The organism is Deinococcus sp. JMULE3, assembly GCF_013337115.1.
GTDB lineage: Bacteria > Deinococcota > Deinococci > Deinococcales > Deinococcaceae > Deinococcus.
This window is the reverse complement of sequence record NZ_SGWE01000004.1, coordinates 677,720-733,578: the sequence shown is the minus strand read 5'-3', so window position 1 is coordinate 733,578 and position 55,859 is coordinate 677,720. Positions and strand designations below refer to the sequence as shown.

Annotated in this window: 56 protein-coding genes and 1 tRNA gene (2 of these 57 running past the window's edge); 29 read left to right on the top strand and 28 right to left on the bottom strand. The window is 70.2% G+C overall.

The annotated features are described in order from the left end of the window. The 3 genes in view from kdpB to EXW95_RS06355 are tightly spaced (each overlapping or abutting the next) and all read right to left on the bottom strand, a layout consistent with a single transcriptional unit that may run on beyond the window. Positions 1-977: the 5' end (the start) of a potassium-transporting ATPase subunit KdpB gene (gene kdpB, locus EXW95_RS06365; RefSeq protein WP_174366753.1), read on the bottom strand. 1,057 nt of this gene lie to the left of the window's left edge; only the first 977 of its 2,034 coding nucleotides appear in the window; it begins with the start codon at positions 975-977; its stop codon lies off the left edge, out of view. Further along, the gene (gene kdpA / locus EXW95_RS06360) at positions 974-2,653 is read right to left on the bottom strand and encodes a potassium-transporting ATPase subunit KdpA (RefSeq protein WP_217449170.1); all 1,680 of its coding nucleotides are present in this window, start codon (positions 2,651-2,653) and stop codon (positions 974-976) included. The genes kdpB and kdpA overlap by 4 nt, the downstream gene beginning before the upstream one ends. Continuing rightward, positions 2,653-2,799: a potassium-transporting ATPase subunit F gene (locus tag EXW95_RS06355; protein ID WP_174366752.1), complete on the bottom strand. Its 147-nt coding sequence runs from the start codon at positions 2,797-2,799 to the stop codon at positions 2,653-2,655. Before EXW95_RS06355 ends, kdpA begins: the two co-directional genes overlap by 1 nt. A 54-nt stretch (positions 2,800-2,853) precedes the next feature. Here EXW95_RS06355 and EXW95_RS06350 point away from each other — a divergent pair, with 54 nt between their 5' ends. Together EXW95_RS06350 and EXW95_RS06345 are read left to right on the top strand one after the other, a co-directional pair. After that, positions 2,854-4,365 (top strand): HAMP domain-containing sensor histidine kinase, encoded by a 1,512-nt coding sequence (locus tag EXW95_RS06350; RefSeq protein ID WP_174366751.1) that lies wholly within the window; start codon positions 2,854-2,856, stop codon positions 4,363-4,365. 127 nt (positions 4,366-4,492) lie between these two features. Then, positions 4,493-5,131 (top strand): response regulator transcription factor, encoded by a 639-nt coding sequence (locus tag EXW95_RS06345; RefSeq protein WP_174366750.1) that lies wholly within the window; start codon positions 4,493-4,495, stop codon positions 5,129-5,131. A gap of 144 nt (positions 5,132-5,275) precedes the next feature. Here the strand turns inward: EXW95_RS06345 and EXW95_RS06340 are convergent, their stop codons facing one another. After that, a complete protein-coding gene (locus tag EXW95_RS06340; protein WP_174366749.1) occupies positions 5,276-5,740 on the bottom strand; it encodes a DUF6756 family protein in 465 nt (154 codons plus the stop codon). A 68-nt stretch (positions 5,741-5,808) separates the two neighbouring features. Then, positions 5,809-8,190 (bottom strand): phosphoenolpyruvate synthase, encoded by a 2,382-nt coding sequence (ppsA, locus tag EXW95_RS06335; RefSeq protein ID WP_174366748.1) that lies wholly within the window; start codon positions 8,188-8,190, stop codon positions 5,809-5,811. A 183-nt stretch (positions 8,191-8,373) separates the two neighbouring features. Between ppsA and EXW95_RS06330 the strand changes: the two genes are divergently transcribed. Continuing rightward, positions 8,374-9,186 carry a pyruvate, water dikinase regulatory protein gene (locus tag EXW95_RS06330; RefSeq protein ID WP_174366747.1) on the top strand — a complete coding sequence of 271 codons (813 nt, stop codon included), beginning with the start codon at positions 8,374-8,376 and terminating at the stop codon, positions 9,184-9,186. A 454-nt stretch (positions 9,187-9,640) separates the two neighbouring features. Here EXW95_RS06330 and EXW95_RS06325 read toward each other — a convergent pair whose 3' ends face one another. Beyond that, complete coding sequence (locus tag EXW95_RS06325) at positions 9,641-11,968, bottom strand: hypothetical protein (protein ID WP_174366746.1); 2,328 nt, start codon at positions 11,966-11,968, stop codon at positions 9,641-9,643. A 144-nt stretch (positions 11,969-12,112) separates the two neighbouring features. Beyond that, positions 12,113-13,744 (bottom strand): glucose-6-phosphate isomerase, encoded by a 1,632-nt coding sequence (pgi, locus tag EXW95_RS06320; RefSeq protein WP_174366745.1) that lies wholly within the window; start codon positions 13,742-13,744, stop codon positions 12,113-12,115. Positions 13,745-13,991: 247 nt separating this feature from the next. Here pgi and EXW95_RS06315 point away from each other — a divergent pair, with 247 nt between their 5' ends. From EXW95_RS06315 to EXW95_RS06305, 3 genes are all read left to right on the top strand, one after another. Next, on the top strand, positions 13,992-14,207 hold the full coding sequence (locus EXW95_RS06315) for a hypothetical protein (protein ID WP_174366744.1): 216 nt from the start codon (positions 13,992-13,994) through the stop codon (positions 14,205-14,207). A 209-nt stretch (positions 14,208-14,416) separates the two neighbouring features. Next, positions 14,417-15,703 (top strand): acetyl-CoA C-acyltransferase, encoded by a 1,287-nt coding sequence (locus EXW95_RS06310; protein WP_371809947.1) that lies wholly within the window; start codon positions 14,417-14,419, stop codon positions 15,701-15,703. Further along, positions 15,700-17,070, top strand: coding sequence for a 3-oxoacid CoA-transferase (locus EXW95_RS06305; RefSeq protein WP_371809946.1), 1,371 nt, complete (start codon positions 15,700-15,702; stop codon positions 17,068-17,070). The genes EXW95_RS06310 and EXW95_RS06305 overlap by 4 nt, the downstream gene beginning before the upstream one ends. 48 nt (positions 17,071-17,118) lie before the next feature. On the opposite strand, the gene EXW95_RS06300 is transcribed toward EXW95_RS06305, so the two are convergent. Next, positions 17,119-17,772: a TetR/AcrR family transcriptional regulator gene (locus EXW95_RS06300; protein ID WP_174366743.1), complete on the bottom strand. Its 654-nt coding sequence runs from the start codon at positions 17,770-17,772 to the stop codon at positions 17,119-17,121. A gap of 202 nt (positions 17,773-17,974) precedes the next feature. Between EXW95_RS06300 and hpf the strand changes: the two genes are divergently transcribed. The 5 genes from hpf to tsaD all read left to right on the top strand — a co-directional run bounded on the left by hpf (position 17,975) and on the right by tsaD (position 21,313). Next, the gene (hpf, locus tag EXW95_RS06295; RefSeq protein WP_174368855.1) at positions 17,975-18,535 is read left to right on the top strand and encodes a ribosome hibernation-promoting factor, HPF/YfiA family; all 561 of its coding nucleotides are present in this window, start codon (positions 17,975-17,977) and stop codon (positions 18,533-18,535) included. 249 nt (positions 18,536-18,784) lie between these two features. Beyond that, positions 18,785-18,970 (top strand): hypothetical protein, encoded by a 186-nt coding sequence (locus tag EXW95_RS21285; RefSeq protein ID WP_371809945.1) that lies wholly within the window; start codon positions 18,785-18,787, stop codon positions 18,968-18,970. After that, positions 18,958-19,863, top strand: coding sequence for a butyrate kinase (locus EXW95_RS06290; RefSeq protein WP_371809944.1), 906 nt, complete (start codon positions 18,958-18,960; stop codon positions 19,861-19,863). The genes EXW95_RS21285 and EXW95_RS06290 overlap by 13 nt, the downstream gene beginning before the upstream one ends. 55 nt (positions 19,864-19,918) lie before the next feature. Next, positions 19,919-20,239, top strand: coding sequence for a hypothetical protein (locus tag EXW95_RS06285; protein WP_110832430.1), 321 nt, complete (start codon positions 19,919-19,921; stop codon positions 20,237-20,239). 66 nt (positions 20,240-20,305) lie between these two features. Next, positions 20,306-21,313: a tRNA (adenosine(37)-N6)-threonylcarbamoyltransferase complex transferase subunit TsaD gene (tsaD, locus tag EXW95_RS06280; RefSeq protein ID WP_174366742.1), complete on the top strand. Its 1,008-nt coding sequence runs from the start codon at positions 20,306-20,308 to the stop codon at positions 21,311-21,313. A 123-nt stretch (positions 21,314-21,436) separates the two neighbouring features. Here tsaD and EXW95_RS06275 read toward each other — a convergent pair whose 3' ends face one another. Then, a complete protein-coding gene (locus EXW95_RS06275; protein WP_174366741.1) occupies positions 21,437-23,146 on the bottom strand; it encodes a long-chain fatty acid--CoA ligase in 1,710 nt (569 codons plus the stop codon). A gap of 402 nt (positions 23,147-23,548) precedes the next feature. Between EXW95_RS06275 and EXW95_RS06270 the strand changes: the two genes are divergently transcribed. From EXW95_RS06270 to EXW95_RS06250, 5 genes are all read left to right on the top strand, one after another. Continuing rightward, entirely contained in the window at positions 23,549-24,070 is a 522-nt protein-coding gene (locus EXW95_RS06270; RefSeq protein ID WP_174368854.1) for a nucleoside deaminase, read from the top strand. A gap of 91 nt (positions 24,071-24,161) precedes the next feature. Continuing rightward, a complete protein-coding gene (locus EXW95_RS06265; protein ID WP_174366740.1) occupies positions 24,162-25,052 on the top strand; it encodes a ribokinase in 891 nt (296 codons plus the stop codon). Positions 25,053-25,113: 61 nt separating this feature from the next. After that, entirely contained in the window at positions 25,114-25,635 is a 522-nt protein-coding gene (locus EXW95_RS06260; RefSeq protein ID WP_174366739.1) for a DUF1999 domain-containing protein, read from the top strand. Positions 25,636-25,752: 117 nt separating this feature from the next. Further along, positions 25,753-25,968, top strand: a complete 216-nt coding sequence (locus EXW95_RS06255) for a heavy-metal-associated domain-containing protein (protein ID WP_174366738.1) — start codon at positions 25,753-25,755, stop codon at positions 25,966-25,968. A gap of 2 nt (positions 25,969-25,970) precedes the next feature. Next, a complete protein-coding gene (locus tag EXW95_RS06250; RefSeq protein ID WP_174366737.1) occupies positions 25,971-26,297 on the top strand; it encodes a DUF503 family protein in 327 nt (108 codons plus the stop codon). 61 nt (positions 26,298-26,358) lie between these two features. Here the strand turns inward: EXW95_RS06250 and lepB are convergent, their stop codons facing one another. Then, on the bottom strand, positions 26,359-27,153 hold the full coding sequence (gene lepB, locus EXW95_RS06245) for a signal peptidase I (protein ID WP_174366736.1): 795 nt from the start codon (positions 27,151-27,153) through the stop codon (positions 26,359-26,361). A 36-nt stretch (positions 27,154-27,189) separates the two neighbouring features. Further along, the gene (locus EXW95_RS06240) at positions 27,190-27,993 is read right to left on the bottom strand and encodes a patatin-like phospholipase family protein (protein WP_174366735.1); all 804 of its coding nucleotides are present in this window, start codon (positions 27,991-27,993) and stop codon (positions 27,190-27,192) included. Between the two features lie 99 nt (positions 27,994-28,092). On the opposite strand from EXW95_RS06240, the gene EXW95_RS06235 reads away from it, so the two are divergent. The 7 genes from EXW95_RS06235 (at position 28,093) to EXW95_RS06205 (ending at position 33,956) form a co-directional block, all read left to right on the top strand. Beyond that, a complete protein-coding gene (locus EXW95_RS06235; protein ID WP_174366734.1) occupies positions 28,093-28,845 on the top strand; it encodes a serine/threonine-protein kinase in 753 nt (250 codons plus the stop codon). 70 nt (positions 28,846-28,915) lie between these two features. Continuing rightward, the gene (gene nth / locus EXW95_RS06230; RefSeq protein ID WP_217449169.1) at positions 28,916-29,638 is read left to right on the top strand and encodes an endonuclease III; all 723 of its coding nucleotides are present in this window, start codon (positions 28,916-28,918) and stop codon (positions 29,636-29,638) included. Positions 29,639-29,683: 45 nt separating this feature from the next. Further along, the gene (locus tag EXW95_RS06225) at positions 29,684-30,709 is read left to right on the top strand and encodes a 3'(2'),5'-bisphosphate nucleotidase CysQ (protein ID WP_174366733.1); all 1,026 of its coding nucleotides are present in this window, start codon (positions 29,684-29,686) and stop codon (positions 30,707-30,709) included. 5 nt (positions 30,710-30,714) lie between these two features. After that, positions 30,715-31,278, top strand: coding sequence for a GNAT family N-acetyltransferase (locus tag EXW95_RS06220; RefSeq protein ID WP_174366732.1), 564 nt, complete (start codon positions 30,715-30,717; stop codon positions 31,276-31,278). A 4-nt stretch (positions 31,279-31,282) separates the two neighbouring features. After that, positions 31,283-32,206 (top strand): D-isomer specific 2-hydroxyacid dehydrogenase family protein, encoded by a 924-nt coding sequence (locus tag EXW95_RS06215; RefSeq protein ID WP_174366731.1) that lies wholly within the window; start codon positions 31,283-31,285, stop codon positions 32,204-32,206. A gap of 150 nt (positions 32,207-32,356) precedes the next feature. Continuing rightward, positions 32,357-32,722: a hypothetical protein gene (locus EXW95_RS06210; RefSeq protein ID WP_174366730.1), complete on the top strand. Its 366-nt coding sequence runs from the start codon at positions 32,357-32,359 to the stop codon at positions 32,720-32,722. Between the two features lie 70 nt (positions 32,723-32,792). After that, positions 32,793-33,956: an alkaline phosphatase family protein gene (locus EXW95_RS06205; RefSeq protein ID WP_174366729.1), complete on the top strand. Its 1,164-nt coding sequence runs from the start codon at positions 32,793-32,795 to the stop codon at positions 33,954-33,956. Here EXW95_RS06205 and EXW95_RS06200 read toward each other — a convergent pair. From EXW95_RS06200 to EXW95_RS06185, 4 genes are all read right to left on the bottom strand, one after another. Then, the gene (locus tag EXW95_RS06200) at positions 33,953-34,369 is read right to left on the bottom strand and encodes a DUF5063 domain-containing protein (protein ID WP_174366728.1); all 417 of its coding nucleotides are present in this window, start codon (positions 34,367-34,369) and stop codon (positions 33,953-33,955) included. The genes EXW95_RS06205 and EXW95_RS06200 overlap by 4 nt on opposite strands. 11 nt (positions 34,370-34,380) lie before the next feature. Further along, positions 34,381-35,559, bottom strand: a complete 1,179-nt coding sequence (mnmA, locus tag EXW95_RS06195; protein WP_174366727.1) for a tRNA 2-thiouridine(34) synthase MnmA — start codon at positions 35,557-35,559, stop codon at positions 34,381-34,383. Between the two features lie 77 nt (positions 35,560-35,636). Beyond that, positions 35,637-36,485 carry a sterol desaturase family protein gene (locus EXW95_RS06190; RefSeq protein WP_174366726.1) on the bottom strand — a complete coding sequence of 283 codons (849 nt, stop codon included), beginning with the start codon at positions 36,483-36,485 and terminating at the stop codon, positions 35,637-35,639. Further along, positions 36,478-37,233 carry a GntR family transcriptional regulator gene (locus tag EXW95_RS06185; protein WP_174366725.1) on the bottom strand — a complete coding sequence of 252 codons (756 nt, stop codon included), beginning with the start codon at positions 37,231-37,233 and terminating at the stop codon, positions 36,478-36,480. The genes EXW95_RS06190 and EXW95_RS06185 overlap by 8 nt, the downstream gene beginning before the upstream one ends. A gap of 52 nt (positions 37,234-37,285) precedes the next feature. On the opposite strand from EXW95_RS06185, the gene lysA reads away from it, so the two are divergent. Together lysA and EXW95_RS06175 are read left to right on the top strand one after the other, a co-directional pair. Beyond that, positions 37,286-38,431: a diaminopimelate decarboxylase gene (lysA, locus tag EXW95_RS06180; RefSeq protein WP_174366724.1), complete on the top strand. Its 1,146-nt coding sequence runs from the start codon at positions 37,286-37,288 to the stop codon at positions 38,429-38,431. A 63-nt stretch (positions 38,432-38,494) separates the two neighbouring features. Further along, positions 38,495-39,487 (top strand): nuclease-related domain-containing protein, encoded by a 993-nt coding sequence (locus EXW95_RS06175; RefSeq protein WP_174366723.1) that lies wholly within the window; start codon positions 38,495-38,497, stop codon positions 39,485-39,487. A gap of 58 nt (positions 39,488-39,545) precedes the next feature. Here EXW95_RS06175 and EXW95_RS06170 read toward each other — a convergent pair whose 3' ends face one another. The 8 genes from EXW95_RS06170 to EXW95_RS06135 all read right to left on the bottom strand — a co-directional run bounded on the left by EXW95_RS06170 (position 39,546) and on the right by EXW95_RS06135 (position 45,825). Further along, positions 39,546-40,169, bottom strand: a complete 624-nt coding sequence (locus tag EXW95_RS06170; RefSeq protein ID WP_174366722.1) for a phospholipase A2 — start codon at positions 40,167-40,169, stop codon at positions 39,546-39,548. 179 nt (positions 40,170-40,348) lie between these two features. Next, positions 40,349-41,161, bottom strand: a complete 813-nt coding sequence (locus tag EXW95_RS06165) for an SDR family NAD(P)-dependent oxidoreductase (protein WP_174366721.1) — start codon at positions 41,159-41,161, stop codon at positions 40,349-40,351. A 34-nt stretch (positions 41,162-41,195) separates the two neighbouring features. Then, positions 41,196-41,477 carry a hypothetical protein gene (locus EXW95_RS06160; protein WP_174366720.1) on the bottom strand — a complete coding sequence of 94 codons (282 nt, stop codon included), beginning with the start codon at positions 41,475-41,477 and terminating at the stop codon, positions 41,196-41,198. A 267-nt stretch (positions 41,478-41,744) separates the two neighbouring features. Then, the gene (locus tag EXW95_RS06155) at positions 41,745-42,554 is read right to left on the bottom strand and encodes a metal ABC transporter permease (protein WP_174366719.1); all 810 of its coding nucleotides are present in this window, start codon (positions 42,552-42,554) and stop codon (positions 41,745-41,747) included. Between the two features lie 76 nt (positions 42,555-42,630). Further along, positions 42,631-43,353, bottom strand: coding sequence for a metal ABC transporter ATP-binding protein (locus tag EXW95_RS06150; RefSeq protein WP_174366718.1), 723 nt, complete (start codon positions 43,351-43,353; stop codon positions 42,631-42,633). Between the two features lie 177 nt (positions 43,354-43,530). Continuing rightward, complete coding sequence (locus EXW95_RS06145; protein WP_371809941.1) at positions 43,531-44,460, bottom strand: metal ABC transporter solute-binding protein, Zn/Mn family; 930 nt, start codon at positions 44,458-44,460, stop codon at positions 43,531-43,533. Continuing rightward, a complete protein-coding gene (rpmB, locus tag EXW95_RS06140; protein WP_110830972.1) occupies positions 44,457-44,702 on the bottom strand; it encodes a 50S ribosomal protein L28 in 246 nt (81 codons plus the stop codon). The genes EXW95_RS06145 and rpmB overlap by 4 nt, the downstream gene beginning before the upstream one ends. Positions 44,703-44,769: 67 nt before the next feature. Beyond that, positions 44,770-45,825 carry a GTP-binding protein gene (locus EXW95_RS06135; protein ID WP_174366717.1) on the bottom strand — a complete coding sequence of 352 codons (1,056 nt, stop codon included), beginning with the start codon at positions 45,823-45,825 and terminating at the stop codon, positions 44,770-44,772. A gap of 31 nt (positions 45,826-45,856) precedes the next feature. Between EXW95_RS06135 and EXW95_RS06130 the strand changes: the two genes are divergently transcribed. Beyond that, a complete protein-coding gene (locus EXW95_RS06130) occupies positions 45,857-46,291 on the top strand; it encodes a hypothetical protein (protein WP_174366716.1) in 435 nt (144 codons plus the stop codon). A gap of 196 nt (positions 46,292-46,487) precedes the next feature. Here the strand turns inward: EXW95_RS06130 and EXW95_RS06125 are convergent. Continuing rightward, positions 46,488-46,563: transfer RNA gene (locus EXW95_RS06125), tRNA-Ala, on the bottom strand. A gap of 125 nt (positions 46,564-46,688) precedes the next feature. Between EXW95_RS06125 and guaB the strand changes: the two genes are divergently transcribed. Both guaB and EXW95_RS06115 read left to right on the top strand, forming a co-directional pair. After that, on the top strand, positions 46,689-48,185 hold the full coding sequence (guaB, locus tag EXW95_RS06120) for an IMP dehydrogenase (protein WP_174366715.1): 1,497 nt from the start codon (positions 46,689-46,691) through the stop codon (positions 48,183-48,185). Positions 48,186-48,276: 91 nt separating this feature from the next. After that, complete coding sequence (locus EXW95_RS06115) at positions 48,277-48,921, top strand: hemolysin III family protein (protein WP_174366714.1); 645 nt, start codon at positions 48,277-48,279, stop codon at positions 48,919-48,921. A gap of 202 nt (positions 48,922-49,123) precedes the next feature. Here EXW95_RS06115 and EXW95_RS06110 read toward each other — a convergent pair whose 3' ends face one another. Genes EXW95_RS06110 through EXW95_RS06100 form a run of 3 tightly spaced genes read right to left on the bottom strand, consistent with a single transcriptional unit; the run spans position 49,124 to position 52,163 of the window. Beyond that, positions 49,124-49,747 (bottom strand): site-2 protease family protein, encoded by a 624-nt coding sequence (locus tag EXW95_RS06110; protein ID WP_174366713.1) that lies wholly within the window; start codon positions 49,745-49,747, stop codon positions 49,124-49,126. Positions 49,748-49,758: 11 nt separating this feature from the next. Further along, complete coding sequence (locus EXW95_RS06105) at positions 49,759-50,883, bottom strand: CCA tRNA nucleotidyltransferase (protein ID WP_371809940.1); 1,125 nt, start codon at positions 50,881-50,883, stop codon at positions 49,759-49,761. Then, complete coding sequence (locus EXW95_RS06100; RefSeq protein ID WP_174366712.1) at positions 50,880-52,163, bottom strand: S1C family serine protease; 1,284 nt, start codon at positions 52,161-52,163, stop codon at positions 50,880-50,882. Before EXW95_RS06100 ends, EXW95_RS06105 begins: the two co-directional genes overlap by 4 nt. 62 nt (positions 52,164-52,225) lie before the next feature. Between EXW95_RS06100 and EXW95_RS06095 the strand changes: the two genes are divergently transcribed. After that, a complete protein-coding gene (locus tag EXW95_RS06095) occupies positions 52,226-53,221 on the top strand; it encodes a nucleotidyltransferase domain-containing protein (protein WP_174366711.1) in 996 nt (331 codons plus the stop codon). 46 nt (positions 53,222-53,267) lie between these two features. Here EXW95_RS06095 and EXW95_RS06090 read toward each other — a convergent pair whose 3' ends face one another. Continuing rightward, positions 53,268-55,859, bottom strand: the 3' portion of a protein-coding gene (locus EXW95_RS06090; RefSeq protein WP_174366710.1) for an ExeM/NucH family extracellular endonuclease. Its footprint extends 1,413 nt past the window's final position; 2,592 of the gene's 4,005 nt are visible here — the last part of the coding sequence; the start codon falls outside the window, past its right edge; it ends in the stop codon at positions 53,268-53,270.

Sequence of the window (55,859 nt, the reverse complement as noted above, 5' to 3'; positions counted from 1 at the left end):
CCGGGCAGCGGCAGGAAGCGCGTCGCCTGACGGTCCCCGACGGTGATCGTGCCGGTCTTGTCCAGCAGCAGGATGTCCACGTCCCCGGCCACCTCGACCGCCTTACCGCTCTTGGCGATCACGTTCGCCTGCAAGGCCCGGTCCATGCCCGCGATGCCGATGGCGGGCAGCAGACCGCCGATCGTCGTGGGAATCAGACACACGAGCAGCGCTGCGAGCGTCACCACGTCCACCGTCGCCCCCGCGAACCGCGACAGGGGCAGCAGGGTCGCCACGACGATCAGGAACACCAGCGTCAGCGCCGCCAGCAGGATCGACAGGGCCAGCTCGTTCGGGGTCTTCTGGCGGCTGGCGCCCTCGACGAGCGCGATCATGCGGTCGAGGAAGCTCTCGCCGGGCTGCGACGTCACCCGCACCACGATCCGGTCGGACAGCACGCGCGTCCCGCCCGTCACGCCGCTGTGATCGGTGCCCGCCTCGCGGATCACTGGGGCGCTCTCGCCCGTGATGGCGCTCTCGTCCACCGCCGCCAGCCCCTCGATGACCTCACCGTCGCCGGGGATCATCTCGCCCGCCTGCACCACGATCACGTCCCCGCGCCGCAGCTGCGTACTCGGGACGACCTCCTCGCGGCCGTCCAGCACCCGGCGGGCCGGGGTGTCCTCGCGCGCCGAGCGGAGTGTGGCCGCCTGCGCCTTCCCGCGCGCCTCGGCCAGCCCCTCGGCGAAGTTCGCGAACACCACCGTGAACAGCAACCAGACCGTCACGCCCGCCGGGTAGCCCCACGCCTGCCCGCTCGCGGCGGCCTGCACGGTCAGCAGCAGCGTCAGCACGCCGCCCAGCAGCACGACGAACATCACCGGGCTGCGCACCATGAAGCGCGGATCGAGTTTCACGAACGCGGCCCTCAGCGCGGCGCGCATCAGCGCCGGGGCGAACACGCCCCCCTTCGGGGTCTTCTGCGGCACAGCGGTCATTTCGTCACGTCCTTCACGGTATTCAGCGTCATTTGCTCAGCGACTGGTCCCAGCACCAGCGCCGGGGCGAAGTTCAGGAGTTGCAGCAGCAGCATCACGCTCAGGAGCATCCCGGCGAACACCGGCGTGTCCACCCTCAGCGTCCCGCTGCCCTCCGGCGCGGCGCGCTTGGCGGCCAGCAGGCCCGCGATCGCCAGCGGCCCCACCATCGGCAGGAAACGGGCCAGCAGCAGCACCAGCGCGCAGCTGAGGTTCCACCAGGGCGTGTTGTCACCCAGGCCCTCGAAGCCGCTGCCGTTGTTCGCGAACGCCGAGTTGTACTCGTACAACACCTGCGACAGCCCATGGAAGCCGGGGTTCGAGTTCGCCGTGACCGCCGGGTTCGACAGGGCCAGCGCCGTGAAGCCCAGCACCAGCAGCGGCTGCAGCAGCAGGATCAGCGACGCCAGCTTGATCTCGGGCGCCTCGATCTTCCGGCCGAACAGTTCCGGCGTGCGGCCCACCATCAGCCCCGCCACGAACACCGTCAGGATCACGAACACCAGCATGTTGATCAGCCCCACGCCGATCCCGCCGTACACGTCGTTCAGGAACATGCCCAGTTGCGGCACCAGCCCGCCCAGCGGCGTGAACGAATCCAGCATGCCGTTCACGCTCCCGTTACTCGTCTGCGTGGTCAACGCGGCCCACAGCGCCGTCGCGTCCGCGCCCAGGCGCACCTCCTTGCCCTCCATGTTCGGGCCCAACGCGGACAGGCCCGCCAGGGCCGCGTTCGGCATCCGCTCTGCGAGCACCGCACCCAGCGTCAGCGCCGCCGACAGCACGCTCATGACGCCCATCAGCACCAGTCCGAAGCGCGGGCGGCGCAGGAACCGGCCGGTCGCCACGACCAGCGCCAGCGGGAACAGGATAATGCTGACCGTCTCCAGCAGGTTCGACAGAGGCGTGGGGTTCTCCAGCGGCACCGTCGAGTTCGGCCCGTACCAGCCGCCCCCGTTCGTGCCCAGCTGCTTGATCGCGACCATCGGGGCGACCGGCCCCACCGGGATCGTCTGCGTGGTCACCGCCTGCCCCTCCACGGTCTGAGGTTGCACCAGCGTCGCCGTGCGCGCCCCCGCGAAGGTGCTCGGCACGCCCTGCCACGTCAGCAGCAGCGCCAGCACCGCCGCAGACACCGTCAGCAGCGCCGCGCCGCGCGTCACGTCCAGGAAGTAGTTCCCCAGGTGTGCGTCCCCACGCAGGCCACGCAGCACCGCGAACAGCGCCGCGAACCCCACCGCCGGGGTGAAGATCTGCAGCGCCGTGATGCCCAGCATCTGCGACAGGTACGACAGGCCACTCTGCCCGCTGTAATGCTGCTGGTTCGTGTTCGTGATGAACGACGCCATCGTGTGAATCGCCGTGTCCCAGCGCAGGTTCGCGATGCCGTCCGGGTTCAGCGGCAGGCCACCCTGCAACAGGTACGTCGCCAGCGCCACCAGCCCCACGATCACGTTCGTGCCCAGCAGCGCCCCCACGTACGCGCGCCACGACATGCCCCGCGCGGCGTCCACGCCACACGCACGCAGCAGCCCCGCCGTGACGCGCGACGCCGGAGCCTCCATCAGCCGGGCCATGAACAGCCCCAGGGGAAGGGCCAGCGCCAGCGCCAGCCCGTACGTCAGCAGGATATCCATCAGAACCGTTCCGCCTTCACCAGGGCGTACAGGAGGTACGCGCCCAGCGCCAGCACCAGAATCAGAAGCAGTGCGTCCATGCCGACCAGCCTGCGCCGCCCCCCCACCCGGACGGTATGCTCCGACCGGCCCACCCCCCTGGCCATCTGGCCAGTCCCCACCCCCACCCGGCGCGCCCTACCCTGAACTCCAGACGCCCCATGACCCCCACCTCCGCCACCCCCACCCCGGAACGCAGCGAACGCCGTCTGCTGGCCGCCAGCGTCGCCCTGATCGTCGCGACCACCCTGACCGACGTCCTGACCCCCGCGTCCCTGGTCATCGGCACCCTGGTCAGCGCGCCCCTGGCCCTGGCCGCGCTGGGCGCCAGCCGCCGCGCCACCGTGAACCTCACCGCGCTCGCCATCGCCGGGAACATCCTCGCGGGTGCCGTCAACGCCGCGCGGGACGGCGCGACCCCCACCGACCTCGGCAACCGCGCCGTCAGCATCCTCGCCGCCATCCTGGTCGGCTTCCTGAGCCTGCGCGCCCGCGAGGCCGCCACCCGCGCCGCCCGCCTGCACGAGGAGGAACGCCGACTCCAGCGCGAACGCGCCCTGCGCACCCTGATCGAGGCCGTCAGCGGACCCCTCACGCAGGCGCAGTTCGTCACGCGCGCCGCGCACGCCCTGCAGGACTTCACCGGCGCGGCCACCGTCGAGATCGGCAGCGTCGACCGCGCCGTGCTGCGCGAACCCCACGCCCACACCGGCCCCGGCGAGGGCCGCCTGGGTCACCGCCTGCCCCTGGACCTCCTGGCCCGCCCCGCCACCCGCGACGCGGCGCAGCCCAGGGACCATCAGGTGTGGGCCGTCGGTGGCGGCGACACCTTTGTGGCCCGCCTCACCCGCCCCAGCGACCCGGAACTCCTGATCCTCCTCACCCGCCCCACCGCCCCCCCCGACCAGCTGTCCGAAGCCGTGCAGACCCTCCAGCCGCTGCTCGACCGCACCGCGCTGCTCGACGACCTGCACGCCCGGCAGGCCCAGCTCCAGGAACGCGGGGAGTTATTGCAGGACCTCATCTACTCGTTCAGCCACGACCTGCGCACCCCGCTCATGGCGAACGCCGTGAACATGCGCTCCGCCCTGAAAGGCGCCTACGGCCCCCTCCCGGACGACTACGCCGCCACGCTCCGCAACGGCCTGGACGCCAACGCCGCCCTCCTGGCCCTCGCCGACCAGCTGCTGCTCGTCGCGAAGTACGAGAGCGGCCAGGAAGACGACGAACTCCAGAGCGTCTCCCTGCGCGACCTCGTCCTGAACGTCGCCGAGCAGCTGCGGCCCGCCGCCGCCACGCGCGGCGTCACCCTGGAAACCACTCTGGACGGCGCCCGCACCCGCGGCCGCAAACACGACCTGCGCCGCGCCATTCAGAACCTCCTCGACAACGCCGTCCGCTACGCCCCACCCGGCAGCGCCGTCCAGATCACCCTCGCCCGCCAGGACGGCGAGGCGATCCTCAGCGTCCTCGACAGCGGCCCCGGCGTCAGCGCCCCGCGAATCCCCACCCTCTTCCAGCGCTTCCGCTCCGGCGGCGCAGGCGGCGGCACCGGCCTCGGCCTGTACCTCACCCGCCGCATCGCCGAACGCCACGGCGGGACCGTCACGTACGCCCGCACCGCCCGCGCCCAGAGCGTCTTCACCCTCACCCTGCCCCTGGAAGACGCATGACCGTGTCACCCCCTCCCAGCCGCTCGCCTGCGAGCTGTTCCAGTCCCCTTCAAGGGGGAGGAGAAACGGCAGACCACGCGCCCGTCACCCCGCAGTTCCATCATCCGCCTGCACGCCCGAGGCCCACATGACCACCCATGTCCTGCTCGTCGAGGATCACGCCTTCACCCGCGACGGCCTGCGCGCCGCCATCAACCTGGAAAGCGACCTGCGCGTCACCGCCGAGGCCCGCAGCGGCGAGGAGGCCCTGGACGTCCTGACCCGCACCCAGACCGGGCCGCAGCCCGTTCACGTCGCCGTGCTCGACATCGGCCTGCCCGGCATGGACGGCATCCAGACCGCCGCCGAGATCGGCCGCCGCTGGCCGCAGGTCCGCATGGTCATGCTCACCGCCCACGACCTGCGCGACGAGGTCCTGGCCGCACTGGCGTCCGGCGCGCACGCCTACTGCCTCAAGAGCGCCGACCCGGACCTCCTGCTGCTCGGTATCCACGCCGCCGCCTCAGGCAGCGCGTACCTCGACCCGCAGATCGCGCATCACGTGCTGGGCAGCATCCGCACGCCCCACGCCACCTCACCCCTCACCCCCCGCGAGACCGACGTGCTGCGCCTCATCGCCGAAGGACAGGGCAACCGCGACATCGCCGCCAGCCTGGGGATCAGCGTCAGCACCGTGAAACTCCACGTGCAGGAAATCCTCGTGAAACTCCACGCCGCCGACCGCACCCAGGCCGCCGTCCAGGCCCTCCGCCAGGGCCTGCTGTAATCCCTCAGCGCCGCGCGATCACCAGCAGACCCGACACGATCAACCCCGCGCCCAGCAGCATCCGGGGCGTCATGTGCTCCCGCAGCAGCCACGCCACCCAGAAGGTTCATTGAGACATGACGGCAGTGTGGGGGGCACGTCGGTTCAGGGCCTTTGAGGCAAACCCGCCGTCGTGATGAGCACCCCATGATGGTTTTCGCAGAGCAGCCAGTTGAAGTGCCTGTGAACGACGTAGTACTCGCAGAATGGCACCTCCGCGACGGCTGCGGCGGCTGCTCTGGCGGTCCCCTCAAACAGCCAGAATGGGTCCTGCCGTTTCGTCCCCGTCCAGTCCTCGAGCACCAGCCACACGGCGGCCTCCGGTTCGACGAGGCTGTGCAGCCAGACGGGTGGATCTGCCGACTGGTCCTCTGCGGTGAGGTGTCGGGAGTGGAGGGGGCCTTTGAGCACCGTCCAGAGCCACCGCTCCGGGGGACAATCGGTGCGCTGGGTCGTGAAGGTCGTCAGAATTCTGGCGAGGATCGCCGCGTACTGCGTGAGGCGCACAGCACGGAAGTGCTCCGGAGGGAAGCCCCGCCGCCTGACGCTGGCTTCCAGTTCGCTTCTCATGGGTGCCAGGGTAAAGCGGAAGTGGCCCCACAGGTCATGCAGGGCCAGTCCTCCGAGATGCCCTCGCCTTACGCCGGGACGGTCTCTCCGGCGAGGTGCAGCCACGTGCCCAGGACACTGTCTGGGTTGAGGCTGACGGAGTCGATGCCCTGTTCCATGAGCCACTGGGCGAGGGCGGGGTGGTCGCTGGGGCCCTGGCCGCAGATGCCGACGTACTTCCCGGCGCGCTTGGCAGCCTGGATGGCCTGACTCATGAGGGCCAGGACGGCTTCGTTCTGCTCGTCGAACAGGTCGGCGACGAGGCCGCTGTCGCGGTCCAGTGCCAGGGTCAGCTGGGTGAGGTCGTTGCTGCCGATGCTGAAGCCGTCGAAGTGTTCGAGGAACTGGTCGGCGAGGATGGCGTTGCTGGGGATCTCGCACATCATGATGATCTTCAGGCCCCCATCTCCATTAACAGCACCGTCGCCGCGCCTGAGGCCGTTCTTGGCGAGGATCTCGATGATCTGCGCGGCCTCGCCGACGGTGCGGACGAAGGGGATCATGACCTGCACGTTCGTGAGGCCCATGTCGTCCCGCACGGACTTGATCGCCTCGCATTCCAGGGCGAACGCGGCGGCGAAGTCGCGGGAGCGGTAGCGGCTCGCGCCCCGGAAGCCGATCATGGGGTTTTCCTCGGTGGGTTCGTAGGCCGGGCCGCCGATGAGGTGGGCGTACTCGTTGCTCTTGAAGTCGCTCAGGCGGACGATGACGGGTTTCGGCGCGAACGCGGCGGCGATGCTGGAGACGCCCTCGGCGAGTTTCTCGCGGAAGAAGTCACGGGGGCTGGCGTACCCGGCCGTTTTCTCGTCGATCTGCGCCCGCACGTCATCGGGGACGTTCGGGTAGTCCAGCAGCGCGCGGGGGTGGATGCCGATCACGTTCGAGCAGATGAACTCCACGCGGGCCAGCCCGACGCCCTCGTTCGGCAGCGCGGCGAAGGAGAACGCGCGGTCGGGCGAGGCGACGTTCATCATGATCTTCATGCCGACCTCGGGCATGTTGCCCAGCTCGACGCGGTTCACGCGGTACGCGAGGCGGCCCTCGTACACGAAGCCGGTGTCGCCCTCGGCGCAGGACACCGTGACCTCCTGCCCGCTCTGCAGTTCCCGGGTGGCGTTCCCGCTGCCGACCACGGCGGGAATGCCGAGTTCGCGGGCGATGATCGCCGCGTGGCAGGTGCGCCCGCCGCGGTTCGTGACGATCGCCGAGGCGCGTTTCATGACGGGTTCCCAGTCCGGGTCGGTCATGTCCGCGACGAGCACGTCGCCGTCCTGCACGCTGTCCATCTGCGAGACGTCCCGCACGACGCGCACGACGCCTGCCCCGATGCGGTTCCCGACCGCGCGGCCCTCGACGAGCACGTTTCCCTTCCCGGTCAGTTCGAAGCGTTCCAGGGTCTTCCCGGTGCGGCTCTGCACGGTTTCCGGGCGCGCCTGCAGGATGTAGATCAGGCCGTCACGGCCGTCCTTGCCCCACTCGATGTCCATGGGGCGGCCGTAGTGGTTCTCGATGGTCACGCACTGCCGCGCCAGTTCGGTCAGGTCCTCGTCGGACAGGCTGAACGCCCGCTGCTGATCCTGCGGGACGTCCACGGTCTGCACGCCGCCCTGCGGGGCGTACTCCATCCGCTTCTGCTTGCTGCCCAGCGTGCGGCGCAGGATCGCCCTGCGCCCGGCGTTCAGGGCGGGTTTGTACACGAAGAACTCGTCGGGGTTCACGGCGCCCTGCACGACCATCTCGCCCAGCCCGTACGAACTGGTCACGAGGACCGCGTCGCGGTAGCCGCTCTCGGTGTCCAGCGTGAACGCCACGCCCGACGCGCCCAGGTCACTGCGGACCATGCGCTGCACACCCGCCGACAGGGCCACGTCGCTGTGCGCGAAGCCGTGATGCACGCGGTAACTGATGGCGCGGTCGTTGTACAGGCTGGCGAACACCAGCCGCACGTGCCGCAGCACGTCGTCGATCCCGCGCACGTTGAGGAACGTCTCCTGCTGCCCGGCGAAACTCGCCTCCGGCAGATCCTCGGCCGTGGCGCTGGACCGCACCGCGACGTCCGGTTCGGTGCCACCGGACTCGGCGGTCATCGCGGCGTACGCGTCGCGGATCGCCCCTTCCAGCGCGGCGGGGAGGGTGGCGGCCTCGACCTGCGCGCGAATCTCCCGGCCCGCCTGCGCCAGCGCCACCACGTCGTTCACGTCCAGCGCCCGCAGGCGGGCATTGATGCTCTCCTCGATGCCGTTCTCCTGCAGGAACAGCCGGAACGCGTCGGCGGTCGTGGCAAACCCCCCGGGGACCCGCACACCGGCCCCAGCCAGTCCCTGGATGAGTTCACCCAGCGACGCGTTCTTCCCGCCGACGAGCTCCACGTCGGTCATCCTTAGTGTACCCAGCACGCGAATCATATCCATTGGTTTTCACCGTTCCTGCGAGGTTCCAGCAAGCTGAAAATGGGCGAATTAGTGTTGCCTTACGCCCACACCTTACCCGAAGCCACCCCCCACGCCCGTCACCCGCCCGGTCACACCACCCCACCCGTCCAGACAGCCCGAACCCCCACCGGCCACCCCGCCCGCGCATGTCACCCTGACCCCATGCCCCAACCCCGCACCGTCCTGATCGTCAGCGACCACACCGGCCTCACCGCCGAGAACATGGCCCGCGCCCTTCTCGCCCACTTCCCCGATCAACCCCTGCGCTACCTGCGCCGCCCCTTCACCGCCGACACCCACGCCGCGCAGGCCGTCTGCCGCGAAGTCACCGCCCTCCACGACCGCGGCGAGGCGCCCATCATCTTCACCACCGTCACCCACCCCGACGTCCTGCGCGAACTCCAGACCGCCCCCGCCGAAGTCTTCGACCTCCTCGGCCCCGGCCTGAGCACCTTAGAGACCCAGTTCGGCATGCCCGCCGTCCGCCAGATCGGCCGCCACCACGACATGCACGACAGCGAAGCGTACCTGTCCCGCATGGACGCCCTCGACTTCGCCCTCGCCACCGACGACGGCATCGGCGACAAGCAGTACGGCCTCAGCGACGTCATCCTCGTCGGCGTCTCCCGCGCCGGCAAGACCCCCACCAGCCTCTTCCTCGCCCTCCAGCACGGCATCCGCGCCAGCAACTACCCCCTCGCCGAAGACGACTTCGACCGCACCGGCCTCCCCATCCCCCTCGAACCCCACCGACACAAACTCCACGCCCTCACCATCGACCCCCGCCGACTGCACGCCATCCGCACCCAGCGCAAACCCGGCAGCCGCTACGCCAGCCTCGAACAGTGCGAACACGAAGTCCGCCGCGCCGAACGCCTCTTCCATCGCGCCGCCATCCCCGTCCGCGACACCACCAGCGCCAGCGTCGAGGAGATCGCCGCCGCCATCCTCAACACCCTCCGCGCCACCCAGTAAACAACTGGCCGCACCCGAGCAGGCGCGGCCAGCCCCAACAAGCGGCCGGGGGTTCCGGCTGCGCGCACGGAACCCCCAGAGTCACAACACAACGCAGGAAGACGCAAAAGAAGACGAAGACAACGAAGAAGAAGACGAAACGAAATCAGGAAGACGCTGGAGAAGACGCTCGACTCAAAGCCGCAGACGAAGAAGGTAAGGGGTGGGGTTAACCGTTGACCGGCGACTGGCCGGTCGGGCAGCAGTCAGGCGCGGTGTGAACGTCGGGGGATGCGCTGACCGGGGACAGCATGAGGGACAGCAAAATCAGGCAACGACCAAGAACATTCTTCATATTCAGCAACCTCCACAGCGGCTTGACTGAATGAAGTGTGCCTGAAGGCCGGTTAACCGCTGGTCAACGCCCTGTGAGAACCGGGTGCGACGGTAGCAGCCACCATCGGACGTCGATTTTTTAGCTGTACAGATAGCGTTTGGCCGACTCTCTGGTCTGCTGGGCCAGGTGGGTGAGACCGGCCTGATCGTACGCTGCCGCTGTCGCGAGCCACGCAGATTCAAACAGGGGGTTCATGCGCGTGGCCTGAAGGTAGACCTGTGCGGCAGCGGCAGGTTCGGCGGCCTGAAGCGCCTGCCCGACCGACATCACGAGTGCCAGCCACTGCGCCTCCGAGAGGTCTCGTTCCTCGCTGACCCACTCCGTGGTGCCCTCGGGAAGGAATACCCCGGCGGCGACCTCGACCAGCTGCCGCTGCTGCGCGCTGTTGAGCTGCCCCCAGCGTTTCAGTTGGAGCACGTCACTGTGGATGTCGAATCGATCGGACAGCCGGTACTGCACGCCATTCCATGGGACCGGGTCGTGTCCCTGCGGCAGCAGGGGACGCAGGCTTTCCCGCAAACCATGCAGGGCCTGCTTGAAGTACGAACCGAGTTCCGCCCGCGCTTCTCCGTCCCACAGGGCTGTCATGAGTTGATCGCGCGTCGCCGGACCACGAACGACCAGCAGGGCCAGCAACTCCCGCGCCTTGCGGAGGCGGACATGCACCTCGGTCGTATTGACGCGCACGGCGAAGTCCCCCAGCAGTTGAATCCCCAGCACGGGCCGGGCCCGCAGGGCGAGTCGGCGGGCGGCGCCGCCACCGAGATCCTGCGCGGCGAAGGCAGCGTACAGGGACGCCAGTCGGTCGGCATCGATCGCCAGCGCGAGTTCACCGCCGATGTGGGCCAGCACGTCCAGTAGGTCAGAACTCGCCTCCAGGAGGGGCTGCCCCTTGCTCCAGCGGCAGTACGTCAGGAATGCGTTTGAGCGCAGGCGGAAGCCGTCGAACAGGGCGACACCTCGGGCGACCCGCTCGAACGCCGCCTCGGCCTCCGCGAAACGGTGCCGTTCAAAGGCCAGCAGTCCCAGGTAGAACGTCTGGGTCACCGTGTCGAATTCCTGTGCGGGGCGCAGGGCTTCCATTTCACGCTCGAAATCTGCCGTGTCGATCTGTTCGAGTCGCCACATGCCCTCGGCCCGCAGGGCCCGTGCCAGCAGGTTGAACCGGTCGCTGCCCTGGAGCTTCTGGATATCCAGGCAGGCGGTGAGATGTCGGCAGGCGGCGTCGAAATGTTCGTTCAGCAGGTACAGTTCACCCAGGATCAGGTGGGCGGTGTCGCGGCGGTGGTCGTTGAGTTCCTCCGCGCGGCGCAGCACCTCGTGGACCATGGCGAACGCCTCGTCGGGACGCCCCTCGAAGAACAGGCGGTACCCGAGATCGAGCCGCAGAGACAGGCTCTCGCTGTGGCCGCCCAGCAGGTCGAACAGGCGCAGGGCCTCGCGGGCGTAGCGGTCCTGCGATTCGAAGTCGTCCATGGAGGCGCTGACGTTCTGAGCGAAGTAGAGGGCGCGAGCCCTGGACCGCAGTTCTGAGACGGGAATCTCGTCCAGCACGTCGGCCATCAGGCGCTGCGCGTCCGGTGCGCTGCCCAGTTCGACGAGTGCGCGGGAATAGGAGCAGACCAGCCACCAGCGGGTCACCTCGTCCGGCAGGGCGTCCAGTCCGCGGCGGGCGTGGGCAAGTCGGGCTTCCGGGCTGCTGCGCATGGCGGCCAGGAGACTCAGGCCCAGGTGAATCCGGGCGTCGGCGTTCGTGTCGCTCGCGGCGCGCAGCAGGCGGATCTCGGCCGCGTCCGTCTCGCCTGTTTCGAGCAGGGACAGTGCGTACTGCCCCGTCTGTTTCGAATCGAGGGTTCGGCGGCGCAGGAGGCGCACGATGTCGTCGTATTTCCCTTCGCGTTCCAGTTGGTCGATCCGCTCAGTGAGCGGGTCGCGTTTGGGCTTGGTGGGGCTGGTGTGGGTTGGGGTGTCGAGTTGGATGTTGACGTACCAGTCGCCGTTGCGGGCCTGGGTGACGCGGCCGCCCTGGACGCGGCCGGTGTTGAGGAGGTGGCGTTGGTAGTTGCCGAGTCGGGTGGGGATGGTCTGGCGGCCCTGGAGGGTCCAGAGGGTGACGTGGCCGGTGGTTGGGTTGATGCGGAGGCTGCGGGCGTCGAGCCAGTAGCTTTCGCCTTTCAGGCCGCCTCTGGTGTTGTGGCGGGCGTCGTGGGCGGCCTGGGCGGCGGCGCGGCGGGTGGCTTGCGGCAGGGCGGGGGCGTCGGGGTGGGCGCTGAGGAGGTCGTCGGTGGGAGTGTCGGGGTTGCGGCGGGCCTGCACGAGGAGGCTGTTCATGAGGCGGCTGGCGTGGGTGCGCGTGTCGCTCAGGGCGCTGGCCTGCTGGGGGGTGGGTTGCAGCGTGAGTCGCACGGGCACCTCCTGGGTGGTTTCGAAGTGGGGGTTGAGGGGGGTTCTGCGTGCAGGTATAGCAGGTCTGAGCGTGTGGGAACTGTGGTTTTTTCGGGAATGGAAGGCCGGAGGCTCTGGTGGGAGCCTCCGGCGGGTGGGTGCGGGTCAGCGGTGGGTGCGGTAGCGGCGGATCAGGGCGTTGGTGCTGCTGTCGTGGTGCAGTTCCGGCTCGGTCTGGGCGTGCAGTTCGGGCACGATCTTCCCGGCGAGGACCTTGCCGAGTTCCACGCCCCACTGGTCGAAGGAGTTGATGTTCCACACGGCGCCCTGCACGAAGACCTTGTGTTCGTACAGCGCGATCAGCGCGCCGAGGGTGTGGGGGGTGAGGCGGTCGGCGAGGATGGTGTTGGTGGGGCGGTTCCCGTCGAACACGCGGTGCGGGGCGAGGTCCGCGGGGACGCCCTCCTGGAGGACCTGGTCCAGGGTCTTGCCGAAGGCGAGGGCTTCGGTCTGCGCGAATACGTTCGCCATGAGGAGGTCGTGGTGGGGCGCGCCGCCTTTCAGGGGGAGGGGGTTGAGGGTCTGGCAGAAGCCGATGAAGTCGCAGGGGATCAGTTTGGTGCCCTGGTGGATCAGCTGGTAGAAGGCGTGCTGGCCGTTCGTGCCGGGCTGACCCCAGATGACCGGTCCGGTCTGGTAGTCGGTGGTCTGGCCGTCCAGGGTGATGTGCTTCCCGTTGCTCTCCATGTCGAGCTGCTGCAGGTACGCGGGGAAGTACGCGAGGTACTGGTCGTACGGCAGCACGGCGTGACTCTGCGCGTCGAAGAAGTTGTTGTACCAGATGCCCAGCATTCCCAGCAGGACGGGCAGGTTCTGCTCGAGCGGGGCGGTGCGGAAGTGTTCGTCCATGGCGTGGAACCCGGCGAGCAGTTCGTGGAACCCGTCCGGGCTGATGGCGAGCATCAGGCTCAGGCCGATGGCGCTGTCCATGGAGTAGCGGCCGCCCACCCAGTCCCAGAAGCCGAACATGTTCGCGGTGTCGATCCCGAAGTTCTGGACGGCGTCGGCGTTGGTTGAGACGGCCACGAAGTGCCGCGCGACGGCCGACTCGTCGCCCAGCGCCGCGAGGAGCCACGCGCGGGCGCTGTGGGCGTTCGCCATGGTCTCCTGCGTGGTGAAGGTCTTGGAACTCACGATCACGAGCGTTTCGGCCGGGTCGAGGTCGCGGGTCTTCTCGGTCAGGTCGGTGCCGTCCACGTTGGACACGAAGCGCAGTGTCAGATCCCGCTGCGCGTAGTGTTTCAGCGCCTCGTAGGCCATGACGGGGCCCAGGTCGCTGCCGCCGATGCCGATGTTCACGATGTTCTTCAGCGGCTTGCCGGTGTAGCCCAGCCACGTTCCGGCGCGCACCTGATCCGCGAAGGCGGCCATGCGGCCCAGCACCTCGTGCACGTCGGGGACGACGTTGTGGCCGTCCACCATGACGGTCGCGCCTGCCGGGGCGCGCAGCGCGGTGTGCAGCACGGCGCGACCCTCGGTGACGTTGATCTTCTCGCCCGCGAACATCGCGTCGCGCTTGGCGGTCACGCCGGTCTCCCGTGCGAGGTTCAGCAGCAGGGTCAGGGTCTCGTCGGTCACGCGGTTCTTGCTGTAGTCGAGGTACAGGCCCGCGCCCTCGGCGGTCAGGCGTTCGCCGCGCGCGGGGTCCTGCGCGAACAGGTCCCGCAGGTGGGTGCCCTGCAGGGCGCGGTGGTGGTCGAGCAGGGCGCTCCAGGCGGCCGTTTGCGTGATGGTCATGCGCGTCTCCCTTCGGCCGGCGCTCGTGCGTGGGGCGCCAGCCTGTCCGCCCGCGAGGATACTCCGCACCCGGCCTGTGGGGCGGCGGGGTGTGTAGGGAGGGAGCCTTCAGGCGGCACTCATGTGCGTGGGGGCGTGCGGACCGGCCATTCCGGTTCGTTCCGGACGCAATGGACCGGGTGGCTGCCGGGGCGGGTCGTCAGGTTCCGTCAGAGAATTGTGTGAGTTGCATGACTACCCTGAACGCATGACCAGGAAGGTGAGGGACATGGACGCGACATGGGGCCGCTGGGGCACCCCCTACCTGGACGAGCCGAACGCGTCGGAAGCGCCGGCGGTGGTGAGCAGCCCCACCGACCTGAAACCCCTGTCGCCCGAGGCGATCCGCCGCGCTATTCACGCTGAGGAGCAGCGGCAGGTGTTCGCCCTGCTGGGCCGCCTGCGCCGCAGCCGCCTGGGCTGACGCGCCCGACAGGCCCCCTCTTTACAATCGCGTTCCGCACGCCGCCCCGCGCACCTCTGGTGTCAGGGGCGGCGTTCCGTTTGACAGGCCGGCGGCCCTTCCCAACTGGGGGCGCGGCGCGCTTGAATGCAGGCGTCAACTGCGTTCATTCCGGGCCTCCCTCTGAACCACGGAGGCCCTCCCGCCTGCTTTCCCGGAGGTTTCCCACCGTGTCCCAGCTTCCTACTGTCAGTTCTCTGCAAGACCGTGACGTGGTGATCGTCGCGGCCGTCCGCACGCCCATCGGCGCGATCCGTGGCGCGCTATCCACCGTCCGCCCGGATGATCTGGCCGCGCACGCCATCCGCGAGGCGGTCGCCCGCAGTGGTGTCCCCGCCGATCAGATCGAGGAGGTGATCCTCGGCTGCGCGAACCAGGCGGGCGAGGACAACCGCAACGTGGCCCGCATGGCCGCCCTGCTCGCGGGCCTGCCGGACAGTGTGGCGGGCCTGACCGTGAACCGCCTGTGCGCCAGTGGCCTGTCGGCCATCAACACGGCGGCCCGCGCGATCCGCAACGGCGATGGGGACGTGTACGTGGCGGGTGGCGTGGAGAGCATGACCCGCGCGCCCCTCGTGATGCCCAAGGGCGCGCAGGCCTTCGCGAACGGCAACGTCACCGCGTATGACACGACGCTCGGCTGGCGCTTCCCGAACCCCGCCATGGAGGCCCTGTTCCCGCTGGAGGCGATGGGGGAGACCGCCGAGAACATCGCGCAGCGCAGCCGCGAGGGCACGTATGCCGGTGGTGAGATCACCCGCGAGGACCAGGACGCCTTCGCACTGAACAGTCAGCGCAAGACGATGGACGCCCTGAACGCCGGACGCTTCAAAGACGAGATCGTGCCGGTGCAGGTCAAGGGCCGCAAGGGCGTCACCGTGTTCGACACCGACGAGCACCCCCGCGTGACCCGCACCGAGGGGGGCTTCACCCTCGCCACCGACGAGGCGACCCTGGCGGGCCTGAAACCCGCCTTCCGCAAGGGCGGCAGCGTGACCGCCGGGAACGCCAGTGGCCTGAACGACGGCGCCGCCGCGCTGGTCCTGATGAGCGCCGCGAAGGCCCGCGAACTGGGCGTCACGCCACTGGCCCGCTGGGTGGGCGCGGCAGCGGCCGGCGTGGAGGCCCGCGTGATGGGCCTCGGTCCCATTCCCGCCACCCGAAAGCTGCTCTCCCGCACCGGCCTGAGCGTGCAGGACCTCGACCTGATCGAACTGAACGAGGCCTTCGCCGCGCAGGCCCTGGCCTGCATCCGCGAACTGGAGCTGCCCCAGGAGCGCGTGAACGTGAACGGCGGCGCCATCGCCCTGGGCCACCCGCTGGGCATGAGCGGCGCGCGCCTGATCGTGGCGCTGACGCACGAACTGGCCCGCCGCGAGGGCCGCTACGGGCTGGCGACGCTGTGCGTGGGTGTCGGGCAGGGCGAGGCCGCGATCATCGAGCGGGTGGAGGCATGACGGCCACCGCAGCCCCTGGCGGCCTGAAACACGTCCCGGTCATCACCGCCGCCGAGGCCGCCGCGCTCGTGAAATCCGGGCAGACGATGCTAGTGGGTGGCTTCGGCATGACCGGCAACCCGGTGCACCTCGTGCACGCGCTGGCCGAGACGGACGTGCGCGACCTGACGTACGTGGCGAACAACGTCGGCGAGGCGGGCCTGAGTGGCGGGCGCCTGCTGCGGGGCGGGCAGCTGCGGAAGGCCATCGGGTCGTTCTTCACCAGCAACCGCGAGGCGGTGGCCGCCGCGCAGGAGGGTCGCCTGGAGGTGCAGCTCATCCCGCAGGGCAGTCTGGCCGAGGCCCTGCGGGCGGGCGGGGCAGGCATCGGCGGCTTCTACACGCCCACGGCTGCCGGGACCGTCATCGCCGGGGACGCGGACGTACGTGTCCTGAACGGCCGGGAGATGGTCTTCGTGCCCGCCCTGCGCGGCGACGTGGCCTTCGTGCGCGCGTGGCGGGCGGACGAGGCCGGGAACCTCCAGTACCGCCTGACCGAGCAGAATTTCAACCGCGCCATGGCGACCGCCGCCGACCTCGTCGTGGCGGAGGTCGAGGAGATCGTCCCCGTGGGCACTATCCCCCCGGAGCAGGTGCACACGCCGGGCCTGTACGTGGATTACCTCGTGCAGGCCACCCTGACGGCCGATGCGCTGGGCAGCAGCGCCGACGTGAAGGGCAGCAGCAAGAAGGTGGACGAGGCGCGGCTGCACATGGCCCGCCGCGCGCTGGCGGAATTGCGGCGCGGGGACGTGGTGAACCTCGGTATCGGGATTCCCACGCTGGTCGCGGACCTGATCACGCCCGAGCACGGCGTGAACCTGCACACCGAGAACGGCATGCTGGGCGTCGGCCCCGCCCCCGAGCAGGGCGGCGCGCTGGACTACCCCGTGAACGCCGGAAAGATCCCGGTCACGGCGCTGCCCGGCGCGAGCTACTTCGACTCCGCCGACAGTTTCGGCATGATCCGCGGCGGGCACGTGGACGTGGCCGTCATGGGTGGGTTGCAGGTGGACGCGCACGCGAACCTCGCGAACTGGGCGGTGCCCGGCAAGCCGCTGCTGGGCGTGGGCGGCGCGATGGACCTCGCCAGCGGCGCCCGGCGCCTGATCATCCTGATGACCCACACCGACCCGGACGGCACGCCGAAAGTGGTCCCCGAGTGCACGCTGCCGCTCACGTCGCGCGGCGCGGTGAGCATGATCATCACCGACAAGGCCGTGTTCGAGTTCCGGGACGGGACCTTGACCCTGACCGAACTGATGCCCGGCGCCACCCTGGACGAGGTGCGCGCGGGCACCGGCGCTCCCTTCGTCGAGGCGCTGTAACCTCAGCGGGCCGCCCTGATCATCGGGGCGGCCCGCTGGCTGTTCGGGTCAGTCTTTCAGTTCGCCCCGGGCGGTGCTCTCGGGGGCCAGTGCGCCGTACATCAGCAGGCTGAAGCGGTCCTGCCAGTCGCGCAGCACGTCGCGCTGGTCGCGGTGCCCGCCGTGTAGCAGCGCCAGGATGAACGCGTCCACGAGCAGCACGCTGAGCATCTGCACGTTCGCCTCGGGGCGCAGGCGGCCCTGGGCCTGCATGGCCAGCAGCACCGGCTGCACCAGCGCCGCCAGCGTCAGCGCGGTCCGCAGCCCGTCGCCCGGGGCGCGCTCGGGAGCGCCGGGCCGCCCGGCCTCGGGCGGGGCGCCCAGCACCGCCTGCCCCACCGCGCCCACCAGATGCCGGTAGCGGACGCCCAGGTCGGCCATGCGGCCCGTGACGTTGTCCCACACCTGCTGCGGGTTCGCGCCGGCCCGCAGGCGTTCCAGGGCGTCGTCGCGGCTGGCCTGCACGGCCTTCTCGAAGTGCGCCAGGAGCATGTGGACCTTGCTGGGGAAGTAACGGTACAGGTTCGTGCGGCTGACGAACGCGGCCTGCGCGATGTCCTGCGCGCTGATGGCGTCCAGTCCGCTGCGGGCGAACAGCTCGAAGGCCGCGCGGGCGATCCTCTCGCGCCGCGCGTCGTCCTGTTCCTGCCGGTCTACCTTCACGCCCCCATGCTAGCGCGCGTGGCTCACGCCGGGCAGCCCCCGCCATCTTCATGCAGTTGGGGGGAGCGCTCTACCCCGGAGCATACCGCGAAACAAGGGGGTGACGCTGTGAACTGCTCGCATGACAGTCTCATGACCTTGCGACTAGAGTGAATCACCGGAGCCCGACCCACTCCTCCGGGAAAAGGAAGAGGTGAAAGCCGTGCACATCTACAAGCTGTCTGGCCGTAACGTTGAAGTCACCGATGCCATGCGCGACTACGTCGAGGAGAAACTCACGCGCCTGGATCGTTTCAATGACCAGATCACCGATGCACGCGTGACCCTGACCGTCCGCGACGTCCGCGACGCCGGGCGGCGCAACCGCGTCGAGGTGCAGCTCAATGTCCCCAGCGGCATCATCCGCGCCGAGGAGCACCACTCGGACATGTACGCCGCGATCGACAAGGCCAGCGACGTCCTGGAACGCCAGCTGCGTAAGTTCAAGACCCGCTACCTCAAGCACCGCCACGACGCCGCGCCCCAGCCCGAACCCGGCCCGGCCGAGGCGGACGTGAACGCCGGACTGGACGACGTGACCGAGTTTGCGCCCGAGATCGTGCGGCAGAAACGCTTTGAGATGCGCCCCATGAGTCCCGAGGACGCCGTCGCGCAGATGGAGGCGCTGGGACACGACTTCTACGTGTTCATGAACATGCGCAACACCTGCGGGGTCGTGTACCGCCGCAAGGACGGCCACTACGGCCTGATCGAACCCAGCTGATACGGACTCCGGTTGAATGGTTTGCAAAAACCGTTCAACCCGAGCGGATGCGAGTAGCAGAGAAACGGGTTCCGGGCGTGGAGTTGGCAGATCGGTGGTGTTCCGATCTGTCAACGAAACAGACGGAATCCGTATGAGCGCAGGACTGACGGGCGGGCGCCTCCGGGAACGGGGGGCGCCCGCCCCTCCCGTGCCGTCCGGTGGGGTGTTCCGCTGCGGTCACCCTCCGATCTGGTACGCTGCGGCGTTGTGATCGCCCACGTGATCAATCCCGGAACCAGCGGCGTGAAACTCGCCTGCGCCCAGATCGAGCCCAGCGCGAACCCCGCCCTGCCGGGACAGCTGCGCCTGAGCCTGACGCGCGCCGAACTGTCGCTGGACGCCCCCCCACCCCCGAGGACCTGCCCGAGCTGGCCCGGCAGGTGCTGGCCCTGACCGCCGACTGGCCCGCGCCGGACGCCGTGGTGGGGCGCGGCGGGTTCATCGGGCGGGTCACGACCGGCACGTACCGCGTCACCCCGGAACTCGCGGCGTTCGCGCTGGCCTGCGACGCCGGGCAGGACCCCCCGAACCTGGGCGGCCCGCTGGCCCTGGCCGTCGCGGACGCGCGCGGCGTGCCCGCGTTTATCGTGGACCCGCAGAGCGCGGACGAACTGCTGCCCGAGGCGCGTCCCACCGGCGTGCAGGGCGTCAGTCGCCGCGCGGAATTCCACGCGCTGAACGCCCGCGCCGTTGCCCGGCGCGCCGCGTACGAGGTCGGCAAGCGCTTCCAGGACGCCCGTCTGGTCGTCGCGCACCTGGGGGCGACCACCAGCGTCACCGCCTTCGAGGTCGGGCGCGCCATCGACACCACGGGCAGTGGCGCGGACGGCGGCCCCATGGGTGCCCGTCAGAGCGGCCCGGTGCCCGCGCGGGACCTGCTGCGCCTGCACGGGCAGCTGGGAGATCAGACGCTGCATCACCTCGCCGCCGGGAGTGGCTTCCTGGCGCTGACCGGCAGCGCGAACCTGCGTGAACTGGAAGCCCGCAGCCTGAGCGACCCGGATGTCAGTCGCGTCGCCGCCGCGTTCGTGCATCAGGCCGCCAAGGCGATCGGCGCGATGACCGGCGCGCTCAGCGCCCGCCCGGACGCGATCGTCCTGACCGGTGGGATCGCCCGCTGGGACGAACTGATCGACCGGATCGAGCGGCGCGTCGCGTGGATCGCCCCGGTGTTCGTGATTCCCGGCGAACTGGAACTCGAAGCGCTCGCCGAGGGCGCCGGGCGCGTCCTGCTGGGTCAGGAGGCGCTGCGCGAGTGGACGCCGCCCGCCGCGCCGGGGTCCTGACGTGGCCCGCCGCCGCGCCCCCCAGCGCGCCCCGGACCCCATCCGCGCGACCAGCATGTGGCGCGTGGATCAGGTGTTCCTGGCCCGGCGCGGCCCGCGCATCGAGGTGACCTGTTCGCTGGTGAACGACCAGGGTGGTCTGCGTAACCTGTCCGTCACGGCGCCCACCGAGGACCCGGTGCAGGCCGTGCGGCACGCGGCGCGTTTCATTGCCGGGAAGGGCAACGTGAGCGGCGCGCGTCAGGCGCGGCTGCGCTGGACCCGCGAGCAGGCCACCACCGAGCAGGACGCCCTGATCCGCGACCGCCTGCTGGAAGACGAGTTCCTCGACGAGTTCGAGGAGACCCTGGCCGCCGTGCGCGACCAGCAGCGCTGACCGGCCCCACCCGTTCTGCCATTGGCGTCCATTTGCCCCGCCTGCCCCCTGCTACACTCCCCGGCGATGACTGACCGCCCCCGACCGCTGCGCATCCTGGGAATCGACACGTCCTGCGACGACACGGGCGTCGGGATCGTGGAACTCGTGGAGGGCCGCGTGACGGTCCTGGCGAACCGCGTGTGGTCACAGGCGGTCCACGCGCAGTACGGGGGCGTCATGCCGGAACTCGCCAGCCGCGAGCACGTCGAACGCATCGACCAGATCATGGGCGACGCCCTGCACGAGGCGGGCCTGAGCGTGGGGGACATCGGCGCGGTCGCCGCGACCTCTGGGCCCGGACTGGTGGGCGCGCTGCTGGTGGGCCTGATGTACGGCAAGGGCCTCGCGCAGGCGCTGAACGTGCCCTTCCACGCCGCGCACCACCTGGAGGGCCACATCTTCGCGGCGGCCAGCGAGGCCGACCTGCGCGCCCCGTTCTTGGCGCTCGTCGTCAGCGGCGGGCACACCCACCTGTTCGACGTGCCCCGCGACGGCGAGTACGTGCTCGTCGGCGCGACCCGTGACGACGCGGCGGGCGAGGCCTTCGACAAGGTCGCCCGCCTCGCCGGACTGGGCTACCCCGGCGGCCCGGCCATCAGCGAGGCCGCTACGCGCGGCGACCCGAAGGCCGTGCCGTTCAAGGAACCCCTGAAGGGCCAGAGCGGCTTCGACTTCAGCTTCAGCGGCCTGAAGACGGCGGCGCTGCTCGCGCACCGGGCGGGGGCCACCCCGGAGAACCTCGCGGCGAGCTTCCAGCGGGCCGCCGTGCAGACCCTCGTGAACACCACCGTCCGCGCGGCAGAGGCTACCGGGCGCGGCACGGTCGTCGTGTCCGGCGGCGTGGCCGCCAACCGCGCCCTGCGCGACGCGTTCGCCGCCACCGGCCTGCACGTCGTGTTCCCCGGCAAGGGCCTGAACACCGACAACGGCGCCATGATCGCCCTGGCCGGAGCCGCCGCCATCCAGGCCGGACGCCCCGCCAGTGCCCTGGACGGCGGCGCGACCGCCTACGCGCCCCTGGCGAATGCCTGAAGAGGGGAGTGGGCAGTGGGTTGTGGGAAGTGGGAACAGCACAGGAGAACACAGGAGCAGAGGCGGCCCGCTGAGGCCGCCCCTTTCTTTCCCACTCCCACTCCCTACTTCCCACTGCCCCCTTCAGGCGCTCTTGGCTTTCTGCGCGTCGCGGGCTTCCTGGGCGAGCTGGCGGCGCAGGATCTTCATGGCGGCCGTCTTGGGGAGTTCGGCGCGGAATTCGACGCTGCGGGGGACCTTGTAGGGGCTGAGGATCTCGCGGCAGTGGGCGATGATGTCGCCCTCGGTGGCGGTCGCGCCGGGTTTCAGGGCGACGACGGCGTGGACGCTCTCGCCGCGGTACGCGTCGGGCAGGCCGACGGCGGCGGCTTCCAGCACGGCGGGGTGGCTGATCAGGGCTTCCTCGACCTCGCGGGGGTAGATGTTGAAGCCCCCGGCGATGATCAGGTCCTTCTTGCGGTCCACGATCCGGAAGTACCCGTCGGCGTCCATGGTGGCCATGTCGCCCGTCATGAGCCAGGTCTGACCGTGGGCGTCCACGAGGGTCTTGGCGGTCTCGTCGGGTTTCTGCCAGTAGCCTTTCATGATCATGGGGCCCGCGATCCACAGTTCGCCGACCTCGCCGGGCGCGACGATCTGCCCGTCGTCCCCGACGACGATGGCGTGCACGCCGGGGAAGGGAATGCCGATGCTGCCCTCGCGCTGCTCGCCGTAGATGGGATTGGTGTGCGTGCAGGGGCTGGCCTCGGTCAGGCCGTAGCCCTCGACGAGGTTCGCGCCGTTCGTGATCTCACGGAACTTGCGGGACGTTTCGATCAGCAGGGGCGCGCTGCCGCTGATGCACGCGCGGATACTGGTCAGGTCGTACTTGGGCGTGTCCGGGTGGTTGTTGATGGCGTTGTACAGCGTGGGCACCGCCGGGAAGAGGGTCGCGCGGGTCTGCTGCACGGCCTTGAGGGTCATGGGCAGGTCGCGGGGGTTGGGGATCAGGACGATGGTCGCGCCGATCAGGACGCTGAGGTTCATGGCGACCGTCATGCCGTACACGTGGAAGAACGGGATGGACGCCAGGGTCGTTTCCTGCCCCTCGCGCAGGTCGGTCATCCAGCAGCGGGCCTGTTCGCAGTTGGACACGAGGTTCCCGTGCGTGAGCATGGCGCCCTTGGGCACGCCGGTCGTGCCGCCGGTGTACTGCAGCAGCGCGATGTCGTCGGGGCGCAGGGTCACGGGCTGCGGGGCGGGGGTCTGCGACGCGATGACCTTGCGCATGGACAGCACCCGCTCGCCGAAGGGCACGTTCACCCAGGTGCCCTCGCGCCTGGCTTTCACGGGGTACAGGAGGTTCTTGGGGAAGCTCAGGGCGTCCTGCACGCCGGTGACCAGCACGCGCTTGACGTTCACGCGGCCCTGGATCTCGGCGTAGCGGGGGTAGAAGCTGTCGAAGATCACCAGCGTCTCACTGCCGCTGTCCTGCAGCTGGTGCTCCAGTTCGCTGGGGGTGTACATGGGGCTGGTGTTCACGGCGACCGCACCCGCGAGCAGCGTGCCGTAGAACGCCACGACGAACTGCGGGGTGTTGGGCAGCATGATGGACACGCGGTCGCCGGGCTGCACGCCCATCTTCTGCAGGCTGGACGCGAAGCGCTGCACCTGCTGCCACAGGTCGCGGTAGCTGGTGGTGGCGCCCACGAAGCTCAGGGCCACGCGGTCCGGGTACTTCTGCGCGGTGCGTTCGAGCAGCTGCGGGAGGGTCAGGCCGCTGGGGCGGAAGGTGCGGGGCACGCCAGCTTCGTAGTGGGCGAGCCAGGGCTGTGGGAGGGAAGGTTGTGTCATGTCACTCCTCGGGGGTGGGGGTGCCCTGGGGGCGGCTCCCGGCTCCGCGCCGCGTGTGGGCGGGAGGGGCGGGTGATCTCGGCCGATCGGGTGGCCTGTTGGGCCGGGTCTGAAATTAAACCAAGTATAAACATTGACGCGGCGGCATCAAGGGGCGCCCCCCGGACCGCCTGACGGGTGGGCACCTTGAAGACACCGCTCCGCGCGTGCAGCGCCGTCCAGCAGCCCTCCGGAGGACCACCGCCCACCTGCTGTGCCCGCCAGGGGAACAACACCTCCCGCCGGGCATGAAGACCCCCTCACCCACCCCGCACCCGGCCCCACCGCCCCGCCCGCCACGCTGAACTCCATGAGCGACGACCGGCCCGCCCCCACCTCCCGGACCTCGACCACGCCCCCTACCTGCGCGCCGCCCTCGACCTCGCCCGGCAGGGCCAGGCCGCCGGGAGTTCCCCCGTCGGCGCCGTCCTCGTGAACCACGAAGGCCAGATCATCGCGCGGGGCCGCAACCGCGTCGGCGAAGCCCAGACCTCCCAGCACGTCGGGGACGCCAGCGTCGCCCACGCCGAGATGGACCTGTACTTCCAGGTGGGCAAGCTGGACGACCCGCACACCCTGACGCTGTACACCAGCCTGGAACCCTGCCTGATGTGCGGCGGCGCCAGCGCCCTGCTGGGCATCGGCCGGGTCGTGTGGGCCACCGACGACGCCTGGGGCGGCTCGGGGCGCCTGATCCGCTGGGCGGACCACCCCGCCATGCAGGACACCGTGGTCGTCCCCACCCCCGACCCGGTCCTGGAACGCGAGGGCGCCCTGCTCTTCGCCCCCGAGGCGAAACGCGCCTTCCCCGAAGAGGGCTGGCAGCTGTGGCGCACCCGCTACCCCCAGGAGACCCGGGCCGCCGACCGAACCGACACGCCGTAACCCGCCCGATCATCCGCCCGGCGAGCAGGCGCGGTTCGCCTGCCGCGCGCGGCACGGCACGCAGAGGCCGTCCAGGCGTCACAATAGGCCAATGACTGTCCTCGTCGTCGGCAGCGTCAACGCGGACCTCACCGTCCGGACCCCCCGCATCCCCGCCCCCGGTGAAACCGTGCTGGGCGGGGACGCCGTCACCTCGCCCGGCGGGAAGGGCGCCAACCAGGCCGTCGCCGCGGCGCGGGCCGGGGCCGACGTAGCCCTGACCGGCGCCGCCGGACAGGATGCCTTCCGGGACGTCGCCCTGCGCGGCCTGCACGCAGCCGGCGTGAACCTGAGCGGCCTGCACACCCTGGACGCCCCCACCGGACTGGCCCTGATCACCGTCGCCAGCAGCGGCGAGAACGCCATCACGGTCGCCAGCGGCGCCAACGCGCACGTCACGCCCGACCACCTGCCCGCCACGCTGGACGGCGTCACGCACCTCCTGCTGCAACAGGAACTCCCGCTCGAGGTGACCCTGCACGCCGCCCGCACCGCCCGGCAGCTCGGGATTCCCGTCCTCCTCAATGCCGCCCCCACCCGTGACCTGCCCGGCGAGCTGCTGCGCCTCGTCACGCACCTGATCGTGAACGAACACGAACTCGCCGCGCTGCGGCCCGAGGGCACCAACCTCGAACGGCAGGCGCACAGCCTCCTGGACCGCGGTCCGGACGCCGTGACCGTCACGCTGGGCGCCCAGGGCAGCGTCACCGTCACGCGCAGCGGCACCCACCGCCTGCCCGCCTACCCGGTGCAGGCCACCGACACCACCGGCGCCGGGGACACCTTCTGCGGTGTGCTGGCCGCCCGACTGGCCCTGGGCGACCCGCTGCCCGCCGCGCTGCGGGCCGCCGGGATCGCCGCCGCCCTGGCCTGCACCCGCCCCGGCGCGCAGGACGCCATGCCGGACTGGGCCGAGGTGCAGGCCATCCTCACGCCAGCCTGACCGCCCCCACCGGCCCGATTGACCCTGGTTCAGGCCGCCGGGGGTGGGCTACGCTCGGCGTATGCGCTACCGCACCTTCACCGAACACGACTACCCGGCCCTGCAGGCCCTCGACCTGGACGTGCAGCGCCACGCCGAACCCACCTTCGACACCCTGCCCGAACGCGAACGCGCCGGGAGGCTCCACACCAGCCTCCCGGCCCTGAAATTCTACGAACGCAGCGAACACTCCTTCGTCGCCGAGGAGAACGGCGCCCTGCACGGCGTCATCCTGGCGCAGTCGGTCTGGCAGGGCGACCGGCCCATCGTGCTCGTCCGCACCCTGAGCGTCCACCCCCAGGCCCCCGCGGGCGTCACCGAGGGCCTGCTGCACGCCACCGTGAAAAGCGCCTACGACACGGCCGTGTACGAGGTCCACTACCCCGTCACGCCCGAGCTGCGCGCCGCCGCCGCCGCCGAGAGCGCCGTCCTGACCGGCACGTACGCCGTCACGCACCTGGGCACCCGCGCGCAGACCGCCCCCGGCGAACGACTCGCCGACCAGACCGGCCGGACCCAGACCAGCCCGGGCCAGGCGGACTGAAGCGGGGCTCCCTGTCCCCACCGCGTGACCGTCCTGACCTGCATGACCCTGCGGCCCACATGAGCGTGCTGACTGGATGACTGGGCACCCCACCCGCCCGGAGCGCATAATGACGGCATGACCAACACCGCCACCCGCGTGCTGCTGGGCGTGCGCGGCATGAGCCGCGACGCCGGAACCACCGTCGCCCAGGCCCTGAGCGCCATGCCCGGCATCGTGAGAGCCACCCCCGACGAGGGCCAGCTGGAAGTCCACTATGACCCCTCGCAGCTGACCGTCATGGACATCGTCCGCGCCATCCGCCGACAGGGTTTCCTGGCCGGCATGATCTGAGCGTGGCCCTGGGGTATGTGGGCGTCCTGACCATCCGCGTCGAGATGCCCTGGGTCGCCAGCCTGAAGGAGAAACGCGCCCTGGTCCGCCCGGTCGTCGAACGCCTCAAGGCCCGCTTCCCCCTGACCGTCGCCCGCCTGGACGGCCTGGACGCCCACGACTGGGAGGTCATCGGCGTGGCGACCCTCAGCAACGACTACGGCTGGGTCGAGGAGACCCTGCGCATGGCCGCCGACTACGTCGCCAAGGAAGGCCCGTACCGCGTGACCAGCGAGCAGATCGAGATCACCCCGCTGGGCCCGGACGACGACGACCACGAGGACGAGTAACCCAGAACAGCAGGCGGGCCGGAGGGGGATTTGCTCCCCTTCCGGCCCGCCCCCTGTCTGATCACTTCAGCTGATCGAAGCCCGCAGGCGGCGTCAGCAGGCGCCAGTTCAGTTCGCTCGCGCCGCTGAATTCCGGTTTTTCCCTGCCGGTGCAGTCGTACTTCACGTTCGCCTTGCGCATGATCGGCCACACCACCGCTGCCGCGCGCCCCGCCACGTCCCGCCGCGCGATACCGCCCATGATGCGCGAGTCCTCGCTGCCGCCCGACGTGCGGTTGTCACCCATCACGAAGTACTGCCCCTGGGGCACCGTGAACTCCTGCCGGTCCGGCACGACGTTCACGGCATACCCGTCGATGGACGCGGACGTGATGTTGTTCGCCACCGAGCTCTGCGTGTCCCAGCAGCCCTGCTCCTGCCAGTAGGCGGTCGTCCAGGTCGAATCCAGCTTCTGCCCGTTCACGCTGACCTCGCCCGCCGTGATGCTGACCCGGTCGCCCGGCAGGCCGATCAGCCGCTTGATCAGGAACGGCCGGTACGAGTACAGCCCGAACGCACTCTTGTTCAGGTTGCCGATCTTCGCGCTGGCCTCGCGGGGCGGCTTGAAGATCAGGATGTCCCCACGCTTGAACTCCCCGACGCCCGCCTTGTGCAGCCACGTCTCGTACTTCGGCACGAACACCCGCTCGCCATTGCGGAGGTTCGGCATCATGCTCACGCCGTCCACGCCGACCAGCGTCGCCACGAACTGCGTGATCACCACCGCGAACACGATGGGCTCCAGGATTTCCTTCCAGAGTTTCTGCAGCGCGGTCTGCGGGGGCTTGGTCGGGGCGGGCGTCTGGGGGACTGTCATGCACCGCGCAGAATACCGGATGGGACCACGCCCCGGTCAGTCCCGCAGGGTCAACAGGCGCGGCAGTTGCGTCTGCGCGGCCTCCACACCTGCCTGCACCGCCACGTCCGCCCGGTTGAAGTTCAACAGGTCCACGTCCCGCAGCGTGGGCCGCAGCAGCACGTCCGGTCGGTACAGGCCCACGCGGGCGTCGGTCAGTTGCGCCTGCATGATCTCCACCGCGCGCCGCAGCGTCTGCACGGTCCCCAGCGGCGCGCCCGCCGATTCCCGCCGCCACAGGCCCCCGCGACGCTCGGTCCGGTCCAGCACGTCCGGCGCGGTGACGTCCACCGCCAGCACCCGCCGCGCCCCCAGGAACCGCGCGGCGTCCACCGGCACCTGATTCAGGATCCCGCCGTCCGAGAGCAGCATCCCGTCCAGCGCGACCGGCTCGACCGCGCCCGGATACGCACTGGTCGCCCGTAGCGCGTCGTGCAGGTTCCCGCGCTGCAGGTACACGGCGCGGCCCGAGCGCAGGTCCGTGGCCGTCACCGCCAGCGGCACGCGCAACTCCTCGAACGTGGCGGGCAGGTGATCGGCCAGCCACGCACTCACCACGCCCGAGCGGACCAGCCCGGGACCGGGCCGCAGGTCCAGCAGGCGCCGCCACGACACGCCGCGCGACAGGCGCTCCATCTCGTCTGCGCTGTACCCGGCCGCGATGAACGCGCCCACCAGTCCACCCATGCTCGTCCCGGCCAGCACGCCGGGCGTCAACCCGTGTTCCTCCAGCACGCGCCACACGCCGATGTGCGCCAGCCCGCGTGCGCCCCCACCGCCAAGCACCAGTCCGTAGTTCATCTCAGACGCCACTGTACGACTCTTTTGAACCCGGTACAGTTGCCGGGGGTACGCCGCCGTGTTACCCGCAGCAGTGACCGTTGGGGTAGCTTGTGGGGGATGCCGATCGCAGGACAGGTGGTGGGAAACGGCGTCCGACTGGTCCGCCCGGTCGGTCGCGGTTCGCACAGCCTGGTGTACTTCGCCGTGGCCCGCGACGGGCAGCCCTGCGCCGTGAAGATCTTCCCCGCGCACCTCGGCGGGTACGCCGAACGCGAGTACGACCACGCCCACGACCTGCACCACCCCCGCCTGGTGCGCGTCATGGAACGCACCGTCGTGGACGACCAGCCGGCCCTGGTCAGCACCCTGGCCCGCGGCGAGGTGCTGTTCCGCCGCTACGCCCAGCGGCCCGCCCTGCAGCAGGAACGCCGCGCGTACCTCCTGACCCTGGTGCACCTCCTGGACGCCCTGGGATACATGCACGAACGCGGACTGGTCCACCGCGACATCAAACCGGAGAACATCATCGTCGAGGACGACGGCAGCGCGAAACTCGTGGATTTCGACCTGTCCGGCCCCACCCTGGAAACCTTCGATTCCCCCACCCGCATGGGCACCGCCGCCTTCCAGAGCCCCGAGGCGGCGCGCGGCGAACCCCTGGGACCCGAGAGCGACCTGTACGGCGTCGGCGTTCTGCTCGGCTGGGGCATCCACGGCTCGCTGCCCGACCCGGACGACCCCCACCCGCACACCCTCGACCCCCTGCAACCCCTGTACCTGAGCCTGACCCGCCAGGGGCGCACGGACCGCCCGCACGACGCCGCGCAGGTCCGAGCGGAACTGCTGCGACTGGCCGGACTGCCGTACTGACCACGCCGGACCCGCCGGGATCGCGCCCCCAGGCACGGTTCCCGCCCGCCGCGCCCGTTAGCCTGCCGGGATGCCCCACCCTCCCCCCGACTTTCAGGTGCCCGCCACCCTGCCGGAAGTGACCCGGCGGCTGGCCGCGCAGCACCTCCCGGACGGGGAACTGCCCTTCCCCCGCACCCGCCCGGCGGACCTGCTGAGCAGCCTGATCCGCACCATCCTGGGCCAGCAGAACACCCGCGCCGCTGCCGACCGGCAATACCGTGCGCTGCGCGAGGCGTACCCGCGGTGGGAGGCCGCCCTGCTCGACGGCCCGGACGGGATCGAGGACACCCTGCGCGGCGCGGGCGGCGGCCTGCACCGCAGCAAGGCCGCCAGCATCCACGGCATCCTGACCACCCTGGCCGGACCCGACGAGGACGGCCCCCTGACCCTGCAGCACCTGAGCGACCTGACCGACGAGGCGGCCCGCGCGACCCTGGAAGCCCTGCCCGGCGTGGGCCGCCACACCGCCTCACTGATCCTCCTGTTCGACCTGCACCGCCCCGCCATGCCCGTCGAGGGGAACCTGGACCGACTGGCCCGGCGGCTGGAATGGGTCCCGGACACCTGGACAGGCGCGCGGGTCGAACGCTGGTTCGACGCGACCGTGCCCCGCACCACCCCGGACCGCCTTCGCCTGCACGTCGCGGGCGTCCGGCACGGGCGCGAGGTTTGCCTCAGCCGCCACCCCCGCTGCCGCGCGTGCGTGCTGGCCGACCTGTGCCCCTCGGCTGCGCTGCTCGGACCGGGCTGAACGCGGCCGGAACGTGATGGGGAGGCGCGGGCTATGCTCGGGGGCATGACCGCTCCCACCCTCTCGCATGAACTCACGGTCGCGGCCGCGCTGGCGCGCGAGGCCGGGGCGCTGCTGCTGGCGCACCTGCGCGCCGGTTTCACCGTGGAACACAAGACGAGTGCCGACGACCCCGTGACCGTCGCCGACCGCGAGGCGTCCACGCTGATCATGACCGCCCTGGCCGCCGCGTTCCCGTCGGACGGCCTGCTGTCCGAGGAGGAGACCGACGACCGCGCCCGCCTGGGCCACGACCGGGTGTGGATCGTGGACCCCATCGACGGCACGAAGGAGTACTCGACGGGCCTGCCGGACTACTGCGTGAGCATCGGCCTCGCGGTGGGCGACGAGCCGGTCCTGGGTGTCGTGTACGCCCCGGAGACCGACGAGCTGTTCAGCGGCGTGGTGGGGCAGGTTGTCACCCTGAACGGCCAGCCGGTGCCTGCTCCCGCCAGTGGGCCGGACTGGCGCGTGGCCGTGTCCGACACCGAGCACGGGCGGGAACTGCACCGCACCTCGCTGCCCGGCATGAAACCCAGTGGCAGCATCGCCCTGAAGCTCGCGCGGATTGCGGCCGGTCAGGTCGACGCGACCTTCACCATGTCCCCCCGCAGCGAGTGGGACATCGCCGCCGGGCACGCCCTGCTGCGCGCCGCCGGGGGAGACCTGCGCCGCCGCGACGGCCGCCCCGTCCGCTACAACCAGCCGCGCCCGCACATCGAACAGGGATTGATCGGCGGCACGCCCGCCGCGCTGGACTGGCTGGAAGGGCAGCTGAGCGGGCACCGCCTGCCCGTCGCGCACCTGGGCCTGACCAAGGCCGACCCCGCCTGGACGCTGCTGCCCGAGGCCGACCGCGCCGCGCTGGACGGCCACCCTGGCGTGAACGTCCGCCACGCGAGCGGCGAGGTGCTGGCCCTGCTCGTCGTGAACCCCGGCACCCGGCAGGTCGAACGGGCCGAGGGCAACGCCTTCCACCTCGACCGCCTGACGCGGGACGTGACCCGCGCGCTGGGCACCTCCCAGAGCTGAGCGGTATGCAAAGTCCACTCACGCCCCGCGTGACCCTGAAACCCCTGCTGGACTTCACGCCGCACGAGTGGCGCGTCCTGCACGGCTTCTTCCGCGACCGGGAACTGGCCGACTGGAACGACGCCAAACCCATCCGCCTGCCCGGCTTCCTGTTCCGCCGCATCATGCAGGACGAGGAACGCACCGGCGAACGCCACGGCTTCGGCATCCTCGACGAGCACGGCACCCTGATCGGCAGCGCCGAACTGTACGACCTGCGGCCCTCCCCGCCCCTCACGCCCACGACAGGCACGCTGGGCGTCATGATCGGCCTGCCGGATCTGTGGGGCCAGGGCTACGGACGCGAGGCCGTGCAGGCGCTCCTGCAGTGGGCGTTCACGCGCCGCGACCCGACCCTGAACCGCATCCGGCTGACCACCTTCGGCCACAACCGCCGCGCACAACGCGCCTTCCTCGCCTGCGGGTTCCGCGAGGTGCACCGCACCGAACGCGAGGGCCGCACCGACGTCCACATGGAACTCACCCGCCCCGAATGGCTGGCCGCGCACCCGCCCGGCGGGTCAGAATAGACCCATGCGCGTCCTGCTGCCCGACCTGCCCGAATTCCGCGCCCTCAGCCAGCACGACGAACACGGCGTGCCCGGCGTGACCTTCGACCACTATCGCCGCGGCCACCTCCCCGATGGCGAGGCCGACGGCGTCGTCCTGTGGCTCACCGACGCCGCCACCCGCACCGCACTCCTCGCCACGCCCGGCGTGAAATGGGTGCTCACCCTGACCGCCGGCATCGAACACGTGCAGGCGCACCTGCCGCCCGGCGCGGCCCTGTTCAACGCCAGCCGCCTGCACGACCGCGCCGTCGCCGTGCACGCCCTGAGCGGCATGCTCGCCGCGTCACGCGGCCTGCACCGCTTCCGCGACGCGCAGCACCGACACCACTGGGACGCCCCCACCCTGCCCGGCGACTCCGCCCTGACCACCCTGGACGGCGCACACGTCGTCCTGTGGGGCCACGGGCACATCGGCCGGAACCTCGAAGAACTCCTCGCCCCGCACGGCGCGCACGTGCACGGCATCCGCAGCACCACCCCCACGGACGAACGCGACGAGCTGCTCGCCCAGGCGGACTGGGTCGTGCTGCTGCTGCCCAGCACCCCGGACACGCGCGGCATCGTGAACGCCGCCACCCTGCGCCACCTGAAACGCGGCGCGTGGCTCGTGAACGTCGGCCGCGGGAACCTCGTCGTCACCGACGACCTCCTGACCGCCCTGAACAGCGGACAGTTGGGCGGCGCGATCCTCGACGTCACCGACCCCGAACCCCTCCCCGAGGAGCACCCGCTGTGGGACCAGCCGAACGTGATCCTCACGCCGCACATCGCCAGCACCACCACCGACCTCGTCACGCGCGGCGCGCACCTCACCCGCGACTTCCTGATCGACCTGCAACAGGGCCACGAACCCGACGGCCGCGTCACCGCCGGACGCACGTACTGAGGCGAGAGCTCTGAGCTATGAGCACTGAGGCAGGAGATAAACGGATGCTGGTCGCTGTGCATATGGGACTGGTTCAGACCCAAGTGATGAGCGGAAGGCAAAGCCTCGCCAGCGTCTTTCAGGACGATGTCCTGACACCTATCTTCTCGCGTGACGCGGATCACTATGGCGAAAGTTGACCTTACCATTCCGGAACAGCAGGTTATCGGTGAAGTTCTTCGTGCCTTCGCTTCTGGTCGATTTGTCTCCAATGATCTGATGCATACGTTGCTGGGATATGGCATTCGGGACATACAAAAACTTTGTCATCTGTGGGGCGAGAGTCATTGGTCGGAACTCGATGACGAGCAAATCTGGTTGGTCGGTGCGGTATTTGACACCCTGCTCGCTTATCCTCATGACAGATGGGCTCTGTGGTACCGATATGTGCATGTTTCCCCGCGAAACGCTGAGCGCATTTTCGACAAATGGAATTATCTGACGGTGTCAGATGATGTCGATCAAAATGATTGCTGATGCTTGAAATAGTTCAATGGTGCACCTTAGGAATCCACAATTCTTGACAGAAAATGCTCTATCTTCACCCATGCACCTGCCCCCGCACGCGGTCCGGCCCGACTACGCGGGCGGCAGCATCCTGAACCTCGCCGCGACCCTCGGGGCGCATCTCGGCGTGCCCAGCCACCACGCCCCCTACCGCCACCCGCTGCCGCTGGACGGCGCGCGGCACGTCGTCCTGATCGTCGTAGACGCCCTGGGCGCCGGGCAACTGCGGGACGCCGTCACGCGCGGGGACGCGCCCACGCTGGCATCCCTGACGCCCGCACCGGGGGCGGTCACCAGCGTGTTCCCCAGCACCACCATGGCCGCCCTGACGACCCTGCACACCGCCCGCGCGCCCGCCGAGCACGGCTACCTGGGCCTGACCGTCTGGCTGGAGGAGGCGCAGGCGGTCGTGAACCTCATCCGCCTGTACGACGTGTACACCCACACGCCCCTGGCGGACGCGGGGTTCCTGGCCGCCGTGCCGTCCCTGTACCGCCAGTTGCGTGACCGGGGTGTGGCCGCGCATGTCGTCATGCCCGCCGCGTACCAGCACAGCGTGCTGACCCGCTGGGCCTGCGACGGCGCGGAATACCACCCCTACGCGCAGCCCGAGGAAACGCCCGCCCTGACCGCCGCGACCCTCCAGCCGGGGCAGCCGTCGTACACGCTGGTGTACTTCCCCGAGTACGACCTGATATGCCACGGCTCCGGCCCCGACAGCCCGGAGGCACACGCCGAACTGCGCCGCACCGACCGCATCGTCGCGGACCTGCTGGTCGCGCTGCCCAGGACCGGCGACACGCTGGTAGTCGTGACCGCCGACCACGGCCAGAGCCCCCAGCCCCCGGACGGCTACGTGGACGCCATCACGAAGAAGGTCATGAAAACCGCCCTGCGCGGCCCCGTCGCCGGAGAGGAACGCGCCGCGTACCTGCGCCCCCAGACCGGGCACCACGCCGAACTGGAGGCGCTGCTCGCCCCGCACGCCACCCTCCTGACCGCCGACGACGCCTGGACCGGCGGCCTGTTCGGCCCACCCGCCCACGCCAACCCCCGCCTGCGCCCGCGCGTGGGCGACCTGATCGCCGTGCCGCACCCCAGGCACGCCATCCGCCGCCCCACCAGCCCCGCCCCCATGCTCGGCCTGCACGGCGGCTGGACCGCCCAGGAGATGCTGGTGCCCGTGCTGAGTGTGCGGGTCTAGCCCAGCCAGCGCAGGTGAGGGGTGACGTCCTGCACGTGGTCGCCCCAGTGAGAGTCGTGACTCCAGCGCAGCCAGGCCAGCGCGGCGGCGGCCCCGTCCGTGTCGGCCAGCGCGAGAGCCGTGCCCAGGTCGAGGGCGAGGTCCGTCAGGTCGTCCAGCGCGTCGCCGATCTCGTCGGGGAGGTCGCAGCGGCCCAGGGCGCGGCCGGTGGCCGGGTCGTAGAAGCCGGGTTCCGGCCATGCCCGGGCAATGCGGGCGCGCAGGTCACGGTGCGCCACGCGCGGGGGTGTCTTGAGAGCGGGTACGCCAACGGGAAGCGCCTCAACCGCCTGCCTTAACCCTTCCAGCAGGTCGGCCAGCGCGCCGGGCGAGAGGCCCTCTCGTTCCAGCAGGGCCGCGTGAACTCGGCGCACATGCGCCAGCATCAGGACAGCAGGACCGCCGGGCGTTTCTTCGGCGGGGCTTTCGGTTCGGGCAGGGTGGGGACGTGGTCCTCGATCAGGCCGCCGCCCAGCAGGCGCGGTCCGGCGTACAGCACGGCGCTCTGACCGGGCGCGACCGCAAACTGCGGGTCCTGGAAGGCCAGTTCGAAGCCGCTCTCGTCGGCGCGGATCACGCGGGCCTTCACGGGCGCGGTGCGGTAACGGACCTGCACCTCCAGTTCCCCCGGCAGTTCGGTCAGGTCGATCAGGTAGTTGGCGCTCTGCGCCTTCAGGCCGGTCCACAGGCAGTCGTCGTAATCGCCCACCCAGACGGTGTTCGTGTCAGGTGCCAGGTGCACGACGTGCCGCACCCGGTGTGACTGGTACAGGCCCAGGCCCTTCTTCTGGCCCAGCGTGTAGAACTGCGTGCCCAGGTGCTCACCCACGACCTCGCCGCTGCTGATCTCGCGGATGAAGCCCTGCGCCTGCGGAATGTGCTCGGCCACGAAGTCCTGCACCTTGCCCGGCACGAAGCAGATGTTCTGACTCTCGGGTTTCTGCGCGGTCAGCAGGCCGCGCTCCGCGGCGATCTCACGCACGCGGGGTTTCTCCAGTTCGCCCACGGGGAAGAGGATGTACGGCAGCGCGTCGCGCGGCGTGCCCCACAGGAAGTACGTCTGGTCCTTGCGCGGATCGTCGCCCCGATGGAATTCCACCTCGCCCCGCGCGTTCTCCACGCGTTTCACGTAGTGCCCGGTGGCGACGTAACGGCAGCCGAGCATCTTCGCCTTCTTCACCAGTTCGTCGAACTTCACCTTGGTGTTGCAGTTCACGCAGGGGTTCGGCGTGCGGCCCTTGCTGTACTCGTCAATGAACGGCCCGACGATGTGCCGCTGGAACTGCTCGCGGTAGTCCAGCAGGTAGAACGGCACGCCCACCTGCTCGGCCACGCGCCGCGCCTCGTACGCCGCGTCCGGCGAGCAGCATGAGTCGAAGGTGTCGGTGCGCTTGTCGTCCGGCCAGAAGCGCATCATCGCGCCGACCACCTGGTACCCCTGGTCCTTCAGCAGCGCCGCCGTGACTGACGAATCCACGCCGCCGGACATGGCGCACAGCACCCGTTCCCCCGCAGCGGCGGCAGGGGCGGGGACGGTCGCGGAGGCAGGGGAGGGGGCACTCATACAGCCGCGCAGCTTACCAGACGCCCCCAAAGGCGGCGGTGACGCGCGCGGCAATTGAGGTGGGGCTGCCGGGAGGGTTACCGCTCGGGTTGCCAGCCGGGCGGGCGGGTCAGGTAGTGCAAGCGGTCGCGCCAGCTGCGGGCGTGGCGGACGTCGTGCCACAGCGCGGCGAATTCGTGGAAGGCGACCTGCACGGGCCGGTGCGTGTGGATGTTGTGCACGAGGCCGTAGCGGACGGGTTCCGTCTCGGGCTGGAAGGTGCGGTGCAGGCGGTCCCAGACGATCAGGATGCCGCCGTAGTTGCGGTCGAGGTACACGTCGTTGCTGCCGTGGTGCGCGCGGTGGTGGCTGGGCGTGTTCAGCACGTACTCGATGGGGGCGGGCAGGCGGCCCACCCGTTCGGTGTGAACGAAGAACTGGTACAGGAGGTTCCACGCCTGCGCGAGCAGCACCATCCACGGCGCGAAGCCCAGCAGGGGCAGGATCAGCCAGAAGGGCAGGGCGGTCATGGGCACCCAGGTCTGCCGCAGCGCGGTGGACAGGTTGTAGTGCTGGCTGGAGTGATGCACGACGTGACTGGCCCAGAACAGCCGGACCTCGTGGCTGACGCGGTGGTACCAGTAGTACGCGTAGTCGTCCGCGAAGAACAGCAGCGCCCACACCCACCACGCGTTTTCGGGCAGGCGCAGCGGCGTGAGGCTGTACAGCGCGGCGTAGAACGTCACGACGACGCCCTTCCACAGCAGGTTGATCAGGACGTTCCCGACGCCCATGCTCAGGCTGGTGACCGTGTCGCGCGTCTCGTACCCGTAGTGCTCGTGCGGCCCGTCGTGGTCGTGGTCGTGGCTGAGGTAGCGGTACGCGGCCCACTCGATCAGCAGGGACAGGATGAAGACGGGAATCGCGGCGCGGATCAGGTCAAACACGGCGCGCCTCCCACAGCTGCAGGCTGTCGAGGCTGGTGCTGCGCGCCACCTGCTCTGCGGCGGCAGGTCCCAGGGGCAGCGCGGCGTGCAGCGCGCGGTAGTGCTCGCGGGAGCGCTCGCGGCGCTGCGGGTCGCTGAAGTAGATCGCCCCGGCGCGGGCGTACACCTCGGCGAACGCGCCCAGCAGCAGCGGGGCCAGCGCGTTCCCGCTGCCGTGCGCGGCGAGCGTCTGGAACGCCCAGTCGAACGCGGCGAACGTCCGCGGCAGGTCCGGGTCGTCCGACTCGGCGGGCGGCGTGGCGAGGTGCTCGCGCAGTGCACGCGGGTCGTGGGCGGCGGTCTGCGCGACCCAGTGGGGGAGGAGCGCGGCGCGCAGGTCGAGCAGGTCCGGGACGAGGCCGCGCAGGTCCCCGTGGCGGGACAGGTGCGCGAGGACGCGCAGGCCGCCCTCGTGCGGGTGCAGGACGCGGGTGGGTTTGCCCTGGCGGATCTCCAGCAGGCCGTCGCGGCCCAGGCGTTGCAGGGCCTCGCGCAGGGTGGGCCGCGTGACGCCCAGGCTGGCGGCCAGTTCGCGTTCGGCGGGCAGGGTGCTGCCCGGCGGGTACGTGCCGTCCAGCAGCCGGGCGAGCAGGGTGTCCTCGGCGTGCAGCGCGGGCCGCAGCGGGGTAGGGTGGGGGCGGACATGCGAACCTCCTCGGTAGGGCTCAGTGGTCAGTGGTCTGACCAGTTTGGGCTGACCACCACCCACCCGTCAACCCCTCCCACCTGTCAGGCCCGCCCCGCCCGGTACACTCCCCGGCATGAGCCTCACGCCCGAGCACCTCCAGACCGCCGCGCACACGTACGGCACGCCCCTGTACGTCTACGACGCCATCGAACTCGACGCCGCGCTGGCCCGCGTCCGCGCCGCGTTCGGGGACGCCCGCGTGTACTACGCCATGAAAGCCAACCCCAACCTGACCCTGCTGCGCCGCCTGCACGCCCAGGGCGTCGGCTTCGAGTGCGTCAGCGCCGGGGAACTCGCCCGCGCCGCCCACATCGGCGCGACGGGCGACCGCATCCTCGTGAACGGCCCCGCCAAGACCCCCGGCGAGTACGCGACCGGCGCAGAACTCGGCGCTACCTTCATCCTCGACCGCGAGGAGGAGGTCCGCCTGCTCCCGCCCGCCTCCCGCGCCCTGATCCGCGTGAACCCCGCCCTGAACGTCAGCACGCACGACCACCTCGCCACCGGCGCTGCGGGCAGCAAGTTCGGCGTCACGCTGGACCAGGCTCCGCGCGTGCTGGACGCCCTGCGCGCCGCCGGGCACACCGCGCTGGGCCTGCACGTGCACATCGGCAGCGCCATCCGCGACGCGCACGACTTCACCGCCGCTTTCCACCGCCTGGGCGACCTGCGCGCCCACACCGGCCCGCTGGACGTCCTCGACGCCGGGGGCGGCTGGGGCCTGGGCGCGGACCTGCACGGCATCGCCCGCGAGGCCCGCGCCGCCGCCGCCACCTTCGGCGCGCAACTCTGGGTGGAACCCGGCCGGTACCTCGTCGCGCAGGCAGGCACCCTCCTCACCCGCGTGGTCGGCACCAAACGCACCGGCCGGAACTTCGTCCTGGTGGACGCGGGCATGACCGAACTCCTGCGCCCCATGCTGTACGGCGCGCAACACCCCGTCACGCCCCTCTGGGACCGAGGGGAGAGCGGCACCTGGGACCTCGCCGGACCCGCCTGCGAGAGCGGCGACCTCCTCGCACGGGACCTCACGCTGCCCGACCCGTACCCCGGCGACCTCCTCGCCATCCACGAGGCCGGCGCGTACGGCGCGGCCATGAGCAGCAATTACCTCACCCGTGCCCGCCCCGCCGAGGTCCTGCACGACGCGGGCACCTGGACCGTCATCCGCCAGCGTGAAACCCCGCAGGACATCTGGCGCGCAGAAGAGAATGTGTAAAAATTCGCGTCCCCGTGGGCGATTTCGCCTCCTCCGGCGGGCGGGACGCGCTAGCGTGACCGGGTGATCGTCAAGGACCTCGAACCCCAGCAGCATGCCGACCCGCTGCGTCGCGCCGGGTATGACGCGGAACGGCAGATGGCCCACTACCTCAAACGCGCCTTCGCGGAGGACCCCCGCAAGTTCGTGTTCCACAACCTCCGCCTGGAACGGCGCGGCGAGGTCGCGCAGCTCGACCACCTGATCCTGCACCGGTTCGGCCTGCTGATCGTCGAGAGCAAGAGCGTGGCCGGACAGGTCAGCGTGAACGAGCACGGCGAGTGGACCCGCTGGTGGAACCGCCAGGGACGCGGCATGCCGTCACCCGTCCTCCAGGCGCGGCGGCAGCTGGACCTGCTGCTGGCCCTGCTGGACGACCACACCACCGAGCTGATGGACCGCTCCATGCTGGGCCTCAAGCAGCGCACCCTGAGCGGCGTGCGGCGTGACGTGCTGGTCGCCATCTCGGACGGTGGGCGCATCACCCGCAAGGCGGACGTGCCGGAACTCGTGAAGGCCGATCAGGTGCCCGACCGCGTGAAGGCCATCATCGGGGCCGAGCAGGAGAAGACCTTCGGCTCGTTCGGCTTCACCGACGCCGAGATGACCCGCATCCAGGCGTTCCTGCGGAACCGTCACGTTCCAGCACCTGCCCAGGAGGCGCCTGCCGCACCGGAACCGGCCCAGACCAGAGCCGCGCCCGTCAGTGCGCCCCCGGCGGAGCCCGCACGCCCCGAACGCCCCAGCGCCGCACCGGTCCGCACGTCGCAGGAGCGGCAGGCGCAGGCGCGGCCCCGCCCGGACGTGGCGTGCCGCGCCTGCGCCTCGGCGAACGTGACCGTGCAGTTCGGCAAGTACGGGTACTACCTGAAGTGTGGCGATTGCGGTGGGAACACGCCCGCCAAGCCGGTGTGCGCGGCGTGCGGGCAGCCGGGGAAGGTCAGCAAGCGCGGCCTGGAGTTCACCGCGACCTGCGCGGGCGGGCACACCTGGGCTTACTGGACAAACCCCGCCTGAACACGAATAGGAGGCGGGGCGCAGTCAGACCCCGCCTCCCGTGTTCTGCGTCCCCGCTTTAGAAGCTGTCGCTGCCGCCGATGCGGACACCCTGGTAGTAGGCGTACGCGGCGCTGTAGCAGGCGGGGCGGGCGTACCAGCTCTTGGCGGCGCAGATGGCTTTCATGTTCGTGTAGAACACGTCGTCGCTGGTCAGGCGGTTCGCGTCGGTCCGCTGGTACACCTTGAGGTTACGGTACGCGAAGTCGTGCACGTTACACGCGGGGCGGAAGTCCTCGCGGTACCCGAGGCCCAGGCCGTCGGGGGCGCTGCAGCCGTCGCGGCTCCAGTCCAGACCGGTGTACGGGCTGCTGGTCCCGGCGTACGTGCTGTACTGCGCGTTGTAGTTGCTGACGGTGCCCCACCCGGTGCGCTTGATGTAGTTCAGGCGGTCGCTGGCGTAATCCTGCGCGCCCAGCGCGGGCACGCTGGGGTAGGAGAGGACGGTGGTGCGTTCCCCGTACGCTTCCTGCAGCGCGGCGGTCAGGCCGGGGTCGTTGCCGTAACGGGCGAGGATCGCCTGACTGCCCGCGTCCTGCAACTCGGGGCGGGCGGCGTAGGGGTTCACGCTGGGCGCGGCCTGCTGGGAGCAGGCGGCCAGGGCGACGGGCAGCGCAAGGGAGACGACAACAGATCGGCGCATGGGGAATCCTCCGGGAGTGGGGGCGATGGGTTGTGAGACGCCTCCCACTCTACCGGTTCGTGTCAGGGCGGTGCCAGCCCCGGAGCCGCCGCCTTCAGCTCACACGGATTCCGTTTGTTTCGTGAACAACCCGGAACTTCACTGGTTTGCCAACTCCACGCCCGGAACCCGAGTACGTATCACCCCTCGGCGGGCACGTCCGGGAAGTTGCTGAGGGGGAAGGTGTCCACGTTCGCGCTGCGCTGCTGCACCAGCACCCCACCGTCCACGACCACGAACTGCCCCGTCACGTACGCCGCGTCGTCCGACGCGAGGAACGCCGCCGCGCCCGTCAGGTCCTCGGCCGTGCCGTAGCGGCCCAGCGGCACGGTCTTCTCCCGCTGCGCCAGATCCTCACCTTCCAGCCCGTACGTGTTGATGAACCCCGGCGTGATCCCGTTCACGCGCACGCCGTACGGGGCCATGTCCAGCGCCAGCGCCCGCGTGAACGCCTCCACGCCGCCCTTGGCCGCGTCGTACGACGTGAACCCCCGGTGCGAACGGGTCGCGCCGCCGCTCGACACGTTCAGGATCACGCCGCGCCGCCGCGTCGCCATGCCCCGCGCCGCCCGGTGGCTGCACAGGAACACGCTCTTGAGGTTCACGCGCAGGAACAGGTCCCACCACGCCTCGTCCGCGTCCAGGAAGTGCCGCTGGTCACTCGTGAGCGCCGCGTTGTTCACGAGCACGTCCACCGGCCCGAGATGAGCCTCGGTCGCCGCGAAGATCGCCTCCACGCCCTCCTGCACGCTCACGTCGCCCGGCACGCTCAGCGCCTGCGCGCCCGCCGCCGTCAGGGCGCCCACGACCGCCTGTGCCGCCGCCGCGTTCACGTCGTTCACCGCGACCCGCGCCCCCTCGGCCGCATACCGGTGCGCCAGGGCCGCGCCGATCCCACCCCCCGCCCCCGTGATGAGCACCGTCTTCCCCGTGAACCGCTGCAAAGTCGTCATGACGCACAGGGTACGGCAGGGGAGAGGATTCGGCTCAGGACGTCCGGTCGGACGGGTCGGGCAGGTCAGCCAGAGTGATCCCCTCAGCGTGCAGGAGTTGCACGATACACTCCCGGATGCCGAACAGGTCGTGGTAATCCACGGGAGGAACGGGCAGTGGTGATGGAGCCTCGGTCGCCGCTTCCCAGCCCAGGTCGCCAACTCGGCGGGCGTGCGTGTTCAAGATCGGGCTGCCGAAGGGGAGCGCTCGCTGGTACCACCAGGGCTCCCGTCCTTCCATGATCCCGATCTGGCCCAGGCCAATGACGCTGTACATCCGGTGAGGTCAGCAGGCGATCCACGAAGGCGAACGCCGCATGCAGAGCCGCGTTTCTGCCACGAGAGATAGGGAGTCGGAGAAGCAGTTCGATGTAGTGCGCGAACAGCATTTCAGCCAGAAAATACAGGCCGGGAATACCGTTTTCGCTGAACACTTCGTCTGCGGCCAGCTGATCGTAGGCGGGTTGCAGGTGCGAGAAGGCGGCCTGCCACTGCTCGCGCACGTTGAGGGTCGTCAGCGCCTCAGGTGCAGCCATACCTGCCCTCACTCCCGCCTGCGCAGCGCCAGCGCCGCCAGGAAGATGGCGGTGTTCACGAGGACGATGGTCGCGCCGGGGGCGGTGTCCTGGTAGTAGCTGAGGTACAGGCCCGTCACGCCGCCGACGGTGCCGAGCGCGGCGGCGAGGAGCATCATCTTCTTGAGGCTGCGGGCCAGGAGGCGCGCGGCGGCGCTGGACGTGATGAGCAGGCTGACGCTGAGGGTCGTCCCGACCAGCTGCACGGTCAGCACGACGACGAGGCCGATCAGGATCAGCAGCAGGCTCTCCAGGCGGCGCACGGGGAGGCCGACGGCGCGCGCCTCGGTCGGGTCGAAGGAGGCGAGCAGGAGTTCCTTCTGGATGGCGGTCAGGATGCCGCCGACGACGACGGTGACGGCCAGTGCGCCCCACAGGTCGGCGGGCGTGACGCCGAGGGGGTTGCCGATCAGGAAGTTGCTGAGGTCGGTGGTGAAGGTCGGGGCGCGCGACAGCATGACGATACCCAGCGCGAACATGCCGACGAACACGATGCCGATGGCGCTGTCCTGTTTCAGGCCGCTGCGCCGCCCGATGGCGCCGATGCCGAGCGCGGTGAGGACGGCGGCGATGAGCGCGCCGACGAGCAGGTTGCCTTTCATGAGGAACGCGCCGACGATGCCGGGGAACACGGCGTGGCTCATGGCGTCCCCGATGTAACTCAGGCCGCGCAGCACGACCCACGCGCCGACGAGGGCGCACAGGACGCTGACGAGCACCACGGCGAGCAGCGCGCGGGTGAAGAAGTCGAATTGCAGGGGGTCGGTCAGCAGGTGCAAGGGAAGCCTCGGAGGTGCGGGAAGGTGGTCAGGCCGGGTGTGTCATCCATCATCTTTCAACCATCGCCCGTCGACCTCACGCCTCGGCGTGCGTGTGGCCCAGGAAGCTGGTGCTGAACGTCGCCTCGATGTTCTGCGTGGTGTACACCTGTTCGGGCGTGCCGTCGGCGATCACGCGGCGGTTCACGAGCACGAGGTGGTCGCACCAGCGCCGCGCCTGTTCGAGGTCGTGCGTGACCATCACGACGGCGCGGCCCTTGTCAGCCTGCCTTCGCAGGAGGGCCATCAGGGTTTCCTGGGTGGCGGCGTCCACGCCGGTCAGGGGTTCGTCCAGCAGCAGCAGGTGCCCCTGGCGGGCCAGCATGCGGGCCAGCAGCACCCGCTGCCGCTGCCCGCCGGACAGCGCCCCGATGTGCCGGCCGCGCAGGTCGTACACGCCGGTTTCCTTCAGGGCGTCCTCCACGATCTGCCGGTCCTTGCGGCCGGGCCAGCGCAGCCAGCCCAGGCGGCCGGTGCGGCCCATCATGGCGGCGTCCCACACGGTCACGGGAAAGGCCCAGTCGAGCGTCTGCTGCTGCGGCACGTAACTGATGCACGAGCGGGCGCTGTGGCCGGGGTCGAAGCGCACGGCGTCCGCGTGGTCGGGCAGCAGGCCCACCAGGGTCTTCAGGAGGGTGCTCTTGCCCGCGCCGTTCGGGCCGATGATCGCGCTGAACGTTCCAGCCTCGAAGCGGACGCTGGCGTTCTCCAGGGCCGTCTGCGGGCCGTATTTGACTGTCAGGTTCTCGACGCCCAGCATCAGACCAGCATACCTCCCCACGCGGTGATGTTGCGAGCGCAGAATCAAAAATGGGTTGTGGGCAGTGGGAGCGAGCGGGTTCGGTCTATCCGACCCGGCCTGCCCGGAACGTTATCGCCTCAGGCAGACCATCCCCACAACCCACTTCCTACGACCCACAACCCACTCCCTCCTGCCTCAGCGCGTTTTCAGCGCTTTCACCATGATGTCCACGTTCGTCCGGAACGCCTTGAGGTACGTCTCGCCGCCGCTGCCTTTGGGTCCCAGGGCGTCGGTGTACAGCGCGGGGGCGATGCGGGCGCCGGTTTCGCGGGCGAGCGTCTGGGCGAGGCGGGCGTTCACGGTGTTCTCCGTGAAGATGACCTTCGCCCCGGCCTTCTTCATGGTCTGGGTCAGGGTGGCGAGTTCGCGGGCGCTGGGTTCCCGTTCGGTGCTCAGGCCCGGAATGACGGCGCCGATCAGGCGCAGCCCGTACCGCTCGGCGAGGTAGTGGAGGCTGTCGTGGTTGGTCACGAGGACGCGCTGCGCGGCGGGGACCGTGGCGAACTGTTTCTTCGCGTAGGCGTCGGCGGCGCTGATGGCTTTCAGGTGCGCGGCGGCGTTCTTCGCGTACGTGGCCTTCCCGGCGGGGTCGAGGCGGGTCAGGGCCGCCTGGGTGTTCTTCACGTACCCGGCGGCCAGGGTGGCGTCCCACCACGCGTGCGGGTCGAGCGCACCATGGTCGTCGTGCGCGTCGTGCCCGGCGTCCGCGTGGTCCTCGCCTTCATCGGCGGCATGGAGTTTCAGGCCCGCCGTGAGTTCCTGCACGGGCACTTTGGGCGCGCTGGCCTTCAGTTTGGGCAGCCAGGGTTCCAGGCCCGCGCCGTTCGCGAACAGGGTGCGGCTGCGGGCGAGTTCGCGGATCGCGCCGGTGCTGGGCTGGAAGGTGTGGGTGTCCCCGCCGGGCGGCACGATGACGTTCACGCTGACGCGGGTGCCGCCGACGGCCTTCACGAAGTCCGCGATGATCGTGGTGGTCGCGCTGACCTGCAGGGGCGCGGCCTGCGCCGTGGGTGCGGCGCACGCGGCGAGCAGCAGCGCGGGCAGGAGGAGGTGGGGGCGCGTCACAGCAGTTCGATGCCCTGGTACGGGCCGCGGCTGAGGGTGCGCAGGGCGTTCGCGCTGAGCCAGACGGTCTTCGTGACGCCGCCCTCGCGGATGGCACGCTTGTGGAGGTTGGCGCGCTGCACGCGTCTGGTCACGCCGGTGACCTTGCGGCCCACGCCGCCCTGTGCGCGGGCCTTGCCGCGCCGGGTGACGCTGTTCACCACGAGGTTCTTCTTGCCGGTCAGGTAGCATTCACGACTCATATTGATTTCTCCTTATCACAATTGGGGGTGGGGGGAAGGTTCACCGGCGCACGTTCCGCAGGTGCGGTCAGGCGCGCAACGCGCGGTTCAGCAGTTGATCCAGCGCGTCCGGGTCGAGGTCGTGCCCGATGAACACCAGTTCGCTGAAGGCCTCGTCCGGGCTCAGCCACTCGCCCGCCGTCTCCAGCGCCAGTTGCCGCCCGGTGTGGTTCCAGAGGGTCGCCACGCCATTGCCCAGATTCACCCAGCCTTTGCTGCGGATCACGTTGCGCGGCAGGCCCAGCGTCAGCGCCTCGTTCAGCATGTCGGGGTCGAAGGGCTGCTCACTGCGGAAGATGTGGGTGCCCAGGCCGTAGGTCTCGGATTCCGGGGTGTGCTCTTTTTCCAGTTCGGCCATCCAGGCGTCGAGCTGGCTGGAGTGGTCGAAGTCGAACAGGCCAGTGTTCAGGAGTGCCTCGGCGGGCAGAACGCCGCGCGTGGCTTCCAGCACGCGGGCGCGGGGGTTGGTGATGCGGATCAGGTCGCGCAGTTGCCGCACGTCGTCGGGCGCGGCCAGGTCGAGTTTGTTCAGCACGACGATGTCCGCGAATTCCAGCTGTTCGGCCAGCAGTTCCCCGAAGCCGCGTTCGAAGTCGTCGCCGGGGATGGTGTCCTGGCGGTTCCAGAGCGGGAAGAACTGGGCGCTGTCCACGACGGTGATCATGGCGTCCACGTGCACGCGGCCCAGCAGGTCGGGGATGGCGGGCTGGCCTTCCTCGGGTTCGATCTCCAGTTCTTCGGGCGTCAGGCAGAAGCTCTGCGCGATGGGCAGGGGTTCGCCGATGCCGGTCGATTCGATCAGGATGGCGTCCAGGTCGCGCGTGGCCAGCAGGTCGTTCACGGCGTGCAGCAGGTCGCCGCGCAGCGTGCAGCAGATGCAGCCGTTGCTGAGTTCGATGGTCTGCTCGTCGGTCTTCACGACGAGGCTGGCGTCGATGTTCACGGCGCCGAATTCGTTCACGATCACGGCGACGCGTTGACCGTTCGTCTGCGTCAGCAGGTGGTTCAGGAGGGTGGTCTTCCCGGCGCCGAGAAAGCCGCACAGGACGGTGATGGGAACGGAAAGTGACTCAGGAGTGAACATAGCCTGATAACGATATTCTATTATCAATAATATGGCAAGGTTCCACACCCTTAGACGCTGCCCGCTGACCGCCCAGTTCTGGTTCCTGGGCCTCGACGCCCGCCAGGGCGACCTGACCCTGCGCGGCTTCTGCAAGACCCCCACCCCGCACGGCAGCAGCCGCTACACCCTGGACGGCCTCAGCCTGCACTCCGCCGGACTGACCCTGCTGCTGCCCGGCGAGTTGCTGCACTTCAACCGCCGCACCCAGACCTTCACGCGCGGTGGCCGCACCGTGCCCGCCACCGAGGGCCGCCTGCACCTGCGCGCCGCGCTGCACGCCCACGAAACCTGGATCGCCGCCCGCCACGGCCCCACCTACCGCGAGGGCCTCGTGACCCTGCACCGCCCACCCCGCCCGGTGATGGGCGCGCTGGAGCCCTGGCGCGCGTACCTCTCCTGCGCGTCCCGACTCATCCGGGACTGACCGGGGCATTCAGGTCGGTTTTCAGCTGCTCGCTTCACTCGCTGCAGAGGCACCGGGGAGACCCTCAAGCCCTCTGCATGCGGCGACGATCACGGGCTGCGACTCTTCCTGCACGCCGCGCCCACGCCGCCGACCGTGACCCTCCGGCAGCGGCGCGGCACAGCAAAAAGCCCACCGTTTCCGGTGGACTTCTTCGTGGTGGAGTCGAGGGGGATCGAACCCCTGACCTCGTCATTGCGAACGACGCGCTCTCCCAGCTGAGCTACGACCCCATGAGGCGAGAGGGAATGTAGCACGCACCCGACAGGCGTGCAAGGGGGCCGGGGCGGGCGCGGGCGGTCAGGTGGCATGGACACGGTCACCTTGCGGCCCGGCGTGAAGGCTTACACTCGCCAACATGAGTGCGCCCGCCACGCCCGCCCCCGCAGACACGCAGGACCGTTTCAGCTACAAGTTCGGCCAGGACGGCATCACCTTCGACGACGTGCTGCTGCAGCCCCGCCACTCGCAGGTGCTGCCGCACGAGGTGGACCTGGGCGCGCAGCTCACCCGCCGAGTCCGCCTGAACATCCCGTTCGTGTCCGCCGCGATGGACACCGTCACCGAGACGAACATGGCGGTCGCCATGGCCCGCGAGGGCGGCATCGGCGTGATCCACAAGAACATGCCCATCGACGCGCAGGCCGAGATGGTCCGCAAGGTCAAGCGCAGCGAGAGCGGCATGATCGTCGACCCGATCACCCTCCCGCCGCACGCCACCGTCGGCGAGGCCGACCGCATGATGGGCGAGTACCGCATCAGCGGCGTGCCCATCACCGACCCGCAGGGCAAACTGCTGGGCATCATCACCAACCGCGACATGCGCTTCGTGGACGACCTGAGCACCCCCGTCCGGGACGTCATGACCAGCCAGAACCTCGTGACCGTCCCGGTGGGCACCACGCTGGAGGAAGCGCAGGAGATCTTCAAACGCCACCGCATCGAGAAACTGCTGGTCGTCGAGGGCGAGGCGCTGCGCGGCCTGATCACCATCAAGGACCTCACCAAGCGCGTCAAGTACCCCCGCGCCGCCAAGGACAGCATGGGCCGCCTGCGGGTCGCCGCCGCGATCGGCGTGGGCGCCGACCTGATGGACCGCGCGGGCGCCCTGGTGCAGGCCGGCGTGGACGTCCTCGTGCTGGACAGCGCGCACGGGCACAGCCAGGGCATCCTGAACGCCCTGAGCCGCGTCAAGGAGACCTTCGACGTGGACGTCATCGCCGGGAACGTCGCCACCCGCGCCGGGGCACGCGACCTGATCCTCGCCGGGGCGGACGCCGTGAAGGTCGGCATCGGGCCGGGCAGCATCTGCACCACCCGAGTCGTGACCGGCGTGGGCGTCCCCCAGATCACCGCGATCTTCGAGGCCAGCAGCGCCGCGCTGGAAGCCGGGATTCCCATCATCGCGGACGGCGGCATCAAGCAGACCGGAGACGTGCCCAAGGCCATCGCGGCGGGCGCGAGCGTCGTCATGATGGGCAGCATGCTCGCCGGGACCGACGAGGCTCCCGGCGAGAGCATCCTGCGCGACGGCCGACGCTACAAGAGCTACCGCGGCATGGGCAGCCTGGGCGCCATGGACCAGGGCAGCGCCGACCGCTACTTCCAGAGCGGCAGCCGCAAGTTCGTGCCCGAAGGCATCGAGGGCATCGTCGCGTACAAGGGCACCGCCGGAGAGGTCATCTACCAGTTCGTGGGCGGCCTGCGTTCCTCCATGGGCTACTGCGGCGCGCCCGACCTGCAGACGCTGCGCGACACGGCGCAGTTCGTGCGCATCACCGGCGCCAGCCTGGTGGAAAGCCACCCGCACGGCGTGACCATCACCAAGGAAGCGCCCAACTACGGCGGACGGTAAGGCGAATCGGTGACCGGGCTGGGGCGGGGCGCACTTGCACTCCGTCCCAGCTGACAGACTGTCATCATGTCCGGGGCGTAAGGTGGACGGTATGAAGCGCCTGCTCACCGCCCCCCGCGAACCCGTGAACGCCCTGACCCACTGGGGCGGCGCGCTCGCCGCGCTGATCGTGCTGGGGCCGCTGCTGACGTGGGCGCACTCCCGCGGGCTGACCCTGTGGCCGTTCGTGGTGTTCAGCGTCAGCATGGTCGCCCTGTACGCCGCCAGCGCCAGCTACCACTCCTTCCGCCCCACGGAACGCGGGCTGCTGTGGCTGCGCAAACTCGACCACGCGGGCATCTTTCTGCTCATCGCGGGCAGTTACACCCCGGTGGCGTACTACGGCCTGGACGGCGTGTGGCGCGACGCCGTGCTGTGGCTGGTGTGGGGCATCGCCCTGAGCGGGATCGTCCTGAAACTCGTCACCATGCGCCTGCCACGCTGGATCAGCACCGCGCTGTACCTCGGGATGGGCTGGCTGGCCCTGCTGTTCATGCCCAAGTTCATCTACACCCTCAGCCCCGGCGCGCTGTTCTGGCTGGCGGCGGGCGGCGTGCTGTACTCCATCGGGGCTGTCATCTACGGCACGAAACGCTGGAATCCGCGCCCCGGCGTGTTCGGCTTCCACGAGATCTGGCACCTGTTCGTCCTCGCCGGGACTGGCGCGCACGTCGCCATGATGTTCCACCTGGGCTGAGGCGGGACAGCAGGAAGCGGGCCGGAGGTGACAGTGCACCCTCCGGCCCGCCCCGTGTCCGGCGGGGTTATACGGATTCCGTTTGTTTCGTTAACAGATCGGAAAATCACCGATCTGCCAACTCCACGCCCGGAACCCGTTTGTCTCCTACTCGCTCCGCTCGGGTTGAAAGTTTTTGCAAACCTTTCAACCGGAGTCCTTATTACAGCACGACGCTCAGCAGTCCGTTGCGGATCGTGGCGATCAGCTGGCCCAGCTGGTCGCTGAACAGGAAGATGAACACCATGACGATCACGAAGCTGAACGGCTGCGCCTCGAACTGCGCGAGACTGCGCCCCAGCGACGGCACCAGCCCACCCACGATGCGGCTGCCGTCCAGCAGCGGAATGGGCAGCAGGTTGAAGATCGCCAAGCCCAGGTTCACGCTGAGGACCGTGAACAGGAAGGTGGACAGCGTGCCGCCCGCCAGCAGCGTCTCGCGCGGCACGACCGCGATGATGCCCACGCACACCAGCGCGATCAGCAGGTTGCTCAGCGGGCCCGCCGCCGCCGTCCAGAGGGTGCCCCAGCGGCCCAGGTTGTTCGGGTTGATCGGCACGGGCCGCGCGAACCCGAACGGCGCGAACAGCAGCAGCAGCGACCCGATCGGGTCAAGGTGATTGATGGGATTCAGCGTCACCCGCCCGAAACGGCGCGGAGTGGGATCGCCCAGCCGGTCGGCGGTCCAGGCGTGCGCGAACTCGTGAAAGGCCAGCGACAGCAGCAGCGCGGCCGCCACGATCAGGAACGCCAGCGGATCGCTGGACAGCAGAGAGATGAGACCCATACCCCGGCATTCTAGAGGCTGACGTGCGGGCCTTTCGTCGTCAGGAATGCCTTCAGCGCCGCGCGCTCGTCGTCGGGGCTGCGGACCTGCCCGGCGCGGCGCAGCGCGGCGAGGTGACCCAGCGCCTCGCCCACGCCCCGGCCCGGCGGCACGCCCAGCGCGAGCACGTCCCGCCCGGTCAGCGGCGGGTACGCGTCCGGGCGCAGCAGGGCGCGCAACTCGCGTTCCGGGGTGCCGTCGGGGAACGGCGTGTCGGACAGCGCGCGGTGCAGCAGCGCGGCGGGGCGGTCGCCCAGGCTCAGGCGCCCCGCGAGCACACCGGGGTCGGGGGCGGCGTGCAGCAGCGCTGCCGCGTACGCCGTGAACGGCACGTCTGCGCTCGCGTCGCGGCGGGCGTCCAGGGCGTCCAGCAGCGCCGTGTCCGGCAGCAGCGCCCCGGCACCCCAGTCGCGCAGCACGCCCGCCGCGCGGCCCGGCCTGGGCTCGTGCAGCAGCAGACGCACTTCCGCCCACAGGCGCGGCGTCCGGTCCGCCACCGCCAGCGCGTCCGGCACCTGGGCCAGCAGGTCCGGGTGGGCGCGCAGGTCCAGCCGCGCCGCCAGCCGCGCGCCCCGCACCAGCCGACTGGCATCCTCGTGGAACGACCCGGCGTGCAGGGGCCGCAGCACCCGCGCGCGCAGGTCGTCCAGGCCCCCCACCTCGTCCAGCAGCGTCCGCGCCCCGGTGGGGGAGAGGTGCAGCGCCAGCGCGTTCAACGCGAAATCCCGCCGTCGCAGGTCATCCGCCAGTGTGCCCGGCAGCGGCACGGGGTTCCCGCCCGGCACCGGGTACGACTCCCGCCGCGCCCGCACCAGATCGACCGCCCGGCCATCCGGGAGGGTCACCGTGGCGTTCCCGAACGCCGGGTGGAACACGAACGGCAGGCCCGTCGCGGCGGCCAGAGCCTCCACGTCGGCCTCCGGGATGACCACGTCCAGGTCCTGGGGCGTCTCGCCCAGCAGCGCGTCCCGCACCGCGCCGCCCACCAGCGCCACGCCTCCCGCGCCCGCCCGCGCAGCCAGGGCCAGCAGCCACGCGCGGTCATCGGCGCGCAGGTGTTCCCACGCGGCCTGCGCCACCCCGGAGGAGTGGATCACTGCCCGGTGCGGACCGTGAACGACGAAGCGTCCAGCGTCAGTTGTACCTCACGCGTCGCCTCGCCCCGAACCACCGTCAGCGTCACGGTGTCCCCCTCCTTCTTGTCGATCAGCGCCGCCTGCAGGTCCTCCAGCGCGTCCACCGGTTCGCCGTCCGCGCGGGTGATCACGTCCCCGCCCAGCAGGATCAACCCCCCCCGGAACTGCTGCCGCTCGGTGCCCGCCCGCAGTCCCGCCCGGGCCGCCGGGGTGCCCGGCAGGACCTGCCCCACCACCAGTCCCTGATCCGGCAGGCCCAGCTGCCGCTTCCCGGCACTGGACAGCACACTCAGGCCCACCGGCAGCAGACCCTGGCGACTCTGCACCGCCAGCCCACCCCGGATGCCGATGTCCGGCGCGTTCACCTCGCCCCCCTGCGCCGCCTGCAGCCTGGGCAGGAGGTTCCTTGCCGTGTCGATCGGAATGGCGAAACCAACCCCGGCACTCTGGCCCACGCCGCCCCCCTGACCCGCCGGGGAGTAGATCTGCGTGTTGATGCCGATCACCCGCCCACCGCTGTCCAGCAGCGGCCCCCCGCTGTTGCCCGGGTTGATCGCCGCGTCCGTCTGAATGGCCTTCTGCGTGATGCCCTGCCCGCTGACCCCGCCGAACCCGATCGGGATCTGCCGGGCGGTGCTACTCACGATGCCCTCCGTGACACTGAAATCCAGCCCGAACGGCGCGCCCATCGCGATCGCCTTCTGCCCCACCTTCAGCGAGGCGCTGTCCCCCAGCGGAATCGGGCGGATCAGGTCCTTCTTCAGGCCCGGCGCGCGGATCAGCGCCAGATCGTACTGCGGCGCGAGGCCCACCACCTCGGCGGGCACGCTGGCCTCCTGACCCATCACGCGCACGGTGATCTTCGCCGCCGCGCCGCCCGACCCCTCGCCCGCCACCACGTGGTAGTTCGTCAGGATGTCCCCCGCGTCGTTCACGAAGAACCCGCTGCCCACGCCGCGCTGCACCTCCTCCTGCCCGCCACCGAACATCATCGCGAACGGGTCCTGCGGCACGACCTCCTCGGTACTGATGAACACCAGCCCCGGCTCAAAGCGGCTGACCACGTCGATCGTGTTCTGCTCGTTCTGAAGGTGCGCACCCGGCTCGTCCAGCGGCGCGGTCGCCTGCGCCGGGGCCGCCCCCTGCTGCGCCGCGCCCAGCGGCACCCCATCCCGCAGCACCGTCGCGCCCAGCCCCAGACCCACCAGCACCAGCAGCACCCCCACACCCTTACCCTTCATGAGAGGCATTATCCGCCAGGAGGCGCATGCCGGATGGGCCGCACCTGTGGTGTGCTTCATGCATGGACCTCGACGCGGCCATCCACGACCTCCGCACGCACCTGGGCGACTTCCTGGACCGCAAGCGCCCCGACGGCGTCTTCCACGTGCAGCCCGGCGGACCCGGCAGCGTCCCCACCCTGACCGACCTCGAACCGCCCGAACTGCACCTGGACCTGCTGCCCGAGACCCCCACCGACGACCAGCAGGCCACCCTGCGCCGCCTCGGGTACAGCGGAAGCGGGCACCACTGGACGCACCCCGGCGGCTGGCGCCTGATCCTCCCCGACCACGGCAGCGGCTGGCGCGCCGAACAGGCCGCCCTGCACGACCCAGGCGCCGCCCACACCTACCGAGCCGCGTACCACGAGGGAGGCCGCGCGCACGCCGACGCCACCCTGCACCCCGCCGCGCTGAGCCACCACGCCCGCACCGTCGGCCTGACTCCTGCCCGGCACGTCGCCCGCCTGCTTGCCCCGCTGGACGCCCCGTGGATGATCGCCGCCGGGTACGCCCTCGACCTGCACCTGGGCCACACCGCGCGACCCCACGACGACCTCGACGTGATCGTGCCCAGAGACGCCCAGCCCCAGTTGACCGACCTCCTGCGCGGCTGGCGGCTCGACACCCCCGTGGACGGCGCGTACCAGCCCTACGCGGCGCCCCTCGACCTGCCCCACCACCAGATTCACGCCCGCCACCCCGACCTGAGCGGCGTCCTGATGCTCGACATTCTCCTGACCGACCTGAGCAGCGGCACCTGGCACTACCGCCGCGACCCCCGCATCACCCTTCCGCTGGACCACGCCCGCAAGGTCAGCCCCGAAGGCCTGCCGTACCTCACGCCCGAAGCTGTGCTGCTGTTCAAGGCGAGCACCGCCGGACGCGATCCACGCGGCAAGGACGAGGCCGACTTCCAGCGCGTGCAGCCCACCCTGACCGTCGAAGCCCGCGCCTGGCTGCGCGGCGCCCTGACCCTGACGAGCCCAGGGCACCCCTGGCTGACCAGCCTGGAATGAGAAAACCGCCCCCGGAGGGGCGGCGAGAAGGCTGGGAGGTTGAGGATCAGGGCGCAGCGCAGATGTTCACTGCGGTGGCCATGCTCCTGGGATTGGGTGCGCCAGTTGCGAAGTCGGTGCTGTTCTGATCAGTATCCGTGCATCCGTTCGCGGCGCGCTGCAGGCTGAGGGTGTTGCTGGGCGCCGGAGCTGCCGAGCCTTCGAACTGGTTGCTCGCAGCCCCCAGGAAGTCGACGATGTTCCCGCCAGTCACGTTGCCAGCGGTCGAGCCGATCGCCACGTTGGTATTGGTCAAGGCCACCTTGAAGGAGCCGGCGCCCATTGCGAAGGTGCAGGAGGTCAGGTCGGGCGTTGGCAGAGGCGCTGCCGTGGTGCTGGTTCCGGCTGCGCATTGCACGAGGTAGTACTGACCGGCCGCAAGGGAAACATTCGGGAGAGCCAGAGGCGTATTGGTGAACGCACTGTTGGCGCTGGTGAACTGGAGGAACAGACCGTTCAGGCTCAGGGCACTGCTCGTGGGGTTGAACAGCTCAATGAAGTCATTCTTGTAAGTGGCGCCGGTGTTGCCGCCCCCGCCGTGTGCCTGGCTGATCACGATGTGATTCACGGGGGCGGGCACGGGCGCGACGGTCACGGTGAGGGTGGTGGTGGCGTCGCTGATGCCTGCGCCGGTGCCGCGCACGGTGACGGTGTACGTGCCGGTGGTGGCGCCGGTCGCGTCGATGTTCAGGGTGCCGCCCGTGCCGGTGCCGGGCTGGGTGTTGACCGTGACGGTGGGGGCGGTGCCCGCGCCGGTCACGCTGTCCACGCTCAGGATGACGGTGTCCGTGAAGTTCGTGCGCGTCACGGTGACGGGGGTCGTGGTGCCAGCGCCCACCGTGACGCTCTTGTTCGTGCCGCTCAGGGTGATGCTGGGGGCGGGGTTCACGGTGACGGTCAGGGTGCTGCTGCTGCTCTGGCCGCTGTTCGCGGCGGTCACCGTGTAGGTGTAGGTACCGCTGGCGGTGCCGGTGGGGGCCTGCACGGTGACGGTGAAGGGCGTGCCGTCGGTGGCGGTGGCGGGCGCGCTGACGATGGCCGGGGCGCTGCCGACGGGCGTGACGGTGACGGTCAGGTCGCCGGTCAGGTTGGTGCCGGACGCCGTGTAGCTCTGGGTGACCGCCGCGCCGTTCACGGTGACGGTCTGGCTGGCCGCGCTGGGCGTCAGGGTGACGGTGGTGACCGGGGCGGGGTTCACGGTGACGGTCAGGGTGCTGCTGTCACTGACGCCGCCGTTCTCGGTGGTGACGGTATACTCGTACGTGCCGGTGGGGGTGCCCGCAGGGGCCTGGACGGTCACGGTGAAGGGCGCGCCGCTGGTGGCCGTGCTGGGCGCGCTGACGATGCTGGGTGCGCCGCCGACGGGCGTGACCGTGACGTTCAGGGGGCCGGTGGCGTTGGTGAGGGTGGACTTGAAGCTCTGCGTGACGCTCGCGCCGCCCACGGTGACGGTCTGCGTGGCCGTGTCAGGCGTCTGGGTGACGGTGACTGGCAGGGGCGCGTCGGCGGTCAGGTTCAGGCCGATCAGCAGGGGGTCGTGGTCGCTGCTGCGGAACGCGTCCGGGGCGTAGAAGCCCGTCAGCTGTGCGGCGCTCTTGAATTCCGTGTTGTAGTCAAGCACGGTGGGTTCGTCGCTGTTGATATGCCACTTGGTCTTCCCGGTGACCTGCGCGGCGAGGCTGGCGCTGCCGACCGCCTGGTCGAGGCTGCCCCACTGCCCGTCGAACTGGTAGGAGTACACGTTCCGGTCGAACAGGTTGGCGTACCCGGCATTTGCGAGGATGCTCAGGGGTTCCTCGCCCGCGTAGGCGTTGTAGTCGCCCATCAGGAGGCGGTCGCTTTCGTCGACGCCGGTGGGGTTGGTGGCCAGCCAGTTGGCGATGGCGGTCGCGGCGTTGCGGCGGGCCTTGTACCCGTTGCCCTGGCCGTCGCCGATGTCGGCGTCTCCGGTGGCGGCGCAGGAGCTGCCCTTGCTCTTGAGGTGCATGGCCACGGCGGTGAAGCGGCCGCCGTTGGCGTTGCTCTGGAAGGTCTGCGCCCAGGTGGGGCGGTTGCAGGTGTCGGCGTAGTTCGCGTCGAAGGCGTTGGTCAGGATCGCGAGGTTCCCGACGGGCGTGACGGCGGCGGGCTTGTAGATCATGGCGAGGCTGATGGCGTCCGTGCCGACCTTCGCGCCGGGGTTGACGTAGGCGTACGTCCCGGCCCCGAGCTTCTCGTTCAGTTTCTGCACGAGCCACGCCACGGAGCTGCTGCTACCCTTGTCGAAGTCGTTCTGGATTTCCATCAGGTTCAGTACGTCGGCATTCAGGCCGCTGATGGCCGCCACGATCTTGTCCTGCTGCCGCAGGAACTCGTCGCAGTTGTTCGCGCCGCGGGCTGCGCTGCCGCCCACGCCGTTGGGCGTGCAGCCCGTGTTGCTCGTGACGAGGGACGTGAAGTAGTTCAGGACGTTCATGGCGCCGACCCGCAGGGTGCCGCCCACGGCTTCCGGGGCGCTCAGGCGGGGGTTGCTGGCGGTGACCTGCACGTCGCTCTGACCGGTCAGGACGCGGTAGGTGTAGAGGCTGCCGCCGTTGGTCAGGGTGCCGCTGTCGTTGCT

Coding starts and splice junctions, on each gene's coding strand:
- EXW95_RS06110 (WP_174366713.1), bottom strand. CDS start 49,747: ATGGGTCTCATCTCTCTGCTGTCCAGCGATCCGCTGGCGTTCCTGATC.
- mnmA (WP_174366727.1), bottom strand. CDS start 35,559: ATGAGTGCCCCCTCCCCTGCCTCCGCGACCGTCCCCGCCCCTGCCGCC.
- EXW95_RS06355 (WP_174366752.1), bottom strand. CDS start 2,799: ATGGCCAGGGGGGTGGGCCGGTCGGAGCATACCGTCCGGGTGGGGGGG.
- EXW95_RS06225 (WP_174366733.1), top strand. CDS start 29,684: ATGACCGCTCCCACCCTCTCGCATGAACTCACGGTCGCGGCCGCGCTG.
- EXW95_RS06170 (WP_174366722.1), bottom strand. CDS start 40,169: ATGCGCCGATCTGTTGTCGTCTCCCTTGCGCTGCCCGTCGCCCTGGCC.
- guaB (WP_174366715.1), top strand. CDS start 46,689: ATGAGTGCGCCCGCCACGCCCGCCCCCGCAGACACGCAGGACCGTTTC.
- EXW95_RS06235 (WP_174366734.1), top strand. CDS start 28,093: ATGCCGATCGCAGGACAGGTGGTGGGAAACGGCGTCCGACTGGTCCGC.
- lysA (WP_174366724.1), top strand. CDS start 37,286: ATGAGCCTCACGCCCGAGCACCTCCAGACCGCCGCGCACACGTACGGC.
- EXW95_RS06285 (WP_110832430.1), top strand. CDS start 19,919: ATGTGGCGCGTGGATCAGGTGTTCCTGGCCCGGCGCGGCCCGCGCATC.
- EXW95_RS06135 (WP_174366717.1), bottom strand. CDS start 45,825: ATGTTCACTCCTGAGTCACTTTCCGTTCCCATCACCGTCCTGTGCGGC.
- EXW95_RS06160 (WP_174366720.1), bottom strand. CDS start 41,477: ATGTACAGCGTCATTGGCCTGGGCCAGATCGGGATCATGGAAGGACGG.
- EXW95_RS06265 (WP_174366740.1), top strand. CDS start 24,162: ATGACTGTCCTCGTCGTCGGCAGCGTCAACGCGGACCTCACCGTCCGG.
- EXW95_RS06095 (WP_174366711.1), top strand. CDS start 52,226: ATGGACCTCGACGCGGCCATCCACGACCTCCGCACGCACCTGGGCGAC.
- EXW95_RS06165 (WP_174366721.1), bottom strand. CDS start 41,161: ATGACGACTTTGCAGCGGTTCACGGGGAAGACGGTGCTCATCACGGGG.
- EXW95_RS06240 (WP_174366735.1), bottom strand. CDS start 27,993: ATGAACTACGGACTGGTGCTTGGCGGTGGGGGCGCACGCGGGCTGGCG.
- EXW95_RS06115 (WP_174366714.1), top strand. CDS start 48,277: ATGAAGCGCCTGCTCACCGCCCCCCGCGAACCCGTGAACGCCCTGACC.
- EXW95_RS06305 (WP_371809946.1), top strand. CDS start 15,700: ATGACGGCCACCGCAGCCCCTGGCGGCCTGAAACACGTCCCGGTCATC.
- EXW95_RS06260 (WP_174366739.1), top strand. CDS start 25,114: ATGCGCTACCGCACCTTCACCGAACACGACTACCCGGCCCTGCAGGCC.
- EXW95_RS06255 (WP_174366738.1), top strand. CDS start 25,753: ATGACCAACACCGCCACCCGCGTGCTGCTGGGCGTGCGCGGCATGAGC.
- EXW95_RS06350 (WP_174366751.1), top strand. CDS start 2,854: ATGACCCCCACCTCCGCCACCCCCACCCCGGAACGCAGCGAACGCCGT.
- ppsA (WP_174366748.1), bottom strand. CDS start 8,190: ATGGATATGATTCGCGTGCTGGGTACACTAAGGATGACCGACGTGGAG.
- EXW95_RS06345 (WP_174366750.1), top strand. CDS start 4,493: ATGACCACCCATGTCCTGCTCGTCGAGGATCACGCCTTCACCCGCGAC.
- EXW95_RS06330 (WP_174366747.1), top strand. CDS start 8,374: ATGCCCCAACCCCGCACCGTCCTGATCGTCAGCGACCACACCGGCCTC.
- lepB (WP_174366736.1), bottom strand. CDS start 27,153: ATGACAGTCCCCCAGACGCCCGCCCCGACCAAGCCCCCGCAGACCGCG.
- kdpA (WP_217449170.1), bottom strand. CDS start 2,653: ATGGATATCCTGCTGACGTACGGGCTGGCGCTGGCGCTGGCCCTTCCC.
- pgi (WP_174366745.1), bottom strand. CDS start 13,744: ATGACCATCACGCAAACGGCCGCCTGGAGCGCCCTGCTCGACCACCAC.
- EXW95_RS06150 (WP_174366718.1), bottom strand. CDS start 43,353: ATGCTGGGCGTCGAGAACCTGACAGTCAAATACGGCCCGCAGACGGCC.
- EXW95_RS06220 (WP_174366732.1), top strand. CDS start 30,715: ATGCAAAGTCCACTCACGCCCCGCGTGACCCTGAAACCCCTGCTGGAC.
- EXW95_RS06340 (WP_174366749.1), bottom strand. CDS start 5,740: ATGAGAAGCGAACTGGAAGCCAGCGTCAGGCGGCGGGGCTTCCCTCCG.
- EXW95_RS06275 (WP_174366741.1), bottom strand. CDS start 23,146: ATGACACAACCTTCCCTCCCACAGCCCTGGCTCGCCCACTACGAAGCT.
- EXW95_RS06215 (WP_174366731.1), top strand. CDS start 31,283: ATGCGCGTCCTGCTGCCCGACCTGCCCGAATTCCGCGCCCTCAGCCAG.
- EXW95_RS06205 (WP_174366729.1), top strand. CDS start 32,793: ATGCACCTGCCCCCGCACGCGGTCCGGCCCGACTACGCGGGCGGCAGC.
- rpmB (WP_110830972.1), bottom strand. CDS start 44,702: ATGAGTCGTGAATGCTACCTGACCGGCAAGAAGAACCTCGTGGTGAAC.
- EXW95_RS06100 (WP_174366712.1), bottom strand. CDS start 52,163: ATGAAGGGTAAGGGTGTGGGGGTGCTGCTGGTGCTGGTGGGTCTGGGG.
- nth (WP_217449169.1), top strand. CDS start 28,916: ATGCCCCACCCTCCCCCCGACTTTCAGGTGCCCGCCACCCTGCCGGAA.
- tsaD (WP_174366742.1), top strand. CDS start 20,306: ATGACTGACCGCCCCCGACCGCTGCGCATCCTGGGAATCGACACGTCC.
- EXW95_RS06130 (WP_174366716.1), top strand. CDS start 45,857: ATGGCAAGGTTCCACACCCTTAGACGCTGCCCGCTGACCGCCCAGTTC.
- EXW95_RS06315 (WP_174366744.1), top strand. CDS start 13,992: ATGACCAGGAAGGTGAGGGACATGGACGCGACATGGGGCCGCTGGGGC.